The sequence below is a fragment of the Alteromonas lipotrueae genome (assembly GCF_019249255.1).
Lineage (GTDB): Bacteria > Pseudomonadota > Gammaproteobacteria > Enterobacterales > Alteromonadaceae > Alteromonas > Alteromonas lipotrueae.
In genome coordinates, this window is record NZ_JAESDJ010000006.1 from 1 (window position 1) to 57,671 (window position 57,671).

General features: G+C 44.0%; 53 protein-coding genes and 1 tRNA gene (1 of these 54 running past the window's edge). 26 read left to right on the forward strand and 28 right to left on the reverse strand.

Features of this window, described 5'->3' with window-relative positions; all coding sequences use genetic code 11:
• The first annotated feature begins 130 nt into the window (after positions 1-130).
• The 5 genes from KYS23_RS09840 (at position 131) to dusC (ending at position 2,897) form a co-directional block, all read left to right on the forward strand.
• Positions 131-206, forward strand: a tRNA-Glu gene (locus tag KYS23_RS09840).
• Between the two features lie 128 nt (positions 207-334).
• Positions 335-1,285, forward strand: a complete 951-nt coding sequence (locus KYS23_RS09845; RefSeq protein ID WP_218418491.1) for a M14 family metallopeptidase — start codon at positions 335-337, stop codon at positions 1,283-1,285.
• Between the two features lie 67 nt (positions 1,286-1,352).
• Positions 1,353-1,583, forward strand: coding sequence for a hypothetical protein (locus KYS23_RS09850; protein WP_159531315.1), 231 nt, complete (start codon positions 1,353-1,355; stop codon positions 1,581-1,583).
• Positions 1,583-1,756: a DUF1289 domain-containing protein gene (locus tag KYS23_RS09855; protein ID WP_218418492.1), complete on the forward strand. Its 174-nt coding sequence runs from the start codon at positions 1,583-1,585 to the stop codon at positions 1,754-1,756. Before KYS23_RS09850 ends, KYS23_RS09855 begins: the two co-directional genes overlap by 1 nt.
• Before the next feature lie 202 nt (positions 1,757-1,958).
• On the forward strand, positions 1,959-2,897 hold the full coding sequence (dusC, locus tag KYS23_RS09860) for a tRNA dihydrouridine(16) synthase DusC (protein WP_159531311.1): 939 nt from the start codon (positions 1,959-1,961) through the stop codon (positions 2,895-2,897).
• A 65-nt stretch (positions 2,898-2,962) separates the two neighbouring features.
• On the opposite strand, the gene KYS23_RS09865 is transcribed toward dusC, so the two are convergent.
• From KYS23_RS09865 to KYS23_RS09875, 3 genes are all read right to left on the reverse strand, one after another.
• Positions 2,963-3,943, reverse strand: a complete 981-nt coding sequence (locus KYS23_RS09865) for a hypothetical protein (RefSeq protein ID WP_218418493.1) — start codon at positions 3,941-3,943, stop codon at positions 2,963-2,965.
• Between the two features lie 79 nt (positions 3,944-4,022).
• Positions 4,023-4,211 carry a hypothetical protein gene (locus KYS23_RS09870; RefSeq protein ID WP_218418494.1) on the reverse strand — a complete coding sequence of 63 codons (189 nt, stop codon included), beginning with the start codon at positions 4,209-4,211 and terminating at the stop codon, positions 4,023-4,025.
• Positions 4,212-4,285: 74 nt separating this feature from the next.
• Entirely contained in the window at positions 4,286-4,936 is a 651-nt protein-coding gene (locus KYS23_RS09875) for an arylesterase (RefSeq protein ID WP_309475335.1), read from the reverse strand.
• A 17-nt stretch (positions 4,937-4,953) separates the two neighbouring features.
• Between KYS23_RS09875 and KYS23_RS09880 the strand changes: the two genes are divergently transcribed.
• Together KYS23_RS09880 and KYS23_RS09885 are read left to right on the forward strand one after the other, a co-directional pair.
• Positions 4,954-5,652 carry an ABC transporter ATP-binding protein gene (locus KYS23_RS09880; protein ID WP_218397133.1) on the forward strand — a complete coding sequence of 233 codons (699 nt, stop codon included), beginning with the start codon at positions 4,954-4,956 and terminating at the stop codon, positions 5,650-5,652.
• A 15-nt stretch (positions 5,653-5,667) separates the two neighbouring features.
• Positions 5,668-8,190: an ABC transporter permease gene (locus tag KYS23_RS09885; RefSeq protein WP_218418495.1), complete on the forward strand. Its 2,523-nt coding sequence runs from the start codon at positions 5,668-5,670 to the stop codon at positions 8,188-8,190.
• Positions 8,191-8,431: 241 nt separating this feature from the next.
• Here the strand turns inward: KYS23_RS09885 and KYS23_RS09890 are convergent, their stop codons facing one another.
• The gene (locus KYS23_RS09890) at positions 8,432-9,328 is read right to left on the reverse strand and encodes a TIGR01777 family oxidoreductase (protein ID WP_218397130.1); all 897 of its coding nucleotides are present in this window, start codon (positions 9,326-9,328) and stop codon (positions 8,432-8,434) included.
• A gap of 58 nt (positions 9,329-9,386) precedes the next feature.
• Entirely contained in the window at positions 9,387-9,755 is a 369-nt protein-coding gene (gene folX, locus KYS23_RS09895) for a dihydroneopterin triphosphate 2'-epimerase (RefSeq protein WP_057792815.1), read from the reverse strand.
• A gap of 75 nt (positions 9,756-9,830) precedes the next feature.
• Here folX and KYS23_RS09900 point away from each other — a divergent pair, with 75 nt between their 5' ends.
• The gene (locus KYS23_RS09900) at positions 9,831-10,874 is read left to right on the forward strand and encodes an AI-2E family transporter (protein WP_041452556.1); all 1,044 of its coding nucleotides are present in this window, start codon (positions 9,831-9,833) and stop codon (positions 10,872-10,874) included.
• Here KYS23_RS09900 and KYS23_RS09905 read toward each other — a convergent pair.
• Genes KYS23_RS09905 through KYS23_RS09915 form a run of 3 tightly spaced genes read right to left on the reverse strand, consistent with a single transcriptional unit; the run spans position 10,871 to position 13,159 of the window.
• Positions 10,871-12,196 (reverse strand): ATP-binding protein, encoded by a 1,326-nt coding sequence (locus tag KYS23_RS09905; protein WP_218397129.1) that lies wholly within the window; start codon positions 12,194-12,196, stop codon positions 10,871-10,873. The genes KYS23_RS09900 and KYS23_RS09905 overlap by 4 nt on opposite strands.
• 10 nt (positions 12,197-12,206) lie before the next feature.
• Positions 12,207-12,881: a response regulator transcription factor gene (locus tag KYS23_RS09910; protein ID WP_063458348.1), complete on the reverse strand. Its 675-nt coding sequence runs from the start codon at positions 12,879-12,881 to the stop codon at positions 12,207-12,209.
• A 2-nt stretch (positions 12,882-12,883) separates the two neighbouring features.
• A complete protein-coding gene (locus KYS23_RS09915) occupies positions 12,884-13,159 on the reverse strand; it encodes a PepSY domain-containing protein (RefSeq protein ID WP_159531295.1) in 276 nt (91 codons plus the stop codon).
• A 534-nt stretch (positions 13,160-13,693) separates the two neighbouring features.
• On the opposite strand from KYS23_RS09915, the gene KYS23_RS09920 reads away from it, so the two are divergent.
• Positions 13,694-14,158 (forward strand): pyridoxamine 5'-phosphate oxidase family protein, encoded by a 465-nt coding sequence (locus KYS23_RS09920; protein ID WP_218397128.1) that lies wholly within the window; start codon positions 13,694-13,696, stop codon positions 14,156-14,158.
• A 257-nt stretch (positions 14,159-14,415) separates the two neighbouring features.
• Here KYS23_RS09920 and KYS23_RS09925 read toward each other — a convergent pair whose 3' ends face one another.
• Genes KYS23_RS09925 through KYS23_RS09955 form a run of 7 tightly spaced genes read right to left on the reverse strand, consistent with a single transcriptional unit; the run spans position 14,416 to position 21,422 of the window.
• On the reverse strand, positions 14,416-14,715 hold the full coding sequence (locus KYS23_RS09925; RefSeq protein ID WP_159531291.1) for a YciI family protein: 300 nt from the start codon (positions 14,713-14,715) through the stop codon (positions 14,416-14,418).
• 11 nt (positions 14,716-14,726) lie between these two features.
• Positions 14,727-15,536: a tryptophan synthase subunit alpha gene (gene trpA / locus KYS23_RS09930; protein ID WP_218397127.1), complete on the reverse strand. Its 810-nt coding sequence runs from the start codon at positions 15,534-15,536 to the stop codon at positions 14,727-14,729.
• Positions 15,536-16,717, reverse strand: a complete 1,182-nt coding sequence (trpB, locus tag KYS23_RS09935; protein ID WP_159531287.1) for a tryptophan synthase subunit beta — start codon at positions 16,715-16,717, stop codon at positions 15,536-15,538. Before trpB ends, trpA begins: the two co-directional genes overlap by 1 nt.
• A gap of 15 nt (positions 16,718-16,732) precedes the next feature.
• Positions 16,733-18,130 (reverse strand): bifunctional indole-3-glycerol-phosphate synthase TrpC/phosphoribosylanthranilate isomerase TrpF, encoded by a 1,398-nt coding sequence (gene trpCF, locus KYS23_RS09940; protein ID WP_159531285.1) that lies wholly within the window; start codon positions 18,128-18,130, stop codon positions 16,733-16,735.
• Positions 18,123-19,154, reverse strand: coding sequence for an anthranilate phosphoribosyltransferase (gene trpD / locus KYS23_RS09945; protein WP_159531283.1), 1,032 nt, complete (start codon positions 19,152-19,154; stop codon positions 18,123-18,125). The genes trpCF and trpD overlap by 8 nt, the downstream gene beginning before the upstream one ends.
• Positions 19,155-19,158: 4 nt before the next feature.
• On the reverse strand, positions 19,159-19,788 hold the full coding sequence (locus KYS23_RS09950; protein WP_373996595.1) for an aminodeoxychorismate/anthranilate synthase component II: 630 nt from the start codon (positions 19,786-19,788) through the stop codon (positions 19,159-19,161).
• The gene (locus tag KYS23_RS09955) at positions 19,785-21,422 is read right to left on the reverse strand and encodes an anthranilate synthase component 1 (protein ID WP_159531281.1); all 1,638 of its coding nucleotides are present in this window, start codon (positions 21,420-21,422) and stop codon (positions 19,785-19,787) included. Before KYS23_RS09955 ends, KYS23_RS09950 begins: the two co-directional genes overlap by 4 nt.
• A gap of 284 nt (positions 21,423-21,706) precedes the next feature.
• Here KYS23_RS09955 and KYS23_RS09960 point away from each other — a divergent pair, with 284 nt between their 5' ends.
• From KYS23_RS09960 to rluB, 5 genes are all read left to right on the forward strand, one after another.
• Positions 21,707-22,591: a PHP domain-containing protein gene (locus KYS23_RS09960; RefSeq protein ID WP_218418496.1), complete on the forward strand. Its 885-nt coding sequence runs from the start codon at positions 21,707-21,709 to the stop codon at positions 22,589-22,591.
• A 75-nt stretch (positions 22,592-22,666) separates the two neighbouring features.
• Positions 22,667-23,287, forward strand: a complete 621-nt coding sequence (locus tag KYS23_RS09965; RefSeq protein ID WP_013784779.1) for an L-threonylcarbamoyladenylate synthase — start codon at positions 22,667-22,669, stop codon at positions 23,285-23,287.
• A gap of 9 nt (positions 23,288-23,296) precedes the next feature.
• Positions 23,297-24,109, forward strand: coding sequence for a segregation and condensation protein A (locus KYS23_RS09970; RefSeq protein ID WP_218418497.1), 813 nt, complete (start codon positions 23,297-23,299; stop codon positions 24,107-24,109).
• A 2-nt stretch (positions 24,110-24,111) separates the two neighbouring features.
• The gene (scpB, locus tag KYS23_RS09975) at positions 24,112-24,756 is read left to right on the forward strand and encodes an SMC-Scp complex subunit ScpB (RefSeq protein WP_218418498.1); all 645 of its coding nucleotides are present in this window, start codon (positions 24,112-24,114) and stop codon (positions 24,754-24,756) included.
• Positions 24,749-25,645 (forward strand): 23S rRNA pseudouridine(2605) synthase RluB, encoded by an 897-nt coding sequence (gene rluB, locus KYS23_RS09980; protein ID WP_013784776.1) that lies wholly within the window; start codon positions 24,749-24,751, stop codon positions 25,643-25,645. The genes scpB and rluB overlap by 8 nt, the downstream gene beginning before the upstream one ends.
• Positions 25,646-25,792: 147 nt before the next feature.
• On the opposite strand, the gene KYS23_RS09985 is transcribed toward rluB, so the two are convergent.
• The gene (locus tag KYS23_RS09985; protein WP_218418499.1) at positions 25,793-26,551 is read right to left on the reverse strand and encodes a hypothetical protein; all 759 of its coding nucleotides are present in this window, start codon (positions 26,549-26,551) and stop codon (positions 25,793-25,795) included.
• 224 nt (positions 26,552-26,775) lie between these two features.
• Between KYS23_RS09985 and dkgB the strand changes: the two genes are divergently transcribed.
• Both dkgB and KYS23_RS09995 read left to right on the forward strand, forming a co-directional pair.
• Entirely contained in the window at positions 26,776-27,579 is an 804-nt protein-coding gene (gene dkgB, locus KYS23_RS09990; protein WP_159531271.1) for a 2,5-didehydrogluconate reductase DkgB, read from the forward strand.
• A 248-nt stretch (positions 27,580-27,827) separates the two neighbouring features.
• The gene (locus tag KYS23_RS09995; RefSeq protein WP_218418500.1) at positions 27,828-28,589 is read left to right on the forward strand and encodes a hypothetical protein; all 762 of its coding nucleotides are present in this window, start codon (positions 27,828-27,830) and stop codon (positions 28,587-28,589) included.
• 62 nt (positions 28,590-28,651) lie between these two features.
• On the opposite strand, the gene KYS23_RS10000 is transcribed toward KYS23_RS09995, so the two are convergent.
• Together KYS23_RS10000 and KYS23_RS10005 are read right to left on the reverse strand one after the other, a co-directional pair.
• Complete coding sequence (locus KYS23_RS10000; protein WP_218418501.1) at positions 28,652-29,230, reverse strand: sugar O-acetyltransferase; 579 nt, start codon at positions 29,228-29,230, stop codon at positions 28,652-28,654.
• A gap of 31 nt (positions 29,231-29,261) precedes the next feature.
• Positions 29,262-29,933, reverse strand: a complete 672-nt coding sequence (locus KYS23_RS10005; protein WP_218418502.1) for a DUF4097 family beta strand repeat-containing protein — start codon at positions 29,931-29,933, stop codon at positions 29,262-29,264.
• Between the two features lie 369 nt (positions 29,934-30,302).
• Between KYS23_RS10005 and arsC the strand changes: the two genes are divergently transcribed.
• Both arsC and KYS23_RS10015 read left to right on the forward strand, forming a co-directional pair.
• Positions 30,303-30,719, forward strand: a complete 417-nt coding sequence (gene arsC / locus KYS23_RS10010) for an arsenate reductase (glutaredoxin) (RefSeq protein WP_129737521.1) — start codon at positions 30,303-30,305, stop codon at positions 30,717-30,719.
• A 3-nt stretch (positions 30,720-30,722) separates the two neighbouring features.
• Positions 30,723-32,018: a DUF445 domain-containing protein gene (locus tag KYS23_RS10015; RefSeq protein WP_218397122.1), complete on the forward strand. Its 1,296-nt coding sequence runs from the start codon at positions 30,723-30,725 to the stop codon at positions 32,016-32,018.
• A gap of 87 nt (positions 32,019-32,105) precedes the next feature.
• Here KYS23_RS10015 and tmpT read toward each other — a convergent pair whose 3' ends face one another.
• From tmpT to KYS23_RS10055, 8 genes are all read right to left on the reverse strand, one after another.
• The gene (gene tmpT / locus KYS23_RS10020) at positions 32,106-32,747 is read right to left on the reverse strand and encodes a thiopurine S-methyltransferase (RefSeq protein WP_159531261.1); all 642 of its coding nucleotides are present in this window, start codon (positions 32,745-32,747) and stop codon (positions 32,106-32,108) included.
• A 151-nt stretch (positions 32,748-32,898) separates the two neighbouring features.
• Entirely contained in the window at positions 32,899-33,255 is a 357-nt protein-coding gene (locus KYS23_RS10025) for an outer membrane protein assembly factor BamE (RefSeq protein WP_057792766.1), read from the reverse strand.
• Between the two features lie 119 nt (positions 33,256-33,374).
• Positions 33,375-35,060: a DNA repair protein RecN gene (gene recN / locus KYS23_RS10030; protein ID WP_159531259.1), complete on the reverse strand. Its 1,686-nt coding sequence runs from the start codon at positions 35,058-35,060 to the stop codon at positions 33,375-33,377.
• A 96-nt stretch (positions 35,061-35,156) separates the two neighbouring features.
• Positions 35,157-36,032, reverse strand: a complete 876-nt coding sequence (nadK, locus tag KYS23_RS10035; protein ID WP_013784764.1) for an NAD(+) kinase — start codon at positions 36,030-36,032, stop codon at positions 35,157-35,159.
• A gap of 79 nt (positions 36,033-36,111) precedes the next feature.
• Entirely contained in the window at positions 36,112-36,879 is a 768-nt protein-coding gene (locus tag KYS23_RS10040) for a 3-hydroxybutyrate dehydrogenase (protein WP_159531257.1), read from the reverse strand.
• Positions 36,872-37,930, reverse strand: a complete 1,059-nt coding sequence (locus tag KYS23_RS10045) for an extracellular catalytic domain type 2 short-chain-length polyhydroxyalkanoate depolymerase (RefSeq protein ID WP_218418503.1) — start codon at positions 37,928-37,930, stop codon at positions 36,872-36,874. The genes KYS23_RS10040 and KYS23_RS10045 overlap by 8 nt, the downstream gene beginning before the upstream one ends.
• A 72-nt stretch (positions 37,931-38,002) precedes the next feature.
• Entirely contained in the window at positions 38,003-39,340 is a 1,338-nt protein-coding gene (locus KYS23_RS10050) for an E22 family MetX-like putative esterase (RefSeq protein ID WP_246604343.1), read from the reverse strand.
• A 12-nt stretch (positions 39,341-39,352) separates the two neighbouring features.
• A complete protein-coding gene (locus KYS23_RS10055; RefSeq protein WP_218397144.1) occupies positions 39,353-40,648 on the reverse strand; it encodes a GntP family permease in 1,296 nt (431 codons plus the stop codon).
• A gap of 274 nt (positions 40,649-40,922) precedes the next feature.
• On the opposite strand from KYS23_RS10055, the gene KYS23_RS10060 reads away from it, so the two are divergent.
• Both KYS23_RS10060 and KYS23_RS10065 read left to right on the forward strand, forming a co-directional pair.
• A complete protein-coding gene (locus KYS23_RS10060; RefSeq protein WP_218418504.1) occupies positions 40,923-43,217 on the forward strand; it encodes a TonB-dependent receptor in 2,295 nt (764 codons plus the stop codon).
• A gap of 207 nt (positions 43,218-43,424) precedes the next feature.
• Positions 43,425-44,063 carry a response regulator gene (locus KYS23_RS10065; RefSeq protein ID WP_159531249.1) on the forward strand — a complete coding sequence of 213 codons (639 nt, stop codon included), beginning with the start codon at positions 43,425-43,427 and terminating at the stop codon, positions 44,061-44,063.
• 118 nt (positions 44,064-44,181) lie between these two features.
• On the opposite strand, the gene KYS23_RS10070 is transcribed toward KYS23_RS10065, so the two are convergent.
• Positions 44,182-47,670 carry a hybrid sensor histidine kinase/response regulator gene (locus KYS23_RS10070; RefSeq protein WP_159531247.1) on the reverse strand — a complete coding sequence of 1,163 codons (3,489 nt, stop codon included), beginning with the start codon at positions 47,668-47,670 and terminating at the stop codon, positions 44,182-44,184.
• Between the two features lie 239 nt (positions 47,671-47,909).
• Between KYS23_RS10070 and grpE the strand changes: the two genes are divergently transcribed.
• The 6 genes from grpE to KYS23_RS10100 all read left to right on the forward strand — a co-directional run bounded on the left by grpE (position 47,910) and on the right by KYS23_RS10100 (position 57,488).
• The gene (grpE, locus tag KYS23_RS10075) at positions 47,910-48,530 is read left to right on the forward strand and encodes a nucleotide exchange factor GrpE (protein WP_159531245.1); all 621 of its coding nucleotides are present in this window, start codon (positions 47,910-47,912) and stop codon (positions 48,528-48,530) included.
• A 117-nt stretch (positions 48,531-48,647) separates the two neighbouring features.
• A complete protein-coding gene (dnaK, locus tag KYS23_RS10080; RefSeq protein WP_159531243.1) occupies positions 48,648-50,582 on the forward strand; it encodes a molecular chaperone DnaK in 1,935 nt (644 codons plus the stop codon).
• Between the two features lie 177 nt (positions 50,583-50,759).
• Complete coding sequence (gene dnaJ / locus KYS23_RS10085; protein ID WP_159531241.1) at positions 50,760-51,896, forward strand: molecular chaperone DnaJ; 1,137 nt, start codon at positions 50,760-50,762, stop codon at positions 51,894-51,896.
• Between the two features lie 154 nt (positions 51,897-52,050).
• Entirely contained in the window at positions 52,051-52,551 is a 501-nt protein-coding gene (locus KYS23_RS10090; RefSeq protein WP_218397118.1) for a c-type cytochrome, read from the forward strand.
• A gap of 289 nt (positions 52,552-52,840) precedes the next feature.
• Complete coding sequence (locus KYS23_RS10095; protein ID WP_218418505.1) at positions 52,841-55,396, forward strand: GGDEF domain-containing phosphodiesterase; 2,556 nt, start codon at positions 52,841-52,843, stop codon at positions 55,394-55,396.
• Positions 55,397-55,595: 199 nt separating this feature from the next.
• Entirely contained in the window at positions 55,596-57,488 is a 1,893-nt protein-coding gene (locus KYS23_RS10100; protein ID WP_218397115.1) for a propionyl-CoA synthetase, read from the forward strand.
• A 27-nt stretch (positions 57,489-57,515) separates the two neighbouring features.
• On the opposite strand, the gene KYS23_RS10105 is transcribed toward KYS23_RS10100, so the two are convergent.
• Positions 57,516-57,671, reverse strand: the end of a protein-coding gene (locus KYS23_RS10105; protein WP_159531235.1) for a cytochrome b/b6 domain-containing protein. It continues 525 nt past the right edge of the window; only the last 156 of its 681 coding nucleotides appear in the window; its start codon lies beyond the right edge, outside the window; its stop codon occupies positions 57,516-57,518.

The window sequence follows — 57,671 nt, forward strand, 5'->3', positions numbered from 1 at the left end:
CCGGTAGTAATTAGAAAGTTACTATCAGCGACAAAAATTTGTTTTTGTAAGGATAATGTCGCTCAGCTCGCAGAGCTCGCTTCGCCTTACAAAAAATCTCAGAAGCGTTGCTTTTGAAAGAAGATTTTTTGTCCCCATCGTCTAGAGGCCTAGGACACCGCCCTTTCACGGCGGTAACAGGGGTTCGAATCCCCTTGGGGACGCCATATCGTTAAGCCAACCTTCGGGTTGGCTTTTTCGTTTCTACAGCTTAATTCCTGCCGTTCTTATCGATATTCCACATACAAACTAATACCATCTTGATAATATAGCCGTGTTAACAAAGAGGTTATTTATGCAAAATTATCCTATCGGCACGCCAGGAAAACCTTGGGGTGAAGAAGAGAAAGAAGAATGGAAACAGCGCCAAACGATTAAGCGTTCGTATAATGATGAAGTGCTTAAGCAGTTAGGCAGTATTCCTGAAGGGTTTGAATTAAAGCAGTATGGCGCGTTGCCTTACGATGAGTCTCGATACCCGTTGTATGCCGTAATTCCTAAAAATATCCCTAAAGATATCCCTAAAGATATGCCTAAAGGTATGCCTACAAATATTGATGCAACCAAGCCTGCGGTGCTAGTTACTGGAGGGGTGCATGGGTATGAAACCAGTGGTGTGCAGGGGGCGCTTCAGTTTATCAATACTAAATTAAGTGACTACGCAGAAGATTTCACCATCATTGTCGTACCGTGCGTTAGCCCTTGGGGTTATGAGACTATCAATCGTTGGGATCAGTATGCGTTAGATCCTAATCGTTCATTTTACCCTAATTCTCCGGCACCTGAGTCAGCCCAGCTAATGGCATTTGTTGAATCGTTGAACTTACCATTTTCATTGCATGTCGATTTACATGAAACCACTGATACGGACAACAGTGAGTTTAGGCCTGCATTAGCAGCAAGAGATGCAACGACTCATGATAATTGGAATATTCCTGATGGCTTTTACCTGGTGGCTAATACCCAGAATCCACAAAAACAATTTCAGGAAGCTATTATTGATGCAGTTAAGCAAATAACTCATATCGCGCCTGCTGATGAAAGTGGCAAAATTATAGGTGCTGACTTACTGTCTGAAGGTGTGATTTGTTACGACAAAAAAGCATTGTATCTTTGCGGCGGAATGACAGATGCAGCTTATGTAACTACAACAGAAGTCTACCCTGATAGCGCTAATGCAACGGCTGAAAATTGTAACGCTGCCCAAGTGGCTGTAATCACCGCAGCGTTGGAATTTATAAAATAGACGTTTAGATGTTTGAATGTTTAGACGTCTAGATGTATAGTTAAGCCTTCTCGATGAGGAGGCTTACGTGTTTACATTTTCTGCATTAATTTATGATGGTTATAAACAACAACTGGTGACTGGGGATTATGAAGATAGAACCCAGTTCGACGTATTTTTAAATGCGAAGTTCGGTGTGCATGTTTGTATGTGGGCTGCCAAAGAGCCTACACAAAAAGTAATTGATGCTATGTTACATGCCTCTCTCGTCGCTAAAGGTAATTCAATAAAAAATAAGAATCTTAAGGCCAAGTATTAGTGAGTATAGTTTCCCCCTGTATTGCCAACTGTAAACTAGACGAAGACGATGTATGCACCGGATGTAAGCGCACCATCAAGGAAATTGGCAACTGGTCGAATTACAGCACACAGCAAAAGCAAAACATCCTCACCCGCCTAGAACAACAAAAGTTGGACACACATTCAAGTTAGAACAAAAGTTGGACACACACTTAAGTTAGGGTTGGACAGTCACTCAAATTTCTCCCAGGAACGCATTAATATGTATAAAATCGGACAGTCAAAAAAACGTACACAAACTCTGCTCGACACTTAAATAGCATGGTCATATAACCCGCACTTTGCTACACTCTCGCGCCAATTTTAATCACTCAGTTTTAGCGAAATTTTAGTTATGAAAATCATGCTGGCGCCTATGGAAGGTGTTGTCGACCATTTAATGCGAGATATGCTTACTCATGTGGGTGGGTTCGATCAGTGTGTAACTGAATTCGTTAGAGTAGTGGATCAAAAACTTCCCAATAAAACCTTCTACAAACTATGTCCCGAACTACATAATGGCGGCAAAACCCCAAACGGCGTGCCTGTGCGCGTGCAATTATTAGGGCAGCATCCACAATGGCTGGCAGAAAATGCTCATACTGCGGTTGATTTGGGTTCACCGGGTGTAGATTTAAATTTTGGCTGCCCTGCAAAAACCGTCAATAAAAGTAAAGGCGGGGCGGTTCTGTTAAAAGAAACTCAAGCTTTGTATGACATCGTAAAAGCGGTTCGTGATGCCGTACCAGCCTCACAACCTGTATCAGCTAAAATCCGGTTGGGATTTGAAGATAAATCTCTTGCTGTAGAAAATGCTATCGCTATCACTGAAGCGGGCGCATCTGAGCTAGTTGTGCACGCCAGAACAAAGACGGAAGGCTATAAGCCGCCAGCTTACTGGGAGTGGATTGCTAAAATAAAGCAAAATACCGATATTCCATTAGTGGCAAATGGCGAAATATGGAACGAAGAAGAAGCCAAGCGCTGCCAAGAGCAATCAGCCTGCACCAACTTAATGGTGGGGAGGGGCGCACTTGCCATGCCAAACCTAGCAAGGTGTATTCGAGATGGAGAACCGCCTATGGCATGGGAAGATGTGGCCGCATTGCTTATTCGCTATTCGGGCTATGAAATCTACGGTGATAAAGGGAAATACTACCCAAATCGAATAAAGCAGTGGTGTGGCTATTTAAAAAGGCAGTACCCTGAAGCTGAATTGTTGTTTAACGACATCAGGCGCTTATCAAAATCACAAGAAATTGTAGATGTATTAGCCAGGCAAGCCTCACACTAGACTTTTAAAATATATCAACCGCGATGTTTTGTTGATTTTGCCTAGAAAAACTCAGACCTGAACGCCTATTGAAGATACCTTCTGGCATTTGCTATGTTTGGTTTTCTGCCATATTCGCATGCAGACGCAAACACGCAAATTCGCTCAGCAGAGCCGATCGGGCCCGTAAATTTTCTTTCTAGTTTGGTTGAAAGGGTAATCCAAGAATTACCAGAGAGTTTAAGTCTGCCCAAGATAGGCTTAATTTTCTGAGGAATAGCACCTTTTTTGTCTGGGCGCATAATATGGCCGGTTTCATCTACAAGCACTAAGTAGTCGCTCAATTTAAAAGGCAGGCTGCTTTCATTAACCGGAACTTGATCATTAAACGGCATAAGCCGAGCAGGTATTTTGTTTACTTTCAATGCGTTAATTCTGTATTGAATACTAGTGAAGTTTGATTGCTCAGGTGTTTTGGCGATATCGGCTCGGATAGGGTTTAAATCGGTATAGGCCATGGTTGCCGCTAACGCATTTTCCGACAATATTGCTTGGCTTTTAAATCGGCGCTCCCAAAAATAACCTGTACATTCATCTTCTTTGTTAGCTTTTCGCGCAATAAATTCATTAAGTAAGCGCATGAACCAACTTACGCTATATAGCCGATGCCGATAAATTTCGCTTAATTCTTCAACTTTTTGAAGCTCTACCTCAGATAGCGAACCTCGGGCCTCTTCATCAAGATAACGTTGGACTAATGAGGGGCAGCGATAAAAACATTTCCACCGAAGTAACACTTCATCCATGGTCCAGTGTTCAGCTCTCGCTTTCGCAATATGCACAACGACATGAGTATGATTATGCATTACTGCATAGGCGCACAAGTCAATAGCAAAGGTTTTCGTGAGCCTATGTAGTCTATCTACAATCCACTGTCTGCGGTGGTTGTAGTTTTTGCCTGTACTAGCATCAACGCCACAAAGGAAAGATTGCCGCACACAACGTGATGTGCAGTGATAGTAAGGCGTGACTTCTAAATTGACTTGCTTGTATCGAGGTAGCGGCATTTCCATATCTCCGAGTGATTCGGAAATAATTATGCTGGAAATGCGTTATTAAACTACTGTGCTTAGGGCGGGTTTTCAACTAAACATAAGTGTCGATACGAGAACCCACTCTACTATCTGAGGCAGGAGCCGCTTGTTGTGTCTGTTGGGGCGCACCTACTTCAGTTTGCTGACTAGCACGTTGTTGCTGAATCTGTCGTTGTGGCTCCTGCTGAGGCGACTGAAGTACATTCGATACTGGTGTTGACGTTGATGATGTAACGTCCATAACAATCTCCAAATTGAGCTGACTTTCGTTCTAGCATTTAACATATAGCGGTAAAAGCATAGCACAGATTAACGTTATTTTATGATTAAAGGTGTCAATTTTTCGAACATAAAATCAGCAATAGTTGGCTGTGCTTTTGCGTTAGGATGAATACCATCACGTTGCATTAGGTCTTTTTGAAGTGCTATGTTCTCAAGAAAAAAAGGAATTTTTGTAACTTCATGTTGCTCTGACACGGTATCAAAAGTGTCGCTAAACATTTGCGTATAGCGTTTACCGTAATTAGTGGGGATCTGCATGTCTTGCACAAAAACGGTTGTATTGTCCGATTTTGCTATGCTAACAATTGCGCTCAAGTTGTCTCTAATCTTACTGATACTGTGCCCTTGCAGGCCATCATTACCCCCAAGTTCTATTAAAATATGGCTTGGTGTATGCTGTTCAATTAACCTTGGAAGCCTAGCTAAACCGCCATCAGTGGTCTCACCACTTACCGCAGCATTTACAATATCGATCGATATATTCTCGTCACGCCAGCGTTTTTGTAACAAACTCACCCAACCTTCTTGTTGATCTAACCCATAAGCAGCAGATAGGCTGTCACCTAGAATCAGTAATTTAGCTGAATTATTGGGGACGATGGTATCGGTCTGATCTGATAATGCAGATAACGGTATTAATAAAAGCAGTGTGAACAAAACGGCGCTGCGAAAACGATAAATCACGAATTGATGACCCCTATATGATAAAAACATCCAAAGTAACTAAGTCTGTAAATACGAGCGAAGGTAAGCTTGAGATCCTTCATCCTATCTCTTTTGAAGTCAAGTCCGGTGAGTCCGTTGCTATTATCGGTGCGTCAGGTTCAGGTAAATCTACACTGTTGGGGCTGTTGGCCGGCTTAGATGAAGTTTCCGAAGGCGAAATTTATCTAGATGGTGAACCACTGCATACCATGGATGAAGAGGCTCGCGCTGTACTTCGTGGACAAAAAGTAGGGTTTATTTTTCAAAGCTTTATGTTAGTGCAAAGCTTAACCGCTATTGAAAACGTCATGCTGCCAGCCGAAATTGCTGGTTTAGATAATCCTAAGCAGATGGCGAGTAAGATTCTTGAACAAGTAGGCATTGGGCATCGCGCGAGTCATTACCCAAATCAACTTTCAGGCGGTGAACAGCAGCGTGTTGCTATTGCGCGTGCTTTTATTACTTCACCTAAAATTCTATTTGCCGATGAACCTACTGGAAACTTGGATGCAACAAACAGCCATAAAGTAGAAGATCTTCTTTTTGCGCTAAACCGAGAGAAAGGCACAACATTGGTACTGGTCACCCACGATAACGAGCTTGCCGATAAGTGTGACAGGCAGTTAACTATGCAGGCGGGAGTTCTGACAGAGTCGACTCCAGTATCGCCTCTACAGCGCTCAGAGGCTGTTTAGATGGAGGCCCTATAAATGAGTATGACATCGACCTTGGCATGGCGATTATTTCGGCATGAGGCGAAGCGCGGAGAACTTACCATTATCTTGTTGGCAATTGTATTGTCGGTAGGCGCGGTATTGTCGCTGTCGTTATTTAGTGAGCGTTTGCAAGGTGCGCTAAAAGAGCGTTCAGCGGCATTTATCGCGGCAGATGCCCAGTTACGCTCTGATACACCCATTGATGAGATTTGGTTACAGCAGGCTCGAGATGAGGGGCTTAATACCGCCAAGCAGGTCACTACTCGGTCGATGGTTTTTCATCGTGACGAAATGTCATTGGTGGACCTTAGGGCTGTAAACGAGAACTATCCGCTAAAGGGCACGGTTAATATTACCGATGTGCCTTTTGGACAGAAAGAAGCGGCAACAGATTTGCCCATGCCTGGCGAAGTGTGGCTGCAGTCTCTGTTGTTTCAAACCCTGAAGCTTAGTTTGGGAGACAGTATTGAAATAGGTGATGCTGAATTCATTGTCACCAAAGTATTGGTTGATATTCCTGATGCAGGATTCAGTGTATTTAACACCGACCCCATCGCCTTGATTAGACTGTCCGATTTGGATGCAACGGCCATAACTGGGCCAGGCAGTCGGGCACGTTACGTGGGCTATTTTGAAGGCGAAAGTAGTGCTATTAGCAATTTTTACGACTGGCTCAGCCCTAACTTGCAAGATGACTTACATAACTGGCGTACGGTTGAAGATGATGAATCAGCCATTGGGCGTTCGGTAGCCAGTGCTGAGCGGTATTTTTTATTGGCGAGTTTACTTGCAATAGTGCTTGCAGCGGTTTCCATTGCGGTGGCAGCCCAGCGTTACAGTCAACGTCATTTCGACCCTGTCGCTATCATGAAAACACTCGGTGCCACAAAGCAAGTCATTCGCCGTATCTATCTTCTTCAAATTCTATTTATTACTGGGCTAGGCATTATTATTGGATTAATAATGGGCTTCATTGGCCAGCAAGTTGTGGTGTGGTTAGTTGCTGAACAAGTTGACGTAGCTTTATCAATTTGGCACTGGCGGCCAGTGCTAATCGCTGTTTTCACAGGGGCAACCTGCTCGTTATTATTCTCGCTTTATCCATTGATGCAGTTGTTTTCAATTCCTCCACTGCGTGTGCTAAGGCGTGATTTAAGCACTAATTTACGTTCTCGGACCATTCAGTATGTGGCCTCAGGCGGTGCGATATTTCTCTTGATGTGGATTTACAGCCAAGACTTGATGATCAGCCTTATTTTATTTGGGTCAGGTGTTGTTTTAGTCGCAGGGCTGCTAGGCGCTACCTTCTTGCTCATTGCAGCAGGCCGTAAATTCGGCTCGGGTAAAATGGGCCCGTGGCAGCTTGCTTGGGCGCGGATCAAGCGTCGTTCAATGGAAAATAGTGTTCAGCTGATTAGTTTTTCAGTCACTATCATGTTGTTGCTAGTTGTATTGGTTATGCGCAACGACATGGTATCGCAGTGGCGCTCTCAGTTGCCAGAAGGTACACCCAATTACTTTTTGATTAATATAACCGGCGATCAAAAAACAGAATTGGACACACACTTCAAATCAAACGGAATTACCATCGAAGAATTTTACCCGGTTATACGAGGCCGCTTTGTTGCGGTGAATGATGATAGCGTGAATACCGAAGTGTCCAAAGAAGACGATTCGAATACTGAGGGTAGGCAAGGACTCGGGCGAGAAGCTAATTTAACTTGGAGTAATTCGTTACAAAAAGAGAACGAAATTACTAGTGGTATATGGCATGGTGATAACACCGATACATTAGAGCAAGGTGTATTCGCGGTTTCAGTCGAAACGGATGTAGGTGAACGACTTGGCATTGAATTAGGCGATATGTTGACGTTCAATGTGGGCAGTGAAATTGTTAAAACCAAAGTAACTAGTTTCAGAAATGTGAACTGGCAAACCATGCAGCCTAACTTTTTCTTTGTTATTCAACCTGAAGCCATGGCGGCGTTCAATCCAACCTACATCACCAGCTTTTATTTGCCTGAAGTGCAGAAGTCAGAACTGACTACGTTGTTAAAACCATTTGCGTCAATCACCATGTTCGATGTTGATGCGCGAATTAATCAGCTAAGAGATATTGTCAACCAAGTGTCGGTGGCCATTGAGTTTATCTTAGTCTTGGTGCTAGTAGCAGGCAGTTTAGTGTTAATAGCCCAGGTCCAAGCCAGCATGGATGAAAGACGACAAGAGCTAGCTATTTTAAGAACACTTGGCGCTAAAGGCAGTTTAATCCGCAAAAGTGTAGTGTTTGAGTTTCTGATCATAGGCGTGGTTGCAGGTTTCATGGCAGCGCTCGCCAATGAGCTCAGCTTGTATATGCTGCAAACCAAGGTGTTTCAAATGACTGCAAGTCTTCACTTTGAGTACTGGCTAATTGCACCGATAGTAGGGGCAATTGTGGTAGGCGCTTTAGGTGCAGTTGGCTGCTGGCGCTTGCTTACCTTAAATACATCAGCACTGCTTAGGAAGATGGTCTAAAGGATGTATAGCTAACGAGAGTTAGGAAAGACTGTTTTAATGCCTAAGGGAGATCAAAGCGGGATGAAAGGGACAGTCACTCAAGTGAGTATCTGAAATCGGTACAAATAGTCGTACGAGTCACTCGATTAAATGTTGGACACACACTTAACTTTGAGTGTGTGTCCAATTTCGTTCTGTGTCCGATTAAGCCGGATGGTTCAAGTTAGAGTGTGTGTCCGATTAAGCCTTCGATTAAGCGTCAGTGCTTATAAATTGCTTCCAACGCACTTTGCAAAGTGGGGTAAGCAAACGTGTAGCCTGAGGTTACGAGCTTTTCAGGTAGCACTTTTTGTCCTTTTAAAATCATGTCAGAAGATTCACCCATCGCTATTTTTAATACAAAGCTTGGAACGGTAAACAAGCAGGGCCTTGAAAGCGTTTCTGCTAATGTTTGCGAGAAGAATTTATTAGTTGAAGGTGATGGAGCCGTAAGGTTGAACGCCCCATGGCAACTATCATGTTCAAGTAGGTAAGCAATAGCTGACACCATGTCCTCAATGTGGATCCAAGATAAATACTGCTCACCATTTCCTATTTTGCCGCCCAATCCTAGTTTGAAGGGCAGTGCCATTTTCTCTAGTGCACCGCCATTTTTAGCTAACACTACACCGGTTCTTAGCGTACATACCCGCGTTTCGTCGCGAGCGACAGAGGTAGCGATAGCCTCCCATTTTGCACAAAGATCGTGGGTGAACTCTTCATGAGGGGGCGTTTGCTCGGTTACCTCAACACTGCCTTTACTGCCATAAAAGCCGATTGCTGAACCAGAGATAAATAAAGGTGGTGGGGTGCCCGCACTATTAATTTTTGCGACAAGTTTAGAAGTAATATCCCATCGGCTATCGCAAATTCTTTGCTTTTGCGTGTCTGTCCAACGTTTGTCTGCAATGGGTTCGCCCGCCAAATTGATGATGGCATCGAAAATTCCAATATCATCAATGTCACTCACATCTGAAACCAACGATACATTGCCACCCAGCAGGTGCTTAGCTTTTTTGGGGAATCTCGTTATGACAGTAAACTGATGCTCGCTTTTAAACTTTTCAATGAACGCGCTACCGATGAGGCCTGTGCCACCTGACATTAAAATTTTCATACAATGTACCTATAAGAGTGACTATAAAAGTGCTTATAAAAGGTCGTGCAACAAATAATCAGCCGGTTTTATTACACGAAAGCGTTAGCGACACCGAATCAGAAAATCGCAGTGCATGCGGCTTATCCACCTCTACTTCGGCGTAACGTACTGATGAGTGTTCAGCAGCCAAACTTAATACGTCGGCGGTGAGCTTTTCGAGCAATGAAAATCGGTTGTCCTCTACCAGCTTAATGATGGCCTTGGTAATCACCTTATAGTTTAACGCGTCTTCCATATTATCGCTGTCTGTCGCTCTTTGGGCATCGTAATCAATCTTCACATTAACGATAACGTCTTGTTTATTGATGATTTCATCTTCGTTAATACCAATATAAGTTCTCAATCTCAGGTTTTTAATTTTAATTGTGGCTAAGTTGAAGGTCATTGTATTCTCGTATTTGTAGTTATGTATAAGTCACTGTAAAGTGTTTGAGATTTTTATTAGGAATGAAGCAAAAAAATGTCCATGGAATTGCGCTCACCCATAGCGAAAGTACTTATTGTCCTCGCATGTTTAGTTGTTGTGATGGCGGGAATAAAGTCCGCTAGTACGATTATGGTACCTTTCTTCTTATCAATATTTATCGCTATTGCGTGTAGCCCAATAATTCATTGGACCGGACGTTTTGGCGTGCCTAAATGGCTTTCTATCACCTTAGTAATACTAATAATTCTAGTCTTTGGATTTCTTCTTGCTGGCCTAGTAGGACAGTCTATGACGGAATTTAGAGAAAATCTTCCACAATATAGGGAACAGCTCGATACCGAATTTTCGTGGATTATAGAAAAACTCGCACAATACAATATTAACGTTAACCAAGAACTGATTGCTACACACTTAGATCCTGCCACCGCGATGTCAGTAGCGACCAATTTTATCAGCGGTATGGGCGGCGTATTGTCGAACTTATTCCTTATATTGTTAACGGTTATTTTTATGTTGTTTGAGGCAGACAGCATTCCAAAACGTCTACACATTGCATTGTCAGACCCGGATATGAAATTGAAACACATCGACCGTTTCATTCGTTCTGTAAATAGTTATTTAGCTATTAAAACCGTGGTGAGTTTAGGTACTGGGTTAATTATCGGTACGTGGCTTTATGTGATGGGAATCGACCACTTTCTATTGTGGGCTGTTTTGGCATTCATGTTGAACTTCATCCCAAACATAGGTTCGATAATTGCTGCACTTCCAGCGGTACTTATTGCTTTTGTTCAATATGGTTTAGCTTCAGCTGGCATGGCTGCGTTAGGTTTTGTTTTAGTTAATACAATTATGGGAAACATGGTAGAGCCAAGACTGATGGGGAAAGGTATGGGGTTATCTACTTTGGTGGTGTTTTTGTCTTTAATCTTCTGGGGATGGTTATTGGGTACGGTGGGAATGCTACTCTCTGTGCCTCTTACTATGGTGGTAAAAATAGCACTAGAGTCTCGAGAGGAAAGCCAATGGCTTGCAGTGTTATTGTCTAGTGCGGGCGATAAAAAAGGAAAAGCTTAAACCGGAAATTTGATAATAAACCGAGCGCCGCCAATAGGGGCGCGCTCGATAAGCAATTTACCTTGGTATATTGCAATAAGATCGCTTACTAAGGCCATACCTATGCCTTGCCCGTCGGTGTAAGTATCTAATCGTGTCCCACGTTCTAACAGGGCTTGTTTCTTATCTGAAGGTACGCCGGGACCATCATCATCAATGGTCAACACAGCCCAATTTCCTTCGTTTGTCAGCGTAACCAACACTTTTGAGTCTGCAGCCTTACACGCGTTGTCTAACAGGTTACCCACCATTTCCATAATATCGGTTTCGTCGGCTTTTATAGCGACCTTGTTAATGGCTTCAATTGTTATCGATAATTGCTTATGTTGATACACTTTATCCATAGCGTTAGCCACTTTTTGCGTAATAGGCAACAGAGGAATAGCCGCTTGCCACCCCGTTTTACCAGCACTAGCACGTTTTAATTGGCGTTGAATAATTTGGTCAATTTGGTTGAGAGATTCAACAGCTTGTTTGGGCAGCTTTTCAACCCCTAATGCTACAGCCAGTGGCGTTTTTAAACTATGGGCAAGGTCGCCCAAGCTATTCTTATAACGAGCACGCTGCTGAGATTCAGATTTAATCAGTTCGTTGATTGACTGTTTCAATGGGTTAAATTCAACGGGGTAGTGCGCATCAAGCTGTTGTTTCTGCCCGCTAGAGGTAAGTGATATTTCACTAATAAGCTTTCTTACTGGCATAAGTACAAGGCTGATACCCACAATTATCAACACAAGCAAACCGCCGGATAGGATCAGTAACCAACGCCACACCACCGATATAAAGGTTTCGCGCTCTTCATTAAACAGGTGTTTATTATTAAAAATATAAAAACGAACTGGCTCGAAGTTGCTTTCTGAGGCAAATTCAGCCGTAAACGCGTAGGCGAAATAATCGGTATTATTGTCGAAATTGGCTATGTACGATTCAACAAAAAGTTCGTTGCCCACATTGATGTTTAAATTTGGGGCTGGCAATGTGTAATCTAACGCTGAAGCCGACTGCCATACTACGTGGCCGCGAAAAACAATCACGCCCAAGTAACCAGAGCCAGGCAAGTTAAGTTGCTCTTCGTATAAAATCTCGGGCATAAAGGGAATATCGCCATCTAGCTCAAAAGCGGACAGCAACCCTAGGTTCATGAGTCTAAGTTCACTCATCTTGGCTTGAGTTAAACTTGTGGTATAGGCGTCATCTAAAATAACCACAGTAAGCGGTGCAAATAGGGCAAGTACGCCCATCGCTAATAAAATGCTCCTTATTCTCAGCGACAGTTGTTTCATAGATTATGCTTCATAGGTTACGGTTAATCCTATACCCACGTCCGCGAAGGGTTTCAATGGGTTTAAAGCTACTTTCTGGATCTAGCTTTTTACGCAATCGGCCAACAAAAACTTCAATGACGTTACTATCAAGATCAAAATCTTGGTCGTAAATGTGCTCTGTTAACTCTGTTTTCGAGACCACTTTTTGCGGATTCAGCATTAAGTACTCCATGACTTTGTATTCGTACGCAGTCAACTCGAGAGGGGCATCATTTACAGTGATTTCTTCAGCGACCGTGTCCAGCGAAATAGGACCGAACTGTATAACAGGATTTGCCTGGCCAGAGGCGCGGCGAATCAGCGCCTTAACCCTTGCCAGTAACTCTTCATTGTGAAAAGGTTTGGTAAGGTAATCGTCCGCTCCTGCATCCAAGCCTTCAACTTTTTCCTGCCAGCGATCACGAGCGGTTAAAATAAGTACGGGGCAGCGTATATCTTCTTGCCTTGCCTTTCGAATAACTTCAAAGCCATCCATTTTAGGTAAGCCGATATCAATAATAGCTAGGTCGTAGGCATACTCATTGAGTTGATAAAGCGCATGCTCGCCGTTGTCGGCCAAATCTACACTGTAGCCATGTTGTTGTAATAGGCTATCAAGCTGGGTTAGAAGGCGACTGTCGTCTTCAGCAATGAGTATCCGCATAGTTAATCCTTTGAGTTGTTCTTAGATGTTTTCACTTTTCCAGAGCGTTTGTCTACGTCAACAGAGACAACTCGCCCCGATTCCTTTAGCACCTTAACGCGGTATTTTTGATTGGTTTGGCTTACGCGAAGTACACGACCTGACTCGGCTTTTCGAGCGCGTTCTACAGCTTGGCTTTTACTTAACTCACCACTTTTTTCCTGCTGTGCATAGGCACTGCCACCACTGCCTATAAACAGTGCTAGCATCAAAGCTACAGCGCGAAGTATGTTCACCATATATCCTCACCAAAAAAGCAGGCAAAGCCCGATAGGAACCTAGTATAGAGACCTGAGCTGAACCATTACTGAATATCTGTGTAAGTCTACCTTGCCAAATAGTGCGTGTACATAAAGCTATAATAAGAATGAATATGAGACAGTCACTTAAGCAGACAAGTAATTCAACAACGTACTAGATTGGACACACACTCTAATTTCAACTTTTCGGGTGACAAAAGATACTCGTACTTGAGTGACTGTCCAATATGAAGGGCTAAGAATAAAGCGGCTTAAATTAACGAGAGTGTCTAACTTTCCTTTCGAATTTAAGTGTGTGTCCAACCTTAGTCCATCCAATCTTAGTCGGTGTGAAAAACTTACTGCAAGAGTGAATAGGTTATAGGTAGAAGTAGCAAGTGTTTTACTCTTTTACAGAGCGTGATGCCTATGTAGCCCTTTCTTAGTAAGACCTGTAGCATCTAGAGGTTTTTCTGGCACGTAGTGTGAATTGTAGTTGGGTAAGTTTATTCAAATGTATGCAACGGAGGCAATATGTCGCACGATATTAAAACGGCAATGTGGGAAGCTATGTCTAGCAGTCCAAATGTAATGGTTAGCCTTATTAGTAAAAACACGCACGCTGAACCAATGCGTGCCCAGCTCGATAAGCATGCTAATAGCGAATTTTGGTTTTACACCACTAAAGATAATCGCATCGCTGAAGGTGGCGAAGCCATGGTACAGTTTTCATCAAAAGGGCATGATGTGTTCGCATGTATTCGCGGAACATTGGTTCAGGAAACTCGCCAAGATATTATCGACAAGTATTGGTCTAACGGCGTAGAAGCTTGGTACGAGAAGGGTAAGGACGATCCGAATTTACTCATGCTGCGATTTAATTTGGCGGATGCCGAGATTTGGGAGGCTGACCCATCCCTTAAAGGAATGTTTAAATTGATGACCGGCAAAACCATTTCACCTGATGAAATGGGTGAACACGACAAAGTGACTTTGTAGCTAGAATGCTCAAATGAGTGTGTGTCCAATTTAGATTGAAGTGTGTGTCCAATTTAGATTCGCACACAAAAAAGCCTGAAAGGAATGCGTTAGCATTTCTCTCAGGCTTTTTTATGAGCAGTAATCGAAGCTGAGTGCTCAATTGACGCTCGCTATTCATGAGGCCGAGTCAGTTAACATCACGATTGCTACTGTACCTTTACTAGTTACAACAAAACGTAAAGTAGGCACAAATCGATAACCGCTGAGAGTGACCGCTAAGGAAGCACTTTCTTGTAAGGTTTAACAATTACACTTTCGTAAACACCCGCTTCAATATACGGGTCGGCATCTGCCCAAGTTTGCGCCGCTTCTAGCGATTCAAATTCTGCAACCACCAATGAACCTGTAAAACCAGCTGGGCCCGGGTCTGGACTGTCGATAGCAGGGAAGGGGCCAGCTATAACTAACCTACCTTCATCTTTTAACGTATTTAAACGTGCTAAATGCGCAGGGCGGGCCGCTAAACGATTTTCCAAACTGTTTGCCACATCGGTAGCACAAATCATATAAAGCATATAATGACTCCTTAACCCTTAGCAGTGGCGGCTTTCATAGACTGCACAAACTCACCCAATGCACTTAGCATAGCATCGTTGTCATCTAGGTTTGCTGCAATCAAGTTCACTGTAGCTGAACCTGAAATAGCGCCCGCTGCACCAGCATCAATGGCCGACTTTACTTGTGCTGGCGTAGAAATACCAAACCCAAGTAGTGGAGGTGCACATTTGTGTGCCGTTAGTTTCGCAATCAACTCAGCGGCAGGAATTTCTACAGCAGTTTCAGCGCCAGTTACCCCAGCTCTACCTAATAGGTAGGTATAGCCTTTCGAGTACTCACCAATTTTTTCCATGGTTTCATCGGTCGCATTCGGCGGAGCAATCAAAATTTGTGATATTCCATTAGCATCAGCCGCTTTTTGGAATGGTGCAGCTTCGCGAATAGGTACATCAGCAACTAAAATAGAATCTACACCTGCATCACTGGCCTTTTTATAAAAGCCATCGATAGACTGTGCCATCACTAGGTTGCTGTAAAGAAGTAAACCAATAGGCACTTGTGGGTACTTACTACGCACGCGAGTGAGTAATTCAAAACATTTAGCTACTGTAACGTTGCTTTTGTGCGCACGAATACTCGCCGCTTGAATAGTAGGGCCATCGGCGATTGGATCTGAATAGGGAATACCAAGCTCTAGTGCATCAGCACCACTTTCAACCAATTGGCAAATTATCGCTTCAGATTGCGCTAAATCAGGGTCGCCTATCATCACGAAGGGAACAAAAGCGCCTTCATTTTTTGCGTCTAGGCGCGCAAACATTTCTGCATATCTTTCCATTACAGTTTGTCCCCTAAAATTTTGGTTACATGTGCTAAATCTTTATCGCCACGGCCAGATAAATTCACCACAATAATGGTTTCTTCTTCTGCTTCGTCGGCCATATTTAATGCGTGTGCTAGGGCGTGTGAAGACTCAAGCGCGGGAATAATACCTTCTTTGCGTGCAAGCAATTGGAACGCGTTAAGGGCTTCTTCATCGGTAGCGGCAACGTACTCAGCACGGCCAGTTTCGGCTAAATAAGCATGTTGAGGGCCAACCGCTGGGTAATCTAGTCCGGCAGAAACTGAATAGCTCTCTTCAATTTGGCCTTCGTGGTCTTGCATAATGAAGGTATAAGCGCCGTGCAGTATACCTTTAGTGCCCGTCACAATAGTGGCGCCGTGCTCTTTGGTGTGCACTCCTTTACCCGCAGGTTCAACACCTACAAGGCGTACAGAAGGTTCGTCGATGAAATCAGCAAACATACCAATAGCATTAGAACCACCACCTACACAGGCAACAACCGCATCTGGTAAACGGCCTTCTTTTTCTAGAATTTGTGCACGTGTTTCTTCGCCAATCATACGGTGGTATTCACGTACAATAGTCGGGAATGGGTGAGGGCCCGCAGCCGTACCTAACAGGTAATGTGCGGTATCGTAATTAGCAGACCAGTCACGCATAGCTTCGTTTACCGCATCTTTAAGTGTGCCAGAGCCAGCATTTACTGGAATAACTTCTGCGCCCATTAGCTTCATTCGAAAAACGTTAGGCGCTTGACGCTCAACATCTTTTGCACCCATATAAATACGGGCTTTTAAGCCTAATAATGCGCATGCTAACGCTGTAGCAACACCGTGTTGACCAGCCCCAGTTTCGGCAATAACTTCGGTTTTACCCATACGCTTGGTTAATAACGCCTGACCCAGAACTTGGTTTGTTTTGTGGGCACCTCCGTGAAGTAAGTCTTCACGTTTAAGGTATAATTTTACTTTAGGGTTGCTCACCAAGTTGCGGGTTAGCGTCATTGCTGTTGGGCGGCCTGCGTAATCTTTTAATAACCCCAAAAACTCTTCGTTGAAGCTAGGATCATCTTTCGCATCTAGAAACGCTTTTTCTAGTTGGTCCAGTGCAGGAATAAGTAGTTCTGGCACATACATGCCACCGAACTCTCCAAATTTTGTATCTAATTGATTCATGCGTTGTCCTAAGTGTTAATAGCGGCGACAAATTGAAAATAGCTCGGCTAATTTTTCAGCCGACTTTTCGCCTGGGGCACTTTCTACCCCTGAATTTATGTCGATGGTTGCGCAGCCTACCTCAATGCCTTGAGCAATGTTGGCTGCGTTAATTCCACCGGCTAGAATAATTTTTTGCTTGTTGGCTATATTGTCTAACAATCGCCAATCGAAGCTTTCCCCTGTACCGCCTTTGGCATTACCTACTTGGCAATCAAGAAGTACATAATCGATATTTTCATCTTCTAATAACTGAGGTAACTGTTCAGGCAATGCGCCTTTCACGCCTTCGGCTTGCCATATTTCACAACGTGACGGCAAGGCGTCTTTCAGTTTTGTTCTATATGTTGCACCTTCGCTGCCGTGTAATTGAACGGCGGCTAGCGAAAGCGTTGCAGCTAACCTAGCAACATGGTCTATGTCATGATTCACAAACACGCCCACATAATCGCCTTCAACGGTTTCTACAATATCTTTTGCGACAGATTCGGCTACAAACCGAGGTGATTTTTCAGCGAAAATTAGCCCGCCCATGCTCGCGCCACTTCCAAAAGCAAGTTGTGCCTGTTCAACACTGGTTAACCCGCATACTTTTACCGAACCGTAAATTAAGCTTTGAACGGCGCGTTTCAAATTAGCTTGCGACATAAGTGCACTGCCTACCAAGAAGCCTTGGCAAAGCGGGCTTAAGCGCAATACGTCTTCATGGGTATAAATACCCGATTCTGAAATTACCACAAAGTCGTGTGTGGCACTTTCCAGCATAGGCACCAAGTGTTCTGTGGTGGCTAAATCGGTTGATAAGTCGCGCAGGTTACGGTTGTTAATACCAATAATGTTTGCTTCAAGAGCAATCGCGCGACGCATCTCTTCTTCGTTGCTTACCTCAGTAAGAATATCTAACGACAAGCTATTGGCTACGGTAGCGAGCTCGCGATACTGCGCATCGTCTAACACGCTTAGCATGAGCAATACGGCATCGGCATTATAATGGCGAGCCAAATAAACCTGATAAGTATCAATAAAGAAATCTTTGTTTAATACAGGTTGTGCTACACGTTCTGTAACGTAGGCCAAATATTCAAATTTACCTTGGAAATACTTCTCGTCAGTAAGCACTGAAATGCCCGCTGCATAGGGTGTGTATGCAGCTAAAATTTCGTCTAGGTCGAAATGTTCGCGAATAAGCCCTTTTGAGGGCGAGGCTTTTTTACACTCAAAAATAAAGCCAGCATTCGGTTCATTCAATGCATCAAACAAGCTTTTGTTCGAAGGCACTAAATCTGCTTTAAAGCTTTCAAGTGGCAGAGCCGTTTTTCCAGCATCAACTTCAATGCGTTTATCGGCAACAATTTTTTCTAGCACATTAGGCATCAGAGCTGACCTCCTGACTGATTTTGGCAACTTGGTTTAATACCGCCAAAGGTTTTGCATCTTTCATTGCTTGCATGGCCATTTCGGTGCCGTCTTTAAATGAATCGGCGGTACCGGTAACTTTAAGTAGTGCGCCGCAGTTCATTGCAATGGCAGCGCGATGGGCTTCTTGGCCTTCACCGGCTAATGCGGCTTCAATGTATTTCTTGTTTTCTTCTGGCTCGCCGCCCTCAATCGCCGATAATGGGTATGAGGAAAGGCCAAAGTCTTCAGCGGTGACAGTTAACTTACGAATGTCACCATGCTCAAGATCGTAAATAATAGATTCACCATGCAGAGCAAGTTCATCTAAGCCATCGCCGTGAACAATCATGGCGCGATGTTGGCCAAGAAGCATAAGGGTTTTTGCGTAAGGTTCAAGCAGTTCAGGGGAGTAAACGCCGAACACACCATGTGTTGGGCCCGCTGGATTGGCAAGTGGCCCTAGTATGTTAAATAAGGTTCTGGTCTTCAGGGCAGCACGGACGGGGGCTGCGAAACGCATGCCTGCGTGATATACCGGCGCAAAAAGAAATGTGAAATTTGCTTCATCTAAGCATTTTCTCGACAATTCCGGTGTAATTTCTAAGTTTAAACCGAATTGTTTGAACAGATCAGCCGAGCCAGACTTGCTAGATACGCTTCTGTTGCCATGTTTGGCCACTTTCACACCACATGCTGCTGCCACCACCCCTGCGGCGCTCGAAATGTTAATGGTGTTATGACCATCGCCACCTGTGCCTACAATGTCGGCAAACGGGTAAGTGGGTGCAGGAAACGGCTTGGCGTTCGCAACCATGGCACTGGCTGCTCCGGCAATTTCACCCGGAGATTCATGCTTAATCTTTAGCGCTGTGAGAACCGCTGCAATAACGGCTTCGCTTTGCTCACCGTGCATAATACTGTTGAACAACGTGTAAGCTTCGGTTTGAGACAGCGCCGTTTGTTTGATGAGTTTTTCAAGTAATGGAGTAGCGTCAAACATGGCTTTATCCTTGTTGCGTTAAATAGTCGATGCTTTGCTTCAGCAGCACACTGCCTTGAGCCGTTAATATCGACTCAGGGTGAAATTGAAAGCCCAACATTTTATCAGTATTGTTAAACACGGCCATGACGGTTTCAGTTCCATCATCGTTAACACAAGACGCACAGGGCTCAAGGGCGTCAGGTAGTGTTTGTGCGGCTAACGAATGATAACGTGCTACATGTAATGGCTGTGGCAGGTCTGTAAACATGTCTTTTTCTGAATGGGTAATAGCAGAACTTTTACCATGCATAACTTGCGTGGCGCGGCCGACAATACCGCCATAATATTCAACAATGGCTTGATGACCTAAACATATACCCAGTACTGGAAAAGTACCTGCTACTTTATCAAGTAAAGCCGGCATGCAGCCCGCTTCGCTTGGTGCGCCAGGGCCTGGCGACAGCATTAGCAGTACTGGGCTCTTGGTGGCTTGTTCTTGCATTTTTTCGAATAACATATCAGCGCACACTGTGTTGCGATATACGTTTATTTCTAAATCAAGCGCACGTAATTCATCTACCAAGTTATAGGTAAAAGAGTCGACGTTATCGAGTAAGAATAGGGTGGTTTTGTTGCTCATAGTCATACTCATGCTTGTGTCTCCGCTTCCGCTTTGAGTGCTGCGGTAACCGCGCTAATAACCGCTTGCGCTTTTGCACGGGTTTCATCGGCTTCAGCTTGTGGAACAGAGTCGTAAACCACCCCAGCGCCTGCTTGAATGAAAGCACGGCCGTTTTTCACAAACGCCGAACGAATAACAATACAGGTATCCATGTCACCTTGTCCGTTTATATAGCCTACTGCGCCGCCATAGCTACCACGACGTTTTTGTTCTACTTCACGAATCAGCGTAGCGGCACTCACTTTTGGCGCACCCACTAAGGTGCCCATGTTCATACACGCTTGATAAGCATGTAGCGCATCTAAATCGTCACGAAGTTGGCCAACAACACGGGAAACAAGGTGCATAACATGAGAGTAGCGGTCTACTTTCAATAAGTCTTTAACAAAGCGGCTTCCCGGGCGGCTTACTTTCGCCACATCGTTTCGCGCTAAATCGACCAGCATAATGTGCTCAGACTTCTCTTTGTTATCTTCACGCAAGTTAAGTTCAATGCGACTGTCTAAGTCGTGATTAATCGTGCCATCAGGGCGTTTGCCGCGAGGACGGGTGCCGGCAATGGGGTAAATTTCAACTTGGTTGCTATCACTTTCATATTTGAGTGCAGACTCTGGTGAAGCACCAAAAATAGTAAAGGCTTCATCTTGCATAAAGAACATGTAAGGGCTGGGGTTTTGTTCTTTTAAATGGGCGTAAGCAAGAAGCGGAGAAGGGCAAGGCAGTGAGAATGTACGAGAAGGAACCACTTGGAAAATATCCCCTGCAAGAATGTGCTGTTTTAACTCAAGCACATTGCTACAGAATTCTTCATCACTTTTATCTACGTTTACCGAAATGTCTCCACCGATAACAGCGTCATCAATACCTGCGCCATCAATACCAGTGCCAGAAGTTAAAGTAGGTGTCTCGGGCATAGACTGCAATTGCTGATGCAATGATTCTAAGCGCTGGGATATTCCAAAATATTGCTGGGCTACGTCTTCGCCACTAAACACGCTGCCAATCAAGTGGGTTTCGCGAGTTTGGTGATCTACCGTAATAAGGGTTTCAGCCAAGTAAAAAACAAAATCTGGACAATCATTATCGCCATCTTCTACATGAGGAAGCGATTCAAATCCCGCTAGCATGTCATAGGCAAATACACCGCCTAAAAAAAGCGCGTGGGGATGTTGACGAATAGGCGTGATTTTTTTCACGATAATACGCAAGGTATCCATTACGCTGGCAGACTTTAAACGGCTATCTTCGTCTAACTGCGCATCAGCAGGTTCACATAACAAGGTGACCGATGTGTCGGTACTGTCAACGCATGTTACCCCATCAGGGCACTGAGATTTAAATATTGGCAACACGGAAGCGCCGTTTTCCGTAAGGGCTTTTACGTCAACACGGTTTCCAGTGCACTCTAGGCGTAAAGCCGCTTGTACCATTAATAAACTTTGTAAATCGTCTTTCGAATCGATTTCTGCCGACTCTAATAACAACGCATTAGGACGTTCGGCACAAATGTGTGCGAAGGCTGCAAGAGGGTCGTCGATGTAATGCCCAACCTGCTCAATTGTTTCGACTTTGCCTGGGGTTGTGCCCAGTTCCGCTAAACTCATTTTTGCCACTCTCCGACTGCAAAAAGATAAAAAAAAGGCCCGTAAATACGGGCCTTTTGTGTTTTATTCACGCACAAATGCGCACACCACCCGTTAATCGAGGGAGTGACACCACCAAGAAGCAATAGTTGTTGCAGTTGTGATTGTCATTAATTGCATGAATAAACTCGTGTTTGGTTCAATCTTGTACGAACATCGATAGTTATCGAAGGCGTAAATCTGTATACTTGTGCGTATAGAAGAAAACAAATTCACCTTTGTGTCAACCAATTATTGAAAAGCCTTTGAAAATAGATCTCCACAGCCATACAAAATTCTCCGATGGGCACCTCACTGTAGAGGAGCTTATACTGCGTGCGCACACCATGCAGGTTGACGTACTAGCCATTACCGACCACGACACAGTGGCAGGATTAGAAACGGCGCATAACACGCAGGCGAAACAAAAACGGCCTTTAAAGATTATTGATGGTGTTGAAATTTCCACCAATTGGCATGGTTTCGATATTCACGTTGTGGGGTTAAATGTTGATAGAACCAACCCAACATTTCTAGCGCAACTTGAAGGTCAGGCTCATACTCGAAAAGTAAGAGCAGAAAAAATAGCGGAAAAGTTGGGCAAGTGCGGGTTTGAAGGGGTACTTCCTCGGGCCATTGCATTAGCCGGTGAAGGGCAGGTAACCCGCGCACATTTCGCGCGCGTGCTGGTGAATAACTATGGCGTTGGCACCATGAATGCAGCCTTTAAAAAGTATTTAGGCAAAGGCAAGCGAGCAGCGGTAAAAGCAGAGTGGCCAAGTGTTGAAACTGCCATCGAGTGGATTCACGGCGCGGGTGGACAAGCCGTACTTGCACACCCCGTTCATTACGATATGACCGCAAAATGGTTACGCCGATTGGTCGATTTATTTGCCCAAGCGGGCGGCGATGCAATTGAAACTGCGTTTCCTGGTATTAGCAAAGACAAGCAAGCGCTGGTGAATGAACTCGCCGCTAGCCATAATTTATTGGCCTCGGCAGGCTCAGATTTTCACTTTCCATCGCGATGGACAGAACTAGGTAAAAATTTGGGTATTAGCAGTAGCTTAACGCCTATTTGGCACGATTGGCCTGTGGTCTCAGGGGTTGCAGACGCTGTGAACCAATCTGCACCTAGTATTAACGATTAGCGGCTCGCAGCGTGGTATTAGCTGCCTTCTTTCGCTAAACAATAGCCAAGCAATAGGCATGAACAGGACATTATCATGAGTCAGTTTTTCTATATTCATCCTGAAAACCCACAGCAACGTTTGTTGAACCAAGCTTGTGAGCTTATACGTGAAGGGGCGGTAGTGGTTTATCCTACCGACTCTGGTTATGCCATTGGTTGTCAGATGGAAGATAAAAAAGCCTTAGAGCAATTATGCCGCATTCGAGATATTGGCAAAGACCACAACTTCACCCTGATGTGCAGAGATATGTCTGAATTATCTATTTACGCAAAAGTGGATAATACGGCATTTAGACAAATTAAAAATAACACGCCAGGTTCGTACACGTTTGTACTAAAAGCCACCCGTGAAGTGCCTAAGCGTCTGCAAAATCCAAAGCGTAAGACCATTGGAATTCGTGTGCCCGATAACGCCATTGCATTAGCGCTACTTGAAACCTTAGGCGAGCCGCTAATGTCTACCTCACTTATTTTGCCAGGCAATACCATGGCAGAATCAGACCCTGACGTTATTCGCGATAATTTAGAAAAGCAGGTGGGGGTGATTATTCACGGCGGGTATTTAGGTGAGCAACCTACCACCGTAATTGATTTATCTGAAGATACCCCTGTCATCATGCGCCGTGGTACCGGCGACCCTGCTCCGTTTGAATAGTATATTCAGATGAGCAGTGAGCAATCGCCCATTCAGCAGCCGCTTCCGCTCGCATTTGTTCATGGTGAGGCGTTAATTGAAAAGCCTGAAGACTTATTTATACCGCCTGATGCGCTAGAAGTTATTTTAGAAACGTTTGAAGGGCCGCTCGACCTTCTGCTGTACCTAATACGAAAACAAAAATTCGATATTATTACCTTGCCGGTGGCGACAATCACTAAGCAATACATGGAATATGTTGATGCCATGATGTCGTTAAAGCTAGAACTAGCGGCTGAATACCTGTTGATGGCCGCTATTTTAGCCGAAATAAAATCACGGTTATTGCTACCTAAACGAAGCAGCGATAGCGAAGAGGAAGAAGATCCACGCGCTGAACTTATTAGGCGGCTAAAAGAATATGAACTCGTGAAAAAAGCCGCTGAAGATTTGGATGTTCAACCTCGTTTAGAACGTGACATATTCGATACTCATGTACTGACAGCAGAGAGTGTTGCGCCAGTGCGAATTGAACCAGAGATAAGCCTAGCGGAAATTGTACTTGCGTTTAGTGGAGCAATGAAACGGGCAGCTGCCTTTGAACACCATACTATTGCCCGTGAAGCCCTAAGTACGCGTGAGCGTATGTCGATGATACTCAGTTTGTTAAACGCCAGTGAATTTACGCCACTTGAAGGGTTATTCACGGTGGAAGAGGGGCGCGCTGGTGTGGTGGTCTGCTTCCTAGCCATTTTAGAGTTGGTAAAAGAACAACTGATTTTTTGCATTCAGGCAGGTCCTTACGCTCGAATTCATGTAAAATTAGGCAGCAGCGTTGAGTAATAATGAATAAAATTAAAACAGCTCAATTAAAACAACTGGTTGAAGCCGCCATATTCGTCGCCGATGCCCCTGTGTCTATTCAGCAATTAAGAGACACGGTGCTAAGTGACTTCGCGGTAGCAGAGAGAACCTTAAAAGCAGTTATTAATGAGCTAACCCTAGATTATCAACCTAGGGGTATACAATTAGTTAAAGTAGCCAGTGGCTACCGATTTCAATCTGTGGATGCGTTAAGTCCATGGTTGAGCAAACTATGGCAGGAAACTGCCCCAAAGTATTCCCGTGCTATGTTGGAAACTTTGGCACTTATTGCCTATCGTCAACCTATTACTCGCGGAGAAATTGAGCAAGTAAGAGGCGTAGCGGTAAGCAGTAGTATAATGAAGACACTCACAGAACGAGAATGGGTAAAAGTTGTGGGGCATAAAGAAGTGCCAGGTAGGCCAGCATTGTATGCCACCACCCATACTTTTTTAGATTACTTTTCGCTTTCATCATTATCGGAGCTTCCAAATTCCGATGCCTTTGATGAAATGGCAAAGAGTATTGATTCCACCTCGTCGCTTAAGGTGTTAAATGAGGCACCGTCTGAGGTAACAGACCGTGCGACCGAAAACAAGCAAATAAAGAGTGATACAAATGACTGAAAAGTTGCAAAAAGTACTAGCTAACCAAGGGCTAGGCTCGCGACGAGAAATGGAACGTTGGATAGAGCAAGGCCGCGTTTCTGTGAATGGTACATTGGCAACATTGGGCGACCGTGTTGACGAAACAGGGCAGATTCGTGTTGATGGGCATTTGTTGTCTCGTCAAACTGAACAGCCTGTATGCCGGGTTTTAATGTATAACAAGCCCGAGGGCGAGTTATGTAGCCGCCACGATCCTGAAGGGCGTGATACGGTGTTTGACCGTTTACCTGCTATTCGTATGGGCCGCTGGATTGCGGTAGGGCGTTTAGATATGAACACGAGCGGCCTATTGTTGTTTACCAACGATGGTGAGCTTGCAAACCGGTTGATGCACCCTAAGTGTGAAGTAGAGCGGGAATATGCTGTTCGTGTATTTGGTGATGTAACACATCAAACGTTAAATACCTTGAAAAAAGGTGTTCAACTTGAAGATGGCGAAGCTAAGTTTTTAAGTATCTCGGGTAAAGTCGCTCCTCCAGGCTCAGAAGAAGAAAGCATGAACCGTTGGTTCAACGTTACGCTTAAAGAAGGACGTAACCGAGAAGTACGTCGTTTGTGGGAATCACAGGGTGTACAGGTAAGCCGATTAATCCGTGTTAAATACGGTCCAATGGACTTACAAAAGCGTTTACCTCAGGGAGCTTGGGTAGAGCTGGGTTTAGAAGACGTAAACTCACTACGGGACATTGTGCAATTACCTGAAGAAACGCAAACTATGGTGGATGTACGCCAAGGCAAATTAGATCATGCACGTTTAAGCCGTATGCGTCGCTCTGTGAAAAAACACAAGGTACGTAAAGAGAATGGCGGTGTTAAAAAGCGGGTAGCGAGAACGCCTAAGCGTTAATAACAGTGTGAAATAGTAGATTAGAAAAAGCGGGCATTGCCCGTTTTTTTTTGCAGAATTATCTTTCGTGCACAGCTATGCCATGCAAATATGGGGGCTGTGCGATGTTGAGCATGTATGCGCTTCTAAAGCCTACACCTAAAATAATTAGTCGCAATTAGTCCCAGCAGCAATACCATATTCACGCGCTTTAGCATTTATTGATTCGCGGTTTTCAACAACATAGCGATTAAGTTTAGTGAGCACTTCTGGTTGAGACTGAGTAGAGACACGATACTTTACCCCATTAGCAGGAACATTCTTTGCGATCGCCACTAAATCTTCAGGCAAGCCCTGCGATACCAATTCACTTTTAATCGTCGCAATATTTAAATCAATAGCATCCACTAACCCTTTCAAAAGCATGCGAGTAAGAATACGAACCGAACGCTCATTGGCGATAGTCAGCGTGCCGTCTGAACGCTTTTCTTGCCATTTTTCGGCAGGGGTAAAGCCGTTTAATAAACCGAGCCGAGTAACTTCATCCATTGGCATGTCACTGTTTTCGGCGAGCACAACCGAGGTATCGCATACGGTAATTAGCGCTTCACCGTAAATCAGGCCTGGGGTACCACTTTGGGTCCACCTAGGGTTATCAGGTAAGCGAAAATCAATGGCATTGTCTTCGAACCAGTGATTGAAGCGTTGTAAGGGAAGGGGGATGAACTCAAAAGAAATATGATGTACATCACCAAAATCCGCCATGATGTCGCTTAATAACCCGCGATGTGGCGTAGTGGTAAAGTCCATCACAGGGAAGTAATTCATGGCTTCAACACCGACTCGTAGGTGCTTAACATTAGAGGCTGTAGCTAAGTTACTGACAGGGAAGCAGAAAATTATCAGCAGGAAAAAACGGTTAAACATTAGGGCTTCACGGCATGTGTTTCATGGCGGGCAGGATACTTTTTCACAGATCCATTTTCCACTTTTATATCCTTTTCGATGCAGATGGGCGAATTGTTGTGTCAATGCCGACGGCCTTGAAATGTAGATTAACTTTTTTCAATGAATTCGATCTCCCCGAGGTTTGAGTGCGTAGGAACAACACATCAATGATTTGATAAACGTGCACAAAAAAGGAGACTGATATGAAAGATATGCCTCAGTTAGGAATGGGAACATTCCGTTTGGAAGGTGATACTGCACTCAATGCTGTAACTGATGCGCTTGATGTAGGTTTCAGGCATGTAGATACCGCACAAATATACAAAAATGAGGAGCTCGTTGGCGATGCGATTAAAACCAGCGGCATTACACGCTCCGATTTATTCATTACCACCAAGGTGTGGTACGAGTCTTTAAGTGAAGATAAGTTTATTCCTAGTGTTCACGAGAGCTTGTCGAAGCTAAAAGTTGAGTATGTTGATTTACTGCTTATTCACTGGCCTTACCCAGGTAATGACATTTCTTTAGAAGATTACTTGATGCGCTTGAAACAAGCTAAAGAGCTTGGTCTTACGCGCCATATAGGGGTGTCTAACTTCACAATAGATCAGATTAAACAGGCTGAGAAAATCCTAGGTAAGGGAGAGATTTACACCAACCAAATAGAGCTGCACCCGTTTATGCAGAACCGTCAAGTTGTACAAGCCTGTGAAGAGCGCGGTATCGGCGTAACGGCTTATATGCCATTTGCCGTCGGTGATGTAATGAAGGATGACACATTAAACGCTATAGCCGATGCGCATGACTCCAGTCCTGCTCAGGTGGTATTGGCATGGTTAGATAAAAAAGGGATTAACACCATTCCTTCTTCAACCAGCAAAGAGCACTTGGCGCAAAACTTCTCTTACACTGATATCTCACTCACAGATGATGATATTACCCGCATCGATGAGCTAGATAACGGTGAGCGCATCGTTAATCCAGACTTTGCGCCTAACTGGGATTAAAGTTTGGGTGGAATAAGCCAAACCTAAATTTGAAGAGTAATTAAAAAGCGCGATAAAACGATTTCCCTTACTTCAAAAGATAGAGGGAAGTCGTTGTTTTTAATTTTTTATGGGCGTTGACGTTAAAAAAGCGTATAAAGCCGGCATCCGCAAGAAGCTATCTTCTTCAGAAAGTAAAGTGAAAATTTACTAAGACTCACTACCAATAGTTTGATACCTTGGCTTGTAATAAAGCACGAGGAAACACAATGACTTTATATAAATTATCATGGATGATTTTTCTACTACTCGCAAACCATTTTGTATTAGCTCAAGAAACCTATTTCAAACATCAGTCCCTAGTAAATACAGAGCAAACGCCATCAACTGTTTCTTCTTCTCACGTAGCCACCGACTCATTTGTCGGTTGTATTGATTACAAAATAACTTATAGCGGCGTGAATGTACTTGATGAAGAAGCTCAAAGCAAAATCGCATTTTTAATAGAAAACAATACCGAAAATTTGGGCGTTAATAAGTCCTACTGCTTCAATGAGTTCGGGGATAAGTTGGAAATAAATTACAATGCCAACGTCGCGGATAAAACATGGTACTTTGCTGACACTAACGAGGAATACACATTATTTAAAAGCGGTATCATGAAATTTGGCGTAAATAATGTGGCAGAACCTGAGGGCTTTGAAGGTCTAGCGATTAAAAAACTTGAGGTTTTAGGACCTCAAAAAGAAATCTTGGGTTATCAAACTAATCAGGTATTGCTGGTAAGAGAGTCAGGAATAAAAACGGAATTCTGGGTTAGCGATAAGCTACTCCGTCATCCACTATCATACCAAAACAATAAATTTGGTTACGCCAACGAAATCTATGACGTAATAAAGGGAGTCCATCTTTATCAACGCAAAGTGATAGGCGATTTATTCATAATAGAAGAAGAGGCTACTGCCATCCACGCTGGTTCGCCGGATAAAGAGCTATTCATATTACCCAATGTGGATCTGTATCATTGGTAGGGTAATAAATACCCTATATCGGGGGCGCCTATTGTGTTTACTAACTACAATAATGAAGGGCTTCAACTGAGCCCATCGTCATTTGTAACCATAATATGTTTAATGATTTTCGCCGGATTACCGCCAATAACAACGTTGTCACCAAAGCTTTTGGTGACAACAGCCCCTGAAGCTACCACCACATTATTGCCTAAGGTAACACCTGGATTTATTACCGCCATACCGCCAATCCAACAATTGTGACCGAGAGTAATTGGCTTTGCGAACTCGATACCGGTTTGTCTAGATGTTGGATCGATAGCGTGTGTGGCAGTGTAAATACCTACTTGCGGTGCAATCATACAATTGTCACCAATAGTGACTTTAGCGGCATCCAATATGACGCAATTAAAATTAGCGTAAAAGTTTTCACCCACATGGATGTTTTCGCCATAGTCACACTTGAAAGACGACTCTATGTATAGGCGTTTGCCCGTAGTGCCAAAAAGCGCCTTTAATTGACGAGTGCGGGCTTTGTGTTCTGTTTGACAGGTAGCATTAAGCTCGTCCAATTTTATCCTGCAGGCCTTGCGTAATCCGGTTAACTCACGATCGCTAGGGTAGTAGAGTTCACCGGATAACATTTTCTGTTTTTCGTTCATGCCAATCTACATTTGGAATAATACCAAGACCTTACTTGCTAGATGAATAACTGACAATCACTTTTTCTTGTAGAGCGGCGTTAGCAATATCCATATTTACAGGGCGTTCAAGAATTATTGAGCCGCCGATAGAAACATCAGCGTCGATGGTGAGCTTAGGTTTTGTGCTATTTCTTTCCAGCCAGCCTTCATCACGCATCTTATATATAATGTCGCCCTTAACTAAGGTATCGCCTTTAAGGGTGATGTCTCCATTCATACTTTCAATATTGTTCTCAACTACGCTGTCTACAATTTCAATATCACCATTAACCGTTTCTACGCTGCCTTGAATGGTACTTTGCTTTTCAATGTTTATATCGCCGTTAACGGTTTCAATACTGTTAGTTACATGCAGATTCGATCCCGCATCAAGGTCGCCATTCACGATGTTGATGTCGTCAATGCGTACATGAGAACCTATCTCTACACCGCCGTTCACAACGCTAATATCTTCCGCTTGTGCATGATCTTCAATCGATACATTGCCATTGACCGAAGAAAGATCGCCTACCGAGCGATGTTCTGCTACATCTACACTACCAAACACGCTACTTATATCCTCTCCCTCTTGGGCACTGGCATTACCAACATGAATTACGCAGCCCGAAAGGATTGTTGTCGCTGCAAAGCATAAAGTGCTGGCAATAAGTGTTTTTTTCATCGTGAAGCCTTTTCAGTGTTGTTTAACGTTCTAAATTACTCATTAATGTATGTTTTTCTATCACAGAGCATGCCAAGATAAAAATAGTATAATTATCAATGTTTTAATAGTTTCCGTGTCATCTCTCAACCATAGTTTTTGATGACTTCACTAGATAATAGCGAAATACACCAATTGTTCGGCATTCAAGTTATTTCTATTTGAACAGCTGAGCGTTGTGAAAGGCTGTTAGTAAAAGCAGCTTTGATAACTAATCAAAAACTATGAGAATTGGACACACACTCAAATGATAATAAATGTGAAATATCATATGTGTTAACCTGTTATTATCTTAATTCAGTAAGTCACTTTTCCTACAAGGTCTAAATTATGATTGTTATTCACCATAACCCCGCCTGCGGCACATCTCGTAACGTGCTTAAAATTATTGAAGATGCTGGGTACTCGCCAATTGTTGTAGATTATTTGAACGAAGGTTGGACCCGTTCTCAGTTACTTGGTTTATTTGCAGCTGCGAACTTAACCCCTAGGCAAGCACTCAGGACAACAAAGTCACCGGCAGAAGAGTTAGGGTTACTGGATGAGTCTGTATCAGACGATATTTTGCTTGATGCTATGTTGGTACATCCAGTTTTGGTAAATAGGCCTATAGTTTGCACAGAAAAAGGCGTAGGGCTTTGTCGGCCTAGTGAAAAAGTACTCGACTTACTACCTTCCTGGCCATCAGGCCCTTATTTTAAAGAAGATGGTGAGCAAATATTAGATGAACTTGGTAAAAGGATGTAATTTATGCACGACAAACATTCGCAGTTAAAGCGAGCGAAGCAAAATGCATTAATTTGCTTATTGATAGCCGCGGGTGTTTTCGTGATAGCCATTGTCACACAAGTGTATGTTCCCAGCTTGGCTAGTGCTAAATGGTTGGGGCTGATAAAAATGGCTAGTGAAGCTGCATTAGTCGGTGGGCTCGCCGACTGGTTTGCGGTAACAGCGCTTTTTAAACCGATACCTGCTGGGTATCCCATTCCTCATACCAATATTGTCGCGAGCAATAAAAGAGTGATAGCGCAAAACTTATCACTATTTGTTAAAGAAAAATTCTTTCATGCTAGTGCCATTGAAAGCTTAATTGCATCTAGTCAACCTGCCAAAGGGGCAGGGCGATGGTTGGAAGACCCTCAACATGCGAAAAAATTAAGCCGATTTTTATGTGATGCACTTGCCGGCATTCTTCGCCTAGTGGATGACAAACCAGTTAAAGCCTTTATCGGCAAAACAGCTGAAAAAGGAATTAATCAACTCGACTTACAACAGCTTATAGCCACTGTGTTGAGCAGTATTACCCGAGAGCGGCATCATCAGCTTGTATTAGATAAGCTGCTAGGGAATGTTGCTAAATTGATGGGTGAGCCTGAAACGCAAGAATATATTGCTGCCACACTCATAGATTGGCTTAAAACAGAGCATAACCGTTTAGAAAAACTACTTCCTTCAACCTGGTTGAGTGAGCGGGGAGCACTTATTGCGGTAAAAGCGGTTTCTCGCGTACTTGATGACGTGTACGCCGATGATAATCACCCTTTGAGACATGCGTTTGACGAGCAGGTAAATGACTTTTTACACGAAGTGCAAACCAGTGACTCGATGGCTCAACGTATCAACAATTATAAAGCGCAACTGGTTCATGATCCCGCCCTTAAAGCGTTTTTAAATAAAAGCTGGGTAGCGTTACATAGCCGAATGCTTGAATCGTTAACGGCTGAAAATGGTAAAGCAGAAACTAAAGTGATGCATTGGTTAAATGAATTAGGCCGTTCTTTAACCACCGATGAGCGCTTATCGAGCGCATTCGACCGGCATATTGGTGAAGCTGGAAAGTACATGGCACCAGAGTTGGCAGACTTTTTAACCAAGCATATTGAAGACACCATAAATAGTTGGGATGAAAATGAGATGGCTGAGCAAATTGAGCTAAATATTGGGCGCGATCTTCAGAAGGTACGAATTAACGGCACCTTGGTGGGAGGCTTAATTGGCGCATTGTTATTTGGTCTAGAGCAAGTTATCGCACTTACGTCGCAATAGAGAATGTTGGGTTATGCGATGTTTTAGACAATAATTGAAGAGGGAGCACGTTCTAAAGCCTGTGCTACTGCGCTTTAAACTTACTATTTATGCTTCAGGCTTTAGATTGAAGACTAGTGAGTCTGCCGCTACTTTACCCTTAAGGCCACCTTCCAGCGGTTCACGTTCAAGCAGAGTAATAGAATAACTAGCGTTGTATAGCCGAGCTACTTCTGTTTCGTCAACGCAAAATGGAGGGCCAGGAATGACGCTTTGGTCATAATCGAAGCTTATCAAAAGGATGGGGGCGCATTCGGTGATATCACAAATATGCGCTGCATATTTCTCGCGAAGCTCGGTAGGCAAAGCAACCAATGCAGCCCTGTCATAAATACCGGTTACGCCACCCAGTGTTTTGTTGGTTAGCTCAAAAATATCACCAACAAAAATACTTAGTGGTCCATTTTTAAAAAGCTTAAGGCTACCTACGGTTGTGATCTCTGGCTCAATATTCAGTTCGGTGAATAGCTGCGTAATTGCAATTTCACTTAATTCAGCACCTACCACTTCGCAGCCATTAGCAAGCAACCAATGAATATCCTTAGTTTTACCGCACAAGGGGACGAATACTCGCGGTGTGGTAGGAGATAATAAGGTATCAGCATATTTAACTAAAAGCGCATTGCCCTCAGGTTCATGGAAACCAATTTCATTTTTATGCCACTTACTGTGCCAAAAATCATGTTCCATCAATATATTCCTTAACGTGTGAGGGCTACAGACAAATCGAGGGGATAAACTTGTTTAAAGCAACTTGTGTAAACCTCTAACTAGCTAGGAGCAATCTGTTAATAAACAAACGCTCCTTCGCTATATATCTGTTGGTACTTACTGTTGCTATTTAACTGTCTAGCGGCGTATTAAAATCTTCAGACAGTTCAAAGTCACCTTCTACAGACGTTACTTTGCCGTCTTCAAATGTAATAACCATTTGCTTTTGGAAATCTTCACCGCGTTTTTTCATGCCGCGTTTCATATCGTAAACGTAGTACCAGGTATCATCATCGAAAGAATCTTGTACTACTGGGTTACCAAGTACGTAGATAACCTGTTCTTTAGTCATGCCGATGCGTAGTTTAGAAACGTCTCGTTGATCGAGAAAGTTACCTTGAGGCACATCAATACGATAAATCCAGTTAGAACAAGCGCTTGATGTAAGGGTTAAACCTAAAATTATTAATAAATGTTGCAACTTCATGCGTAAATCAGTCCAGTATTGCTTTTTCTTCGTTACCCAACAGCATACAAGCGGGTGGGGTGCGTTAATGTAAGCACGAAGGCATGCTACATCGACAAGTATGACCAATCAACTGCATTTTAGTTCGATTGCGCGCTTTTCAACAACTCTTTTGCGTTAGCAAGGGCCGACTTGGTTACTTTGTCGCCAGCTAACAAGCGTGCTAATTCATCCACTCTATCTTGTTTCGTTAACGCCAACATTTGTGTTTCAGTACTTTCACCGTCGGTAAGCTTAGTTACAAAGAGTTGGTTATGCGCTTGAGCAGCAACCTGAGGTAAATGGGTAACGCACATGACTTGTACCTGTTTGCCTAAACGGCGAAGCAACCCACCCACAATCGACGCGGTAGGCCCGCTAATGCCCGTATCTACTTCATCAAAAATCATAGTAGGCGTCGCATGGTTATCGCTGGCAATAACTTGAATGGCTAAGCCAATTCTTGAAAGTTCACCACCAGATACGACTTTATCTAGTTTGTCAGCTGCTTGGCCGGGGTTAGTAGAAACTTTAATTTCTACCGAGTCTTGGCCTAAAGCTGATGGCTTTTTAAACTCATCGTAATTGACTTCAATGGCTACCTTAGCGTGAGGCATGTTCATTTGATGAATTTGTGTTTCAATTTCACTAGCCAAATAATTTGCAGCTTTTGATCTACATTCAGACAATACTTTCGTTTCACTTAGATATTGGGCTTTAAGTACATCTACTTCATCTTCTAGTGTGGTCAATAAAGACTCTTGATCGCCTAACGACGCAAATTCGCTGGCTAGGGATTGGTGGTGCGCAAACAATTCTTCAGGCATAACGCTGTGCTTACGGGCTAATTCCATCGCTTTAGCGTACCGAGCTTCTACCTGCTGTAAACGAAGAGGGTCTATTTCTAGGTCATCGCAATAGTGGCGCAATTCCCCAGCCGCTTCTTCAACCTGAATGGCCGCTTCATTTAACAACACAAGAATAGGGCTTAAACTGGCATCGTGAGATTCAAGTTCGCCCAAACGGTCTATGCTATTTTGTAATATAGACAGTGCGTTGCCTTCGTCACTTTCGTACAAGTGATAAAAACTAGTTTGTGCTTGCTCTAGCAAACTTTGCCCATTGCTTAAACGCTTATGTTCAGTTTCGAGCTCTGAAAACTCACCGTCTTCTAAGGCAAATTCGTCTAGCTCTCTAACTTGATAAGTAAGCAATTGCAATCTGTCTTCACGCTGCTGAGCTTGTGCTTGTAGCTCGCTAAGCATTTTTTGCTTTTCACGCCATAAGGCAAAGTGTTGTTTTACATTTGAAAGGCTGTCTTTATGGTTGCCCACAGTATCAACAAGCTGGCGTTGATAATCTTCTTTCAAAAGTTGAAGGTGAGTATTCTGACCATGTATAGCAAGCAAGTGTTGGCCTAAGCCTTTCAATTGCTGAAGTGACGCTGGAATACCGTTAATAAAGGCTTTGGAACGGCCTTCTTTCGATATAACTCTACGGATGAAACAGCTGTTTTCATCCTCGTCTGAGGTGAGTTCATGCTCATCGAGATAGCGCTTTGCATTCGCATTTGTGGCCAATGCAAAATGAGCAATAATTTCTGCTTTAGACGCGGTGCTTCTTACGGCGTTTGCATCAGCTCGCTCGCCTAAGCACAAGCTTAAAGCATCAATGGCAATAGACTTACCGGCACCGGTTTCCCCTGTGATGGCAGTAAGCCCTTTTTCAAGATTAACTGACAGTTGCTTAACCACTGCAAAGTTACTAATAGAAAGATGCGCTAACATAACTATACTCGATGTTTATACAGTATGTGTAAATATATACAGTATTTTGCGCATGTAAAGAGGCGGGGTAAAATTAATTTACTTCTTTTGCTTTACTCAATAAAGCTTACTACCCCAGCCTAACTTTTTGCGTAACACATTGAAGTAGCTGTAACCCTTTGGATGCACTAAATAAAGTTTATCTTCACTTTTGTTGATGCGTATTTCATCGCCAGGAAGTACAGGAAGTACAATGTGGCTGTCGCAACTTATTTGCAGTGAGTCGCTGTTAACCTTCGATACTTTCATCGACACTTGGCTATCAGCGTCTACCACAATCGGTCTGCTGCTTAGTGTGTGGGGAAACATAGGCACGAGTGTAAGCGCATCAAGCTTAGGCATGATGATAGGTCCACCTGCCGACAGTGAGTAGGCGGTAGAGCCAGTAGGCGTCGCAACAATTAGCCCATCGGAGCGTTGGCTGAACACAAATTGGTCATCTATATAAATTTCAAATTCCATCATGTGCGCCACTTTTCCGTGGTGAAGCACCACTTCGTTCACCGCGGAATTGCTACTTTTTAGTTTTTCATGACGATATACGCCCACATCTAATAAAAAGCGTTTTTCAACTACGCATTCACCTTCAAAAATGAGATCAAGTTGCTGAACGATTTCATCGGGGTGAATATCGGTTAAAAAACCCAAGTTGCCTCGGTTTACGCCTACTACATGGATATCAAAGCGTGCCAATACTCTTGCTGCACCTAGCATACTGCCATCACCGCCTACTACTACGGCAAGGTCGGCTTCTTTACCAATGGTCACTAAGTTGCATGCTCGATGGTTATCACTTTCTAATTCTTTTGAGATGCTCTCTTCAACCAATAATTCACAGCCTTTTGCGGTGAGGTATTGGGCCAATAGATTTAAGCTGTCGTGCGTAGCAGCGTGTTGAGGTTTGCCAATTAAAGCAACGGTTTGATAGGGCATGTGGTGCTAATGTGTTTTCCTTACTGGTGTCAGGACATTAGCACAGATATTTTCCGAATGGAAAGCCTTAGCGTAACGTTTATCGGGCTGTCCAGCCGCCATCCAGTACCATGGTTTGGCCGGTAATATTGCGTGCACTATCCGACATTAAAAATGCCGCTGTGTCAGACAACTCATCTACGCTAATAAACTGCTTTTTAGGCATGGGCTCAAGCATTATTTTGTTGATTACTTCCTCTTCTGTAAGATTGTTTTCTTTGGCCTGAGAGGCAATCTGCTTTTCGACCAACGGTGTTTTTACATAAGCAGGGCATAGGGTGTTGATGGTGACATCACAGTCGCCGGTTTCAAGGGCGATAGTTTTAGCGAACCCCAGCAGGCCATGTTTCGCTGACACATAAGCCGATTTATAAGGGGATGCCACCAGTGAGTGAATTGAACCAATGTTGATTATTCGCCCAAAGTTTTGCTCGCGCATGTTAGGTAAAAACGCTTGGGTTAAAAGCGCGGGGCCAACCAGCATAATATTAATTAATTGCTGCCATTTTTCAGGTGGGAAATCTTCAATGCGTGAGACATGCTGAATACCGGCATTGTTAATCAACACATCTACTTTTTGCTCTTTGAGCAAGTCGGGTAAAGCGGCTACTTGCTGTGCATTGCAAACATCAACTTCAATAGCGCTGGCACTGCCGTTTTCTCGTATAATATCGTTCGCAGCACGCTGTGCGGCTTGTTCGTTAATATCGGCAATAATCACATGATGTCCCGCTTTTGACATTGCTTGTGCTATACCAAAGCCAATACCGCTTGCGCCACCAGTTATAAATACAGTTCGTTTAGTCATTATTTGCAGTTCCTGTATTCGTCGTTGGTTTATTGATAGCGCCTGTGTTAATGCCTTTAATCATATTGGCCACAGCAGAAATTTGCGCGCCTTTTCGATTTGCATAATCATCTGAAGTGTATCCCCACCAATCCCAGCAACCTTGGGGGTTTAATGGCATAAATAACGATTTTTTAGTTTGCGGGTACAACACAACGATATTGTTATCATCGGCCCATCGGTTGATACCTGTTTTGGTTACATAGCTATTGCCAACCACTTCGGCATATTGATTGCAGCCATGGAAACTAATATGTAGGCTGCACGAATCGCCCGCTGCACAATTTTCGGGTACAAAAACAAACCCTTTTTCCGCCAAGGTTTCGCCATCGCTGCCCGCAAGTTTTTGCTGAGAAATAGTGTAAACCTTGCCTGAAACCGAATCATCGGGTGCGGTTAAGTTGGGCAACAGGTGGTTCAACATATTACCCGCAGCGTCGTAATTACAGTTACCAATAAAAGGGCTTTCTGAAACGCTGCAATTACTGCCCTCATTCAAGGTAGGGAAGTGGTGTGCTGCGCTTTGGTCATTCACGTATACAATATTTTGAGTGTCTGTCCAACTTTGGTATTGGCGGTACAGTAAATCGCTGGCTTGCGCCGTTACACGCACGTCGTTTGTGCCGTGAAATAACCATACTTTGGCATCTTTAAGGCCCGTTAAAGGCGCAATGCTGCCTTCGTTTGTATAGTCTATGGCAACGCTTGAAAGTGCATCTAGATTAATTGGTGTATCTACCTTATTCACGCACTGGTTTAATGCAGTGGTGATATCATTTTGCGCACAATAATAAGGCCCCGCAGCAATGATGCCTGCGCCTTTTACCCAATCACTGTGTGCAATATGAAATTGCGTCGCCATATATCCGCCAGAAGAAAGGCCAGATACCGTAACTTGCTCTACATCAAGACTTAGCGGTGGTAGTCCATTGCCTGAACTAGCTGCGTTGGACAACGCTACGCCACTGTATAGCGCACAAAAGCTGGCCATTATTTTATAAGTTGTTTTCATATCAGGTTCCTACAGTTAAATGCTTAGTTTGCCGCTAAGCATTGCACTTATTTAAACGGTTCTTTTTAGTCTTTATAAAGCGCTGGAAAGAAACGCGGCAATCCGCTCGCCTTCGGCTTTTACATTCACTATGCCTTCAAGGTGTCCGAAGGGGCCATTCAGTGTTTCCAGTTCGCTGTTTTTTCCCAAGTGCTTGAGTTGATAGTCTGCCGATTCTGCTAAATAAGGCATGAGTAACAAGTCGGTGGATGCCGGCAAGAACAAGGTTTTGGCTTGAATGTGCTTAAGTCCTTCTTCTAAGTTATTCCCATGGCCTGCTACAAATAATTGGCAGGCGCGAACTAAATAAAGAAGATGATTTGCATCCATTTTATCAGCGCGCTGACGAGCACGGCTTTCCAACCATTTCACAATAGAGTGCTGAGCATTAATGTTCTCTAATGGCGCTTGCTCCACCGCTTGATAGCCTAGCGTTTTACCTTGCTGATTAAAATAAGTAGGGTACAAGGCATGTTGGGTGATCATCATCAAAGAAGCCACTAACCCTTCTGTTGGTTGGTTAAGTCGAGCGTAACTACCTTGTTTCCAGTTAGTATCTAATCGAATAGGCGTTGCCCAGTGAGAGAGGGCGGCGGTTGTCCACGCATCGCTTTCACCCGTGCCAATAACCGATATCATTCTTGGCACCCAGTCGGGGTAAGCACTAGCCCAGTCGATAGCCTGCATCGACCCCATAGAAGGGCCAACCACAGCATGCAGTTTCTGAACGCCCAAGCTTTCAAGTAGCGCCTTTTGCACATTGACGAAGTCGCGGATTGTCACGACGGGGAATTCTAGCCCCCAAGGCTCACCGGTTTCTGGGTTGATAGTCGCTGGGCCGGTAGTAATAACGTGGTCATCATAGGCGTTTAAATTCACTAAACTGTCTACACTTATAACGTAATAGATATCGGTATCGATGGCTTTGCCAGAGCCAATTAATGCATCCCAGTAGCCTATGTTAGGGCTTGTCTTTTCCTCATTTTCTTCATATACACCCGCCGCATGGGATGTGCCCGAAAAATGGTGGGTAATAAGAATAACGTTACTTTTATCTGCATTTAATTGCCCATAGGCTTCCCAACCCACTTTCACGTTATTAATGGTTTTGCCACCAAATGTGGTGAAGCTTTCCATTGAGAACGTTTCTTTCTTCGTAATCATCGTTGGTTGATTAGTTTCTATGCCATTTGCATCAAAATTATTTTTATCTAAAGCGCTTGTATCAGCTGCACTCGGCCCATTAACTGTGTTAATAGACTTCGCTGATTCAGTTGATGCTGGATTAGCTACATTAGCACTACACGCTGTTGTAGTAATTATCGGCAACGCCAGCAAAGTACAATATAGAAAAGCTATTTTTAGTTTCATGGAAATCCTTGTCTAAAACACGCTAAATAGGCCTATGGCAAGGGCTAGCCCTATAACCGGTACGACTACGGTTAATGCTGCGACTGCACCGTAGGCTGCCTTATGAGTTTCATGGCATATGGCGCGAATTGTGGTGACAACATACCCGTTATGAGGCAGTGAATCTAGCGCACCTGAAGAGATAGAAACAATACGATGTAATTGTTCTGGCTGCACGCCTTGGTCGAGATAATGCGGTGCTAGCAATGGCAGCGCGATGGCTTGGCCTCCTGAAGCCGAGCCGGTTAATCCCGCTATTACGCTAATCGCTATTGCAGCGCCAATTAACTCGTTGCCAGGGATTTGCGTCATTAGGGTTACCGTTTGCTGAAATGCCTCGGTGTTTTTGGCTATAGAGCCAAACCCTACTACTGCCGCAGTATTACCAATAGCGACCAGTGCCCCCGTGGTGCCGGTATTTATCGCCGCTTGTAAATTGTGAAAGTGGGCGTGGTTTATAACAAGCAAAGTAAGTACGCCTCCCCCTAAGGCTACAATAAGCGCAAGTTGCGCTAGTGCTTCATGTAAAAAGAAGGAAATACATAGCACCACAAGCAATGGAATAATGCCTGTGAGCGGGTGAGGGTAGTCTCGTTCGCGTATTTCAGGGTCGGTAATACGCGCTTCAAACTCCTCGCCATTAGCTATCGCTTTGCGGATCATTTTCGCCAGCCACCAGTAACCAAGCACTGCCATGAAAATAGCAACTACTAAGCTTACTTCCCATGCAGCAAAGGGCGACGTGCCCAAGTACTTAATAGGGATCCAGTTTTGGATTTCTGGCGAACCAGCAGAGGTCATGGTAAAAGTGACAGAACCAAAGGCCATGGCTGCGGGAATAAAACGGCGCGGCAAGTTAGCGTCTTTAAATAAGCTTACTGCCATGGGGTACACCGAGAAGGCGACAACAAAAACGCTCACGCCCCCGTAAGTTAAAATAGCGCAAGCCAGCACCACTGCCAACACGGCCTGTTTGTAACCTATACGTTGTATTATCCAACGAGAGACCGAATCGGCAGCGCCACTGTCTTCCATGAATTTGCCAAATAAAGCACCAAGCAAAAACATAAAAAACCATGCGGCGATAAAGCCTGAAAACCCACCCATGTAGGTTTCTACAAAGTTTACATCACCAATAAAAACAGACATACCGTTGGTTAATGCCACCACCAGTGCACACAAAGGGGCTGCAATGAATAGATTCATTCCCCGAATGGTTAACACTATTAATAGCACTAGTCCGCCTACCAGACCAATCATACTTAACATCATTATTTTTCCTTAAAAATCTGTGACCGCAGATTCTCCATAACAGTTAAGTTTATGTTTATATAGCGCTTATGTAGCTTTTAGTCATAACTTTTTATATCAATAATTGATTGGTGAAGTTATGTCCTAGGGCTAAAGTGTGGCGGTAGTGGCGCTAAATTCCCATAGTACGATGGTACTACATACGACGAGGGTAAAATTACCTAGAGTAAAGTTCGACCGCAGGCATTACATCCGACAGTAACGATAATTTAGAATTAAAAAAGGACACACTATGTCACTCACTACACACATGAAGCGTTACCCTCGCTCTATCTGTGCAGCAGCTGTTGCGAGCGCACTGTTAATTTCACCCACTACGTTTGCTCAAGACGCAGATGCTGACGAAAAAGGCAAACTGGAACGTATTGAAGTTACCGCACGAAAAACCGTTGAATCGTTGCAGGAAACTCCTGTCGCTATTACCTCAATTGGTGCTATTGAGTTAGCCGAAAAGGGCATAAGCGTACTCACCGAAGTTCAACAGTTCTCGCCGAACACTACATTGCAAACCAGCCGTGGCACGAACTCTACGTTAACCGCGTTTATTCGTGGCTTAGGTCAGCAAGACCCGCTTTGGGGATACGAGCCTGGCGTAGGTATTTACGTTGATGATGTATACATTGCTCGCCCACAAGGTGCGGTACTCGATTTGTTAGATGTACAGCGCATTGAAGTACTACGCGGGCCGCAGGGTACGCTTTATGGCAAAAATACTATTGGTGGGGCAGTTAAATATGTCACCAAAGAAATGACAGGGGAAACCCAGTTAAATGTGCAAGCTACCCTTGGTAGTTATAGCCAGCGGGATCTTAAGGTCACTGGGCAAATTCCACTAATAGAAGATACGGTGTATTTGGGCGTAGGTTACGCTAATTTAAATCGCGACGGCTTTGGCGAATATTTAGTAAGTGGATTAGACGGCCAAGATAAAGAAAACTATAACAAAGATTTATGGGCTGCTCGTCTTACCTTAGAAGTACACGCTAGTGATGATTTGTTTTTCCGTTTCGGCTGGGATAAAACCGAAGATACCTCGAACGCAAAAGGTGGCTATCGTCTTATCCCCAGTATTCTAACCGACGCGCCCGTGCCTGATTCAAAGTTCGATTCGTACACCAGTTTGCCTACCTGGAATAAAGTAGAACTTGAAGGGTATAACTGGCTAGCCCGATATAATGTAAGCGATAATTTAGAACTTAAATATGTAGGCTCACATCGCGAGAGTTACTCGCCTACAAATATTGATTTTGATAATACGGCATTGCCTATCTTTGATGTGCCCGCCGAGTATGACGATAGCAATGACACCCATGAATTACAGCTAAATTACATGGGAAATAGCTACTCGCTCGTATCTGGCTTATATCTTTATGATGGTGAGTCATGCGGAAACTTCGATGCGGTTTTAGGTGTGTTAGGTGTAGCGCTAGGCGCGCCAGGTTTAACACGTGAAGTAAGCGGCTGTAACAACTCAGAAAGTTGGGCTGCTTATGCGCAATTTAATTACGACATCAACGATAAGCTTTCTCTCTCACTCGGCGCCCGCTTCACTGATGAAGAAAAGTCGGCAACCGTAAATAACGGCTTAATCTTCGCCAACGTATACCCTTATACCGATTGGATTGATGGGTATGTTCGCCCTGATGGTGACTTAGTGCCTCAAGTGCTGGGTACTGACAGTGACGGTGATGGGGTATTTGAAGGACCTGCAGTGGAAAGCTGGTCACGCTTTACGCCGCGAGTTGGCGTGGAATACCAAATGAGCCGCGATACAATGTTTTTTGCGAGTTATTCGCAAGGCTTTAAATCGGGCACCTTTAATCCACGAGCTACGGTAAACGAGCCCGGGGTTGAACCCGAAGTAGTTGATAGCTACGAAGTGGGCATGAAAAGTGACTTAAACGAAGCATTGCGATTGAATGTAACCTTGTTTTCGTATGACCATTCAGACCGACAATACATTGGTATTGAAGGTGATTTAAGCGATCCAACTGCGCTAGATCAACGTTTGCGTAATGCTGCTGAAACGGCCGCAAAAGGCGCAGAAGTTGAAATGACGTGGGTAGCCTCGGATAACTTACAATTTGACGTGGCTTACGGGTATATCGACTTTGAAATTAAGAAAAACAATGCGATACCCCCTCTCATTGGTTTGGCTAGCACACCTGAAAATACATTGAACATTGGTGCTAATTATCTGCTTGAAACCGGCTTTGGCGATATTACGTTAAATGCCAACTACTACTATCGTGATGACTACTTGCTGTTTGAAACCAGCGATCTAATTGAACAAGATGCTTATGGCATGGTGAATTTAAGTGCGCGATGGGAAAGTGTAGAGGGCGACTGGTACGCAGGCCTTCATGTGAAAAACCTTGCCGACGAAGAATATTTGGTGGGTGGATATGATTTTGTTACCCGAGACGAAGACGGTAATTTCGGGCCGGGTCTAGGTGGTGATACCACGTTAATTGGGTATTATGGCGACCCACGTACGGTTCACGTTACGCTAGGGTATCGTTTTTAATATTGACAACTAGTATAACGGTTAGCGTTATAGTTAACGACCAGACATAAGCCGGAATATCATGTTTCGGCTTTGTTATTTGCGGCTACGTTTATTAGGTTATCGTATTTTACACCCTATATAGGCGCCTTTTAATACTAGGTATTTGTAACTATCGTGTTATTATGTGATTAACATTATTGTTACAATTGTGCGGCAGATATTAAAATGAAAATACGCGTACTTATTGCAGACGACCACCCCTTATTTCGAGCGGCAATGTGTCAAGCTCTTGGCGATATTGTGGGCCCAAACATACTGCAAGCATCCACGCTGAATGAAACCCTAAGTCAGCTTGAAGCTAACCCAGATATCGACTTGGTATTTTTAGACGTGAAGATGCCGGGTAACGATGGCCTGATAGGGTTGTCTGAGGTGCGTGCACGATTCCCCGATGTGTTGGTGGTAATGGTGACGGCATTTGAAGAGGTAAACCTTATTCGCAAGGCACTTTCTTTAGGTGCGTGCGGTTTCATTCCTAAATCGGCATCCATTGAATGTATAGCTGAGGCGGTTGAACGTGTACTAGAGGGCGAGCAATGGCTTCCTGAGTCGGTAGTGAATCTTACTAAAGATAACATTGAAGTTGACGATTTTAGCGTTAAGCTAGCCATGCTCACGCCTCACCAATTAAAAGTGCTGCGGATGGTAGCGGATGGGCTGTTAAACAAGCAAATTGCCTATGAACTGGATATCTCCGAGTCTACCGTAAAGCAGCACGTTTCAGCAGTATTAAGAAAGTTGAAGGTTATTAATCGAACGAAAGCAGGTATTGCGTTTAAACATGCTATGGCTGTACACGAATAGGTCTAAGCTATTAATTAAACAAGCCGATTTTAACTAACGCATCAAACAAACTCACGCATTAATAAGCATAACCTGTTAATGAAGCATAACCATTTATATTGTTCATCTGCTCATTTGCCTAATCATTACGTTTCAATTCATTTTTAAGCAAGCGCTTAAGGGCTAAAGGTTTAACAGGCTTGGGTAAATAATAAAGCCCTAAGTCGCTAGCAGCATCCCTAATCCCCTCACTTCTGTTTGCAGTAATTAAAACCCCCGATACCTTGCGCCCCCAAATAGCTTGTAATTGAGAAACAGCTTGCGTACCGGTTTCACCTGCATCTAAATGATAATCAACAAGAAGCAAGTCCGGTGGTGTAGGACATGTTTGTATCGATTCATTGGTATTCTCGGCAACTAGCACTACTGCGCCCCAATCAGAAAGTAAAACCACCATGGCTTGGGCTATTTGTGCATCATTTTCTATCAGTAGTATTCGCCTGCCGGCCAAAAACGGCTTAATTGGCATCGAGTGGGTTGTCGCTGCGCTTAGCTTTATGTCGTCACTGGTTGAGTTTGATTGAGGCTCTGCCGTTTCGGCATGTGCAACGCCCGCGCTTTTCATGTCTAAGTGCCCGTTGCTAGCTGAAATTTCAGCGCAAGGTACAGACACACTAAATTTGCTGCCCTTGTTTACTGTGGATACCAGTGAAATAGGGTGGTGTAGCAACCGGCCTATGCGCTCTACGATAGTTAACCCTAATCCCAAACCTTGGGCGTTTTGTTTTTCGTCTAATTGATGGAATTCATTGAAAATTTCACTTTGCTGGTGGCTAGGAATACCAGCTCCTGTGTCGTAAACACAAATATCAACTAGCGGCGCATTTGATCCCGAATTTAACTGAAAGCCTGATGGCATGTACTTGCGCCTTACCCCAATCAGCACCTTGCCGGCAGCAGTATAGCGTATCGCATTCGATAATAAGTTTTGTACAATACGGCGTAACAAGTTTTTATCGGAATGAATAACGAGTAGGGTGGGTACATAACGCAAGGTTAAGCCTTTAGATGCTGCTATTACACTAAACTCTTGAACGAGTGGCGCTAACATATCATCAAGTGCAAAATCGCTTGTTTGTGGAGCCAGCTTGCCCGACTCCAACTTGGTCATATCTAGTAACATAGTTAGCAGGCTTTCTGCACTATTAAGTGAGCTTACCACCCCCTCTGAAAGTGTGGCTAATTCACCACCTTTGGTTTTTTGAGCCAGCATGGCGGCGAATAAGGTAGCGGCATTAAAGGGTTGCATGAGATCGTGCCCAGCTGCGGCTAAAAATTTAGTTTTACTTTCATTTGCCCTGTCGGCTTCAAGTTTTGCATGCTGCAGCTCTTCAGTGCGGGCAGCTACGCGGCCTTCTAAGTCAAATTTAGCGCGCTCAAGGGCTTCTTGAATGGCAATGTATTCTGTTATATCACTGTAGGTTGTTACATATCCGCCCCCTGGAAGTGGTGAGCCGTTTAGCTCAATCACTTTTCCGTCAGGTTGTTTTCGTACGTACTTATACCGGCTGCCTTCTTTCATATAAACAATACGTTTATTAATTTCTTCGTTGCTTAGCGTGGCGTTACCGAATAGTCCTCGTTTAGCGTTGTAAGAAAGAATACTTTCAATCGACATACCGGTTTTAAGGAAAGCCCGAGGGTAGTCGAACATTTCAATATAGCGCTCATTCCACGCTAATAACTGCAGCTTTTCATCTAATACGCTAATGCCTTGCTCAATATTTTGTACCGACGATTGCAGTACCTCATGATTAAACTGAAAAGATTGCGACGCTTCTTCTACCCAATCTACTAATTCAGGCAAGGTCTCGTTTTTAGTTTCGGTAATAGCGCCTAGCAATATGCGCGCACTTGGCGTACCCACTTGAGCGCTGAGCAATTTTTCTGTGCGCTGCAGAAGGGTATGGTTTGCGTAACCAGAATTGGCATCATTAGCATCGGAGATATTCACAGAAAGTTGATTTACTAAAGCTTGATGAACATTGGGGTCTAGCACGCGCTTCGTTAACGCCGTTAAATCTTTAATGCGAATAGCAAAAGCAGGTGATGCAAGCGTTTCGTGTTCAATGCCATGAAGCGGGCGTTTGAACGTAATATAAGAAACCACAATAAAGGTGACGCAGTTCGCTAATAGAGAATAAGCAAACCCTATTCCTAGCTCGGCATCAGAAGGTGGGCTATTAAAGTAATAGCTCGACATTATGCTGGGGTACAGCAAGTACATTACCCAAAAGCTAAAGCCGGCTAGCAACGCGCATACGGCGGCAGATTTGGTACTTCGTTGCCAATAAATACCGAACATAAGCACAGGAAAGCACTGGCCTAGTAAGGCAATCGCAATAATACCGCTTTTTACTAAGGGAGCTGATTGGCTAACATTTAAGTGATACCAAAGTGCCACTGACAACACCACCAATACGGTAAGGCGCCGGATAGTTAAAATTTTACTGGGTTGCATAGTGTGATTGGGTTCAGCGCGCAAACGTAGCTTCAGCCACAACGGAGTAACTAAGTTGTTGGCTATCATGATGCCAAGGGCAAGCGTTGCAACAATGACCATGCTGGTAGTAGCCGATAGGCCACCAATAAAAGCAATAATAGAAACAGACATATTTTCTGCATACAGAGGAAGGGCTAATACATACGCATCGGAATTGACGCTTTGCGGCAGTAACACTTTACCAGCCAATGCCAAGGGAATAAGAAACACCGTCATACCCAATAGGTACAGGGGAAATAGCCAGCGAGCGGTTCTTAATTCTCCTTCGCCGTTTAATTCAACGAAGTTCATGTGAAATTGGCGCGGTAATACAAACATAGAACACACACCTAAAAGTACGTGCGATAAATACACCCATGGTGCCCTGTCGGCATAAATAACACTGCGCGCCGCGTCGCTACTGGCGGCTTGTGTGACTAAATCAAGCACGCCATCAAACACGTAAAAACAAACAAATATGCCCACCACCCAAAGTGCAACAAGCTTCACCACCGATTCAAAGGCAATGCTAAGCAGCAAACCTGGGTGCTTGTCGGTAAGGTTGAGCGTGCGTGTACCAAATACAATGGCAAAAATAGCCATTAGCCCCGCCACATATAAACTTACGTTTTGCGTTGAATGCTGAGTATCGGGTGTAATGAGGTTGATGCTTTTTGTGATAGCGTCTAGCTGCAAGGCGATATAAGGAATTACACCAATAAAGCACAGCAAGGTGATTAACGCGGCAATAAGGTGAGAGTGTTGATATTTAAGGCCAATTAAATCGGCCAACGAGCTGATATTGTGTTGCTGACATAACCGGCTAATGTGCAGTACCACGGGAAAAGCAAACGCCATGGTAAGGATAATACCCATATAAGTAGGTATGACGGCCCAACCGTATTCAGCCGCTTGAGATGTGGTGCCAAAGAACGCCCACGATGTGCAGTGAACCCCTAATCCCAAGCTGTATAAAATAGGGTGCTGTTGATTATCGCGTAGCCGCTTATCGCCCCAAAAGGCAATGGCAAATAATGCGAGCAAATAAAGGGCAACTACCGTTCCAACGGTCCAAATACTGAGCATCAAAATTCCCTAATACAATACGTATTAAAGTTAACATGTTTTTTACAAGGTGTGGGTGTGCAGCTCGCATTTATTGATCTATTTAAAAAAACGCAAAAACAAACCATAAAAATAGTGTGGTTACCCTTGAAGGCGGTTAAAGCAGCCCCATAATTAATCCCAACATAGACATTGCCTATGATTGAGTACGAGTCATTCATGGGTTTATGCAGTATAGACATTAACGTTTGGAGGAAAGCATGAGCGATAACCGCGACGTGCAGGCAGAGCAAGAAGTTTCTGGCGTAGACGAAACCGTACAAAATGCTGAAGTGATACAAGAAGAGCAATCTTCACCAGAAGCTGAATCAGATGCAACGCAGCGCATCTATGAACTGGAAACAGCACTTTCAGAAGCACAGGCAACCATTAAAGAACAGCAAGATAGCGTATTACGTGCCCGTGCTGATGTGGAAAACGCCCGTCGCCGCGCTGAAATGGAAGTAGAAAAAGCACGTAAGTTCGCATTAGAGCGTTTTGCGGGTGAGCTTCTTCCTGTTGTTGATAACCTTGAGCGCGCTATCGAATTAACCGATGGCGAGAACGAAGCGGTTAAGCCGTTGCTTGAAGGTGTAGAAATGACGCATAAAAGTTTCTTAAGCACTATTGAGAAATTTGGATTGAGCCTTATTGATCCGCAGGGTGAAACCTTTAACCCTGACTTGCACCAAGCTATGTCTATGCAAGAAAGTGCAGACCACGCACCGAATACGGTAATGGCGGTTATGCAAAAAGGGTATCAAATTAATGGCCGTTTGTTGCGCCCAGCCATGGTTATGGTTTCGAGAGCGCCTAGCGGTGGTGTAGATACGCAAGCGTAAATACGTCTTGCGGCATAAATTACACAAAAATGTCAGTTTTTTTACTGACAACTATTGAAAATAGTGCGGAATAACCCCACTAAAATTGTAGATTAAATAAATTTTTGGAGACACGTAATGGGTAGAATCATTGGTATCGATTTAGGTACAACGAATTCATGTGTCGCAGTGCTAGACGGCGACAAACCTCGCGTACTTGAAAACGCGGAAGGCGATCGTACAACGCCATCAATCATTGCTTACACAAACGACGGCGAAACTTTAGTAGGTCAATCTGCTAAGCGCCAAGCGGTAACAAATCCTGAAAACACGCTTTTCGCGATTAAACGTTTAATTGGTCGTCGTTTTCAAGATAAAGAAGTACAACGCGACATCGACATCATGCCTTACAAAATTGTAGGTGCAGACAACGGTGATGCATGGGTAGAAGCGAAAGGCGAGAAAATGGCGCCTCCTCAAGTTTCTGCTGAAGTACTTAAGAAAATGAAGAAAACCGCTGAAGATTATCTTGGCGAAGAAGTAACTGGCGCAGTAATTACTGTCCCTGCTTACTTTAACGATTCACAGCGTCAAGCAACGAAAGATGCGGGTCGTATTGCTGGTCTAGAAGTTAAACGTATTATCAACGAGCCAACTGCGGCTGCGTTAGCGTACGGTATGGACAAAAAGCAAGGCGATAACGTGGTTGCGGTATACGACCTTGGTGGCGGTACGTTCGATATCTCTATAATCGAAATTGATGAAGTAGACGGCGAGCACACGTTTGAAGTACTAGCAACTAATGGTGATACTCACCTTGGTGGTGAAGATTTCGATAACCGTGTAATTAACTACCTTGTTGACGAATTCAAGAAAGACCAAGGCATCGACTTACGTAAAGATCCGCTTGCTATGCAGCGTCTTAAAGAAGCCGGTGAGAAAGCGAAAATTGAGCTTTCTTCTTCACAGCAAACGGAAGTTAACCTACCGTACATCACAGCAGACGGTTCAGGTCCTAAGCACTTAGCGATTAAACTAACGCGTGCAAAACTTGAGTCTTTGGTTGAAGAGCTTGTCAAGAATACCCTTAACCCGCTTAAGCAAGCGTTGGCAGACTCTGATCTATCAGTAGGTGATATCCAAGATATTATCTTGGTAGGTGGTCAAACACGTATGCCATTGGTACAGAAGCTAGTTACTGAATTTTTCGGTAAAGAGCCACGTAAAGACGTTAACCCTGATGAAGCCGTAGCAGTAGGTGCAGCAATTCAAGGTGGTGTACTTTCTGGTGACGTTAAAGACGTACTACTTCTTGACGTAACGCCCTTGTCTCTTGGTATCGAAACCATGGGCGGCGTGATGACAGCACTAATTGAGAAGAACACGACTATTCCAACGAAGAAGTCGCAAACTTTCTCTACTGCTGAAGATAACCAGTCTGCGGTAACAGTACACGTGCTACAAGGTGAGCGTAAGCAATCTAGCGGTAATAAATCACTAGGTCAGTTCAACCTTGAAGGTATTCGTCCAGCTTCACGTGGTACCCCTCAAATCGAAGTAACTTTCGACTTGGATGCGGATGGTATCTTACATGTGTCTGCGAAAGATAAAGACACAGGTAAAGAGCAGAAGATCACAATTAAAGCGTCTTCAGGCTTAAGTGATGAAGAAGTCGAGAAGATGGTTGCTGATGCAGAAGCTAACAAAGAAGCTGATGCTAAGTTTGAAGAACTCATTCAAGCACGTAACCAAGCTGATGGCATGATCCACGCTACTCGCAAGCAACTTGAAGAAGTTGGTGATGCACTAAGTGCAGAAGATAAAGCGCCAATCGAAGAAGCTGTTAGCGCGCTAGAAACAGCGGTTAAAGGCGAAGACAAAGCAGACATCGAAGCGAAAACGCAAGAACTCATTCAAGCGTCTAGCAAGTTGATGGAAGCGGCTCAAGCACAGCAAGCAGGCGCGGCCGGTGAAGCGGGCGCTGAAGGTGCTGAGCAACAAGCAACTGGTCAAGCTGATGAAGACGTTGTTGACGCTGAGTTTGAAGAAGTCAAAGACGAAGATAAAAAGTAAGCAAACTGTTGCGATATGCCCGGTAAGCCGGGCAAACTTTAGCAGTTAAGGCGCATCAGGTTCACTTGTTGCGCCTTTGTCGTGTAATAAAACACGATAATAAATGTAGTTTCACAAGGGCGATAATGTGCTCGAACAACGTGCTTGTGATAATAATAGGTAGGATAAGTAAACACTATGTCGAAACGTGACTACTACGAAGTGCTTGGGGTAGATAAAGGCGCTGGCGAACGCGAAATCAAAAAAGCGTATAAAAAGCTAGCGATGAAATATCACCCAGACCGTACACAGGGCGATAAAGCCCTTGAAGTTAAATTCAAGGAAATCCAGGAAGCCTACGAAGTATTAAACGATGCGCAAAAGCGTGCCGCTTACGATCAGTATGGCCACGCTGGTGTAGATCCTAATCGCGGTGGCGCTGGCTTTGGTGGTGGTGGCGACTTCGGTGATATCTTCGGTGATGTATTTGGTGATATTTTCGGTGGCGGCGGTGCTCGCGGCGGTCGTCAATCACGTGCTCGTCAGGGCTCAGACCTTCGTTACAACCTAGAACTCTCGCTTGAAGAAGCGGTACGTGGCAAAAGCGTTGATATTCGCGTGCCTACATTGGTTGAATGTGAAGTGTGTGACGGTTCTGGTGCGAAGAAAGGCTCTACGCCCAAAACGTGCCCAACCTGTCATGGAAACGGTCAGGTGCAAATGCGCCAAGGCTTTTTTGCGGTTCAACAAACTTGCCCAACCTGTTCAGGCAAAGGCAAGATTATTGAAGATCCATGTAATAGCTGTCATGGCCATGGTCGTAAAGAAAAAACCAAAACCCTTAATGTTAAGATCCCATCTGGTGTTGATACCGGCGATCGTATTCGTTTATCTGGCGAAGGCGAAGCAGGAGAGAATGGTGCACCGGCAGGTGACTTGTATGTTCAAGTACATGTGCGTGAACACAAAATATTCCAGCGTGACGGCAACAACTTGTACTGTGAAGTACCATTAAGTTTCACAACAGCAGCGCTAGGTGGCGAGCTAGAAGTACCTACGCTCGATGGCAAAGTGAAACTTAAGATTAGCCCTGAAACCCAGACAGGACGTATGTTCCGTTTACGTGGTAAAGGCGTTAAATCGGTTCGAAGTGGCGCGGTTGGCGATTTGATGTGTAAAGTCGTGGTGGAAACACCGGTTAGCTTATCATCACGTCAAAAAGAATTGCTGCAAGAATTAGAAGAATCGATGGGTAAAGCATCAAGTAAACACAGTCCAAAAGCACAAGGCTTCTTTGACGGTGTGAAAAAGTTTTTCGATGATTTAACTAACTAAATTGTATCGCATTAAAAAAGCCCTCTTAGGAGGGCTTTTTTTTGTCCTAAACATCGGAAAAATACAAAATTTACATGCTAAAACCTTGCGCAAAAGGTGGGTATTCGTCAGGATAGAAACCAGACCAACACAACGAACAGGCATGGCGATAACTATGAGCAAGAATCTAGGAAAGATAATAAAGACCACGTTAGCTACCGCAACGTTAGCAACCGTTTTAGCTGGTGGTGCCATTGCGGCGACGGAAACATCAGAAGCCTCGTCAGAAAAGCACGCAAAAGCGGCGACGCAATACCGCCAAGCAATGTTCCAATTGATACGCAGCAATATGGGACCGTTGGGCGGCATGGCGAAAGGTGCGCTACCTTTTGACGAGTCTGTGATGATGACCAATGGCGTACGTTTGGAACAACTTGCAGATATGATGAGTGATTACTTGTCAGTCGATACACGTAAATTCAACGTCGAGACAGGTGCTAAAGACGCGTTATGGGAAAACTTCCCGGACGTAGAAACCAAGATTGCTGCTTTAAAAGAAGCCTCTATGGGCTTACAAGCGGCAGTAAAAGCAGGGGATGAAGGTGCTTATCGCGGCGCGATTGGCAAAATAGGTGCAAGCTGCAAGTCTTGTCACGACGACTACAAAAAAGACTAACCCTTTGAGTCATTCGCAGCGCATGAGCTTTCGTGCGCTGTTATTCATATTCCCTCATGTTTATCACTTTAAATATACGACTTATTTATACTGGCGCATAAATTCTTATTATATGTCAGGTGATTACTCATTTCTTATTGCAAATGTGCTGGAAAAAGTAATAAAAACTCACTATTGTTGGTTAAATAGTGATCACAGTTTTGCGTAAGCAATGAAAGACATTAAGCCAATATTCAACGATAAATGATCGTACTATAACCATCTTGAGATGGATTGGAGTTCACCTATAATGCAGCTTCACGACGGATTGTTGGGCTCTTTACAAGATAGTAGTTTGCCAGAAGTTACCTCGCGGTTGAGTGAAGCCAGAGTAAATACGGAAGCTACCGCAGTCTTGCTCGTTTCATTACCTCCTACCGCCAGTCGCGTGGATATTCTATTCTGCGATGATAATAATGCCGATTCAAAGAAACAAACACTGGTCATGCCCAAGCATGCTCAACTCCTATTATCAATGACAGAAATGAGTGCCACTTTACCGGGCAGTGATTTTGAATGGCCAGAGGCGCTAAAAAAATGTGTCAACCAAAACGTGATTGTCGGTGGGATAAAAGATTTTCAAGGTAATATTATTGGTGCTGTTTTTATTGTGCTCCCATGTCACCAATTAACGAATCAACAAAAGCATTACGCCAGTATCGCCCGCCAGCAAATAGAACTAAGTCTTCAATATAAACTTATTCAGCATCCCTTTACCGACAAGCTCGCCGAAAAGATTCAGTTACTCAATGAAATAGGGCGTATCTCTCATGTTGGTGGCTGGGAGCTCGATTTACATGCTGGGGTTGTCGCGTGGACAAGAGAAACCTACTTATTGTTCGGTGTTACGCCTGGAAGAGATATCACGGTAGAGCGAGCGTTAGCCAACTTCCCACAAGATAGCCGCGAAAAAATTGCCATGGAGATGAAAGCGGCAATTAAGTCACTCTCTACTTTTGCATTAGAAGTAGAGTACATCAATGCTGAAGGTTATCGGCGCTGGCTAAAAATGACGGGTACACCTCAGTCGGATGGTACTCAAAAGCATCAAGACAATGTGTATAGAATTTATGGTTCTGTACAGGATATAACAGAACATAAACGCTTATCGGATACCCAACACAACTACACGGAATACCTTTCTACTATTTTGGACAGTATTGCAGATGCGCTAGTGACGATTGATGAAGAAGGCACAGTGATCACGGCAAACAACACGGTTGAGCATGTGCTAGGTTACGATGCTGATGAACTAATAGGGCAAGATATCTGTATATTGGTGCCTAAAGTTGAATCACAAAATACTAAAGATCACCTGAAAACTTTCATGAAAGGAGGGAGGAAAACCACTAAAGCTTCCGTGGAACACCACTTTGTTAGCCATAAAAATGGTGGCCTGATCCCTGTTGATATTTCACTATCTTCTTTTCATTTCGATATGCAGAAACGGATAGTGGTGGTATTTCGAGATATGAGTGTTCGAAAACAATTGGCAGACCAAGTTTATCAAGCGGCTTTCTATGACAATATCACCCAACTGCCAAACACTAAACTGTTCGAAAAGGGGTTGAAGTGTGTAATTCGAAAAGCGGGAGTAACCTATGCTGATATCTATTGTGCGCAAATTTCTATCGACAATATAAGTCAGTATAAGCAGGCGTTTGGCCAGCCTACCGCCGATTATGTTATGCGTATTCTTGCCTCTAGGCTCACCCGAACATTTTCTAAACCCTTCTCTATTTACAGAGGCGCAGAAAGCAACTTTTATTTGTTATACGAAGACGTCATTACCGAGGAAGATAAAGAAGCTCGCCACGCTATTGATGCAGTTAAACAGCAATTTACCGATGAAGTGTGTAGCGATATCACCTTGCACAATAGCCCGCATAAAATTTATGCCGTAGTGACCATTTGCCAGCTTAAGGGCATGGAGGCAAGCGTGACGAAAGTCAGGCATATGCTTTCCCAAGGGTATAACCAACTGAGCGCAGACCAAGTAAATACACCAGTGGTTTTTCATAGTGCTTCTAGTGTGGGTTATGACCGATACAATTTTATTCGACAATCCCTTGGTGCTGCTGTCAGTAATCATGAACTCTTCATTGAGTTGCAACCCCAATATGAGGGCGATGGCAGTATGGTGTGTGCCGAGGCGTTAGTTCGTTGGCAGCACCCCCAATTAGGCTTAATTACCCCCGCTGAGTTTATTCCTATTGCTGAAGAGACTGATGCAATAGTAGAAATTGGCCAATGGGTGATGAATGAATGCGGAAAGCTATTATACGAGTGTAATAAAAGCGGTTTGAGAACACGGCTCTCAATTAATATTAGTGCCAAACATATGGCTAGAGCCGACTTTAGCGAAAAAATGCTCGCAGTGATTGCTCATTGGAATATTCCTACGGGGAGCCTCACCATTGAACTTAGAGAGGCCGAACTTATCGGAAGTTTTGCTTTGGTACGTAACTCAATGAAAGAGCTATCAGAGAAAGGGGTATCTTTTTCCATAGATCATTTTGGTAGTGGTAATTTGAATTTAAGTTACCTTCGCGACCTTTGCATAAAAGAAGTAAAACTTGATAGGCACTTTATTGATGAAGAGGATGGGAAGGGGGCGCAAAGCCCACTATTAAACAGTATTTTCGATATCGCAAATATATTCGAGCTAAGAACTGTGGCAGAAGGAATAGAAAATACCACGCAATTTGACGATGCAAAGAAGCGTGGTTGTCATGTTTTTCAAGGGTACTTTCTAGACAGGCCTCTTAATGTCAGAGATTGGCGTGCAAAATTACCAGTGAAATAGCGTGACTATTGGGTAAAGCGAACCACATTAAGCCCCGTGTTTATATTCACTAACACCAAATTGACGATGCTGATAGCACAAAGGTTTAATAAATAATTTCAGTGAATACAGTAGCTTAATTAACGTAAGCCTGAAGTCTTATACGATAAATTCATGTTTATGAAGTAGGGTAAAGTAATACTTTACTGCGGAAACGGTCATGAATTATCATCAAGAATATCAGGCGTCAATTGATAACCCAGAAGCATTTTGGCTAGATAAAGCACAGTATCTCGACTGGTTTACTCCCCCTAAAACAGCAATTAGCGAAGATACAAACGGCTATCCTCAGTGGTTTAAAGGGGGAAAGCTTAATACTAGTTATTTGGCATTAGATCACCATGTAAACGCTGGCCGCGGTGAGAGCGCGGCACTAATTTACGATTCCCCTGTTACCAACACGCAAGAAACCTGGACCTACAATACCCTACTCAATGAGGTGGCTACGTTAGCGGGCGCACTCACTAGCCTTGGTGTGACGAAAGGCGATACCGTTATTGTGTATATGCCTATGATCCCTCAAGCGGCGGTAGCAATGTTAGCGGTTGCAAGAATTGGCGCAATTCACTCGGTGGTATTTGGTGGCTTCGCCGCCAGTGAATTAGCGGTCAGAATTGATGATGCCGAACCTGCACTCATTATTACGGCGTCGTGCGGAATAGAAGGTAAAAAACTACTGCCTTACAAACCCATGGTTGACGACGCTATTGCCCTTGCTCACCACAAACCGGTAGGCTGCGTTGTTTATCAACGCAAACAGCTTGCCGCTTCTCTTGTTGATGATTTTGACCACGATTGGCAAGCATTGTGTCAAGCCAGCGAGCCAGTAGAATGCACAGCCGTAGATGCTACCGACCCCCTTTATATTTTGTATACCTCTGGCACAACGGGCAAACCCAAAGGGGTTGTTCGTGACAATGGTGGTCATGCGGTAGCACTTAATTATTCTATGCAAGCCATTTACGGAATAGATCAAGGTGATGTTTTTTGGGCAGCATCTGATGTGGGCTGGGTAGTAGGGCACTCTTACATTGTTTATGGACCCCTAATAAAGGGGGCTACTACTGTCATGTTTGAAGGCAAGCCCGTAGGTACACCAGATGCTGGCGCATTCTGGCGTATGGTAGAGCAGCATAAAATAAGTGTACTGTTTGCAGCGCCAACGGCATTCAGAGCGATTAGAAAAGAAGACCCTGAAGCTAGTTGCATCGGCCGTTATGACCTAAGTAGCTTGCGTACTATTTTTATGGCAGGAGAACGATTAGATCCGCCAACATATCATTGGACTGTGGAAAAAACCGGTAAGCCGGTGGTTGATCATTGGTGGCAAACCGAAACCGGATGGCCCATTTGTTCTAATCCCATTGGCATAGAACCTTTGAGCACTAAACCTGGTTCATCTAGCGTACCAACCCCCGGCTTTAACGTAAAAGTGCTCGGTTCAAGTGGGGAGCAAGTCTCCGTAGGTAAAAAAGGGGCAATAGCCATTTCTTTGCCGTTGCCTCCCGGGTGTTTAACGACTATCTGGCGAGACCATAAGCGTTTCACCCAAGGGTATTTGCAGGAATTCGAAGGTTATTACAGCACGGGTGATAATGGGTACATAGATGAAGAAGGGTTTGTGTTCATTATGGGCAGAACCGACGATGTCATCAATGTGGCGGGGCATCGATTATCAACTGGGGAAATGGAAGAAGTACTGGCTTCACACCATGCGGTGGCTGAGTGCAGTGTTATTGGAGTGGCTGACGCGCTAAAAGGGCAGATTCCAGTAGGCTTAGTCTTACTTAAAGATGGCGTTGAAGTAGAAGAAGCGGCCTTTGAGCAAGAGCTCATTGCTAAAGTACGAAATACGATAGGCCCGGTAGCCAGCTTCAAGCGTGCCATTATTGTGAGCCGCTTGCCAAAAACACGTTCAGGGAAAATATTGCGTAAACTGTTAAGGCAAATCGCGGCTGATGAGCCAATCAATATACCGTCTACCATTGACGACCCAGCCAGTGTGACAGAGATTGCCGATTTAATGAAACACAAAGGCTTAGTTGAACGCTAAGCCTTATCTTTTCTCTTGCACAAGGAGTTAGAAGTACTCTTCTACTTCAGGTGCGGGCGGCGCAATTTCTATCGCGTAGTAAAGCGCAGCCGCTGTCATTAGTGCTATAGCCAGAGCTAGCAAAAGGCGCGATGAAGGAATAGGGGGAGCTTGAGTTTCTTTTTTGCCATGAAACATAGGGGG

What these genes read in the sequence shown, in the direction of transcription:
- KYS23_RS09845 (WP_218418491.1), top strand. Translation starts at nt 335, where the DNA reads ATGCAAAATTATCCTATCGGCACGCCAGGAAAACCTTGGGGTGAAGAA.
- dusC (WP_159531311.1), top strand. Translation starts at nt 1,959, where the DNA reads ATGAAAATCATGCTGGCGCCTATGGAAGGTGTTGTCGACCATTTAATG.
- KYS23_RS09865 (WP_218418493.1), bottom strand. Translation starts at nt 3,943, where the DNA reads ATGCCGCTACCTCGATACAAGCAAGTCAATTTAGAAGTCACGCCTTAC.
- KYS23_RS09870 (WP_218418494.1), bottom strand. Translation starts at nt 4,211, where the DNA reads ATGGACGTTACATCATCAACGTCAACACCAGTATCGAATGTACTTCAG.
- KYS23_RS09880 (WP_218397133.1), top strand. Translation starts at nt 4,954, where the DNA reads ATGATAAAAACATCCAAAGTAACTAAGTCTGTAAATACGAGCGAAGGT.
- KYS23_RS09885 (WP_218418495.1), top strand. Translation starts at nt 5,668, where the DNA reads ATGAGTATGACATCGACCTTGGCATGGCGATTATTTCGGCATGAGGCG.
- KYS23_RS09890 (WP_218397130.1), bottom strand. Translation starts at nt 9,328, where the DNA reads ATGAAAATTTTAATGTCAGGTGGCACAGGCCTCATCGGTAGCGCGTTC.
- folX (WP_057792815.1), bottom strand. Translation starts at nt 9,755, where the DNA reads ATGACCTTCAACTTAGCCACAATTAAAATTAAAAACCTGAGATTGAGA.
- KYS23_RS09900 (WP_041452556.1), top strand. Translation starts at nt 9,831, where the DNA reads ATGTCCATGGAATTGCGCTCACCCATAGCGAAAGTACTTATTGTCCTC.
- KYS23_RS09905 (WP_218397129.1), bottom strand. Translation starts at nt 12,196, where the DNA reads ATGAAACAACTGTCGCTGAGAATAAGGAGCATTTTATTAGCGATGGGC.
- KYS23_RS09910 (WP_063458348.1), bottom strand. Translation starts at nt 12,881, where the DNA reads ATGCGGATACTCATTGCTGAAGACGACAGTCGCCTTCTAACCCAGCTT.
- KYS23_RS09915 (WP_159531295.1), bottom strand. Translation starts at nt 13,159, where the DNA reads ATGGTGAACATACTTCGCGCTGTAGCTTTGATGCTAGCACTGTTTATA.
- KYS23_RS09920 (WP_218397128.1), top strand. Translation starts at nt 13,694, where the DNA reads ATGTCGCACGATATTAAAACGGCAATGTGGGAAGCTATGTCTAGCAGT.
- KYS23_RS09925 (WP_159531291.1), bottom strand. Translation starts at nt 14,715, where the DNA reads ATGCTTTATATGATTTGTGCTACCGATGTGGCAAACAGTTTGGAAAAT.
- trpA (WP_218397127.1), bottom strand. Translation starts at nt 15,536, where the DNA reads ATGGAAAGATATGCAGAAATGTTTGCGCGCCTAGACGCAAAAAATGAA.
- trpB (WP_159531287.1), bottom strand. Translation starts at nt 16,717, where the DNA reads ATGAATCAATTAGATACAAAATTTGGAGAGTTCGGTGGCATGTATGTG.
- trpCF (WP_159531285.1), bottom strand. Translation starts at nt 18,130, where the DNA reads ATGCCTAATGTGCTAGAAAAAATTGTTGCCGATAAACGCATTGAAGTT.
- trpD (WP_159531283.1), bottom strand. Translation starts at nt 19,154, where the DNA reads ATGTTTGACGCTACTCCATTACTTGAAAAACTCATCAAACAAACGGCG.
- KYS23_RS09950 (WP_373996595.1), bottom strand. Translation starts at nt 19,788, where the DNA reads ATGAGTATGACTATGAGCAACAAAACCACCCTATTCTTACTCGATAAC.
- KYS23_RS09955 (WP_159531281.1), bottom strand. Translation starts at nt 21,422, where the DNA reads ATGAGTTTAGCGGAACTGGGCACAACCCCAGGCAAAGTCGAAACAATT.
- KYS23_RS09965 (WP_013784779.1), top strand. Translation starts at nt 22,667, where the DNA reads ATGAGTCAGTTTTTCTATATTCATCCTGAAAACCCACAGCAACGTTTG.
- KYS23_RS09970 (WP_218418497.1), top strand. Translation starts at nt 23,297, where the DNA reads ATGAGCAGTGAGCAATCGCCCATTCAGCAGCCGCTTCCGCTCGCATTT.
- scpB (WP_218418498.1), top strand. Translation starts at nt 24,112, where the DNA reads ATGAATAAAATTAAAACAGCTCAATTAAAACAACTGGTTGAAGCCGCC.
- rluB (WP_013784776.1), top strand. Translation starts at nt 24,749, where the DNA reads ATGACTGAAAAGTTGCAAAAAGTACTAGCTAACCAAGGGCTAGGCTCG.
- KYS23_RS09985 (WP_218418499.1), bottom strand. Translation starts at nt 26,551, where the DNA reads ATGTTTAACCGTTTTTTCCTGCTGATAATTTTCTGCTTCCCTGTCAGT.
- dkgB (WP_159531271.1), top strand. Translation starts at nt 26,776, where the DNA reads ATGAAAGATATGCCTCAGTTAGGAATGGGAACATTCCGTTTGGAAGGT.
- KYS23_RS09995 (WP_218418500.1), top strand. Translation starts at nt 27,828, where the DNA reads ATGACTTTATATAAATTATCATGGATGATTTTTCTACTACTCGCAAAC.
- KYS23_RS10000 (WP_218418501.1), bottom strand. Translation starts at nt 29,230, where the DNA reads ATGAACGAAAAACAGAAAATGTTATCCGGTGAACTCTACTACCCTAGC.
- KYS23_RS10005 (WP_218418502.1), bottom strand. Translation starts at nt 29,933, where the DNA reads ATGAAAAAAACACTTATTGCCAGCACTTTATGCTTTGCAGCGACAACA.
- arsC (WP_129737521.1), top strand. Translation starts at nt 30,303, where the DNA reads ATGATTGTTATTCACCATAACCCCGCCTGCGGCACATCTCGTAACGTG.
- KYS23_RS10015 (WP_218397122.1), top strand. Translation starts at nt 30,723, where the DNA reads ATGCACGACAAACATTCGCAGTTAAAGCGAGCGAAGCAAAATGCATTA.
- tmpT (WP_159531261.1), bottom strand. Translation starts at nt 32,747, where the DNA reads ATGGAACATGATTTTTGGCACAGTAAGTGGCATAAAAATGAAATTGGT.
- KYS23_RS10025 (WP_057792766.1), bottom strand. Translation starts at nt 33,255, where the DNA reads ATGAAGTTGCAACATTTATTAATAATTTTAGGTTTAACCCTTACATCA.
- recN (WP_159531259.1), bottom strand. Translation starts at nt 35,060, where the DNA reads ATGTTAGCGCATCTTTCTATTAGTAACTTTGCAGTGGTTAAGCAACTG.
- nadK (WP_013784764.1), bottom strand. Translation starts at nt 36,032, where the DNA reads ATGCCCTATCAAACCGTTGCTTTAATTGGCAAACCTCAACACGCTGCT.
- KYS23_RS10040 (WP_159531257.1), bottom strand. Translation starts at nt 36,879, where the DNA reads ATGACTAAACGAACTGTATTTATAACTGGTGGCGCAAGCGGTATTGGC.
- KYS23_RS10045 (WP_218418503.1), bottom strand. Translation starts at nt 37,930, where the DNA reads ATGAAAACAACTTATAAAATAATGGCCAGCTTTTGTGCGCTATACAGT.
- KYS23_RS10050 (WP_246604343.1), bottom strand. Translation starts at nt 39,340, where the DNA reads ATGAAACTAAAAATAGCTTTTCTATATTGTACTTTGCTGGCGTTGCCG.
- KYS23_RS10055 (WP_218397144.1), bottom strand. Translation starts at nt 40,648, where the DNA reads ATGTTAAGTATGATTGGTCTGGTAGGCGGACTAGTGCTATTAATAGTG.
- KYS23_RS10060 (WP_218418504.1), top strand. Translation starts at nt 40,923, where the DNA reads ATGTCACTCACTACACACATGAAGCGTTACCCTCGCTCTATCTGTGCA.
- KYS23_RS10065 (WP_159531249.1), top strand. Translation starts at nt 43,425, where the DNA reads ATGAAAATACGCGTACTTATTGCAGACGACCACCCCTTATTTCGAGCG.
- KYS23_RS10070 (WP_159531247.1), bottom strand. Translation starts at nt 47,670, where the DNA reads ATGCTCAGTATTTGGACCGTTGGAACGGTAGTTGCCCTTTATTTGCTC.
- grpE (WP_159531245.1), top strand. Translation starts at nt 47,910, where the DNA reads ATGAGCGATAACCGCGACGTGCAGGCAGAGCAAGAAGTTTCTGGCGTA.
- dnaK (WP_159531243.1), top strand. Translation starts at nt 48,648, where the DNA reads ATGGGTAGAATCATTGGTATCGATTTAGGTACAACGAATTCATGTGTC.
- dnaJ (WP_159531241.1), top strand. Translation starts at nt 50,760, where the DNA reads ATGTCGAAACGTGACTACTACGAAGTGCTTGGGGTAGATAAAGGCGCT.
- KYS23_RS10090 (WP_218397118.1), top strand. Translation starts at nt 52,051, where the DNA reads ATGAGCAAGAATCTAGGAAAGATAATAAAGACCACGTTAGCTACCGCA.
- KYS23_RS10095 (WP_218418505.1), top strand. Translation starts at nt 52,841, where the DNA reads ATGCAGCTTCACGACGGATTGTTGGGCTCTTTACAAGATAGTAGTTTG.
- KYS23_RS10100 (WP_218397115.1), top strand. Translation starts at nt 55,596, where the DNA reads ATGAATTATCATCAAGAATATCAGGCGTCAATTGATAACCCAGAAGCA.